This is a genomic window from Halorientalis pallida (genome assembly GCF_049605515.1).
GTDB lineage: Archaea > Halobacteriota > Halobacteria > Halobacteriales > Haloarculaceae > Halorientalis > Halorientalis pallida_A.
Map to the genome: position 1 here is coordinate 57,672 of NZ_CP187157.1, position 57,671 is coordinate 115,342.

Sequence of the window (57,671 nt, forward strand, 5' to 3'; positions counted from 1 at the left end):
GATGAGGACATCGTACTCGTCTGGCACGCCTGCCTCACGGAGGACACGGAGCAGCTGGGCGTGCATTCCGAAAGCCTCACCCATTGCTTCAGCCTGGTCCTTCTCCCGCTGGAGGTACTCCGCGAGGTCTGAGAGCATGTTGTGCTCGGGAATGATGTCTACACCTTCGACAGTCCGGATGAGGTCTGAAAACTCACCGTTCGGACGCCGGATCATGTGTCGGACGAGGTTATCGACGGATTCCGTTCGTTCGTGATCGACTCCGAAAAGTCGGGAGAGATCTCCATCTTGGGGGTCTAAGGGGACAACGAGCGGTTTGAGACCGGCACGTGCGTGAGCCACAGCCAGATTCGCAGCAGTCGTCGTTTTGCCGACCCCGCCGGCTTCACTGTAGGTCGAATACGCTAACATGCTCACATCATGAATGGCATCCATCTTGAAAGTACGTCAGACACAGTATTGAATGAACACCATTGTTGAATCCAATTCTATATAATCATGAACCATATTCATGAAGACACTCTGTTGATTGAATAGAGTGATGTAGTGAACATCATCAATGAATGTATGTAGTGAACATCGTTAGTGAACACACGTAATGGCTGTCGTTCGTCGGATGTGTTCTTGGACGGTCGTGACTGATACACACTAGAACACGGGCACGGCGGCGGGATTAGAGGAAAAACTGAACTCTGGTCCACACCGGATGGCTGAGTATCCCGAACTAGCGGACAGCTGGATCGCCAATAGGCTCGGCAAATGCAACATTTTCCTTGACGTCTGTAATCCGCACTTTCGCCTGATCGCCAGGTTGGGTTCCCGAGACGATGACGATGAACCCGCGTTCAACCTTTGCGATCCCATCGCCCTGGTCGCCCAGTGTGTCGATTGTCACGGACCGGATCTCTCCTTCTTCCACCGGGGGAGAGGGAGCTTGGTTCGATGAATGTTGAGTATTGCTGGCGGACCGTCTCTGGTCAGCCTTATCGGTCCTCGACCTCGGTTGACTCTGACTAGAAGTAGATTCGGACTCTGGTTCCGGTTCTGTTCCAGGAAGGAGAGCAACACGGTAGGATTGCCCCTCTGAGAGTGATCCATTCTCGACGATTTCAGGGGGAATTGAGATCGTGTATCGATCACGCTCCTTCTCAAGCGACGTCTCAAACAACAACTGAAGTGAATCGGATATTTCTACCATTGCCGGGCATAGCGGGTACAGGGGTAAAACTGACTGGAATTCCATCTGATGCATTTTGCAGGCTCCTGCACCGGATTCCGTATAGCGGGATGCAGTTTATAGACTGGGGAAGTCGGTCTGTAAGGTTTCTATTGCCGATATTCGGGCGATGAGGGCGAAAACAGCAGTGGTCATGATTACTCCAATAATCACGACCAGATTGAAGTACCCCGCCGCTGTCTGGTAAGCACGAATGCTGCAATACCCTCACGTCGCCGCTTCCCCTGGGGTAGAGACGCTGAGGCCGGAATCCAAGGAACACGGAGGAACGGTCGATGCCTGAACGGGAACTTTCGACAACTCTTGATGATAGCTTCGACCGGTACCTCCAAGACAAGGGGAAAGGCCGCGGTGGCGATGGCGGGAATTACCGTCGTAATGCAGCACGCGAGCTTGAGCGGTTCGTCGAGTGGGCTGCCGGTGATCGAGGGGGCGACGACTGGACCGGAATAGTTCCCGACGACGTCGATCAACGACCAACCTTCGAGGACCTCGACGAACGAGTCTTTCGAGAGTATGCCCGCCACCTCGCCGGCGATCGGGGGCTCAAACAGAATACCGTCCAGACCTATTACCGCTATATCTCTGCGTGGTGTGGCTGGTGTGTCAACGAGGGCTACCTTGAGGCACATTACGCACAGCGGGCGAGTGCGATGGCCCCCCTTCCCGATGATAACGGTCGCAAACCCGGTGACCAGCAGGCCTGGACATCCGAGCAGCGCCACGCATTGACTCGTCACGTCGACGAGCGAGCCCGTGATGCCATCGAGACGTACACGACCCTCCCGGAGGATGCCGACCCCCTTGACAGACAGAGAGCGCGCTACGGGGCCCTGAAGGAAGCTCGAGATCGGGCGCTCGTGTTTGTCCTCGCGTACACAGCCGTCCGGGTCGGTGAACTGCTTCAGGACCCAAACGATCCTCGCCGGCGTGGCGTTCGGTGGGAGGACATTGAGCTTGAGGATGGGAGTATGGATGTCTACCGGAAGAAACAGCAATGGGACGCGGCCAGCCTCCCCGATCCAGTGATCACTCCGCTCAGAAACTATTACAAGATCATGAATCCGCCGACAGAGCGGTGGCCTGTGTTCCCCACGTTCGACCAGCGGACACTCGCGACGCTCGTACAGGATGAGTTAGCCGATCGTGGAAATCGATCAGACGCTATCGAGGAGCGACGAGCAGAGTTTGCTCGAGATCTACTGCTGGCTCTTGCAGAGGACATTCGGCCGCCGTCGATCACGACTGACGGAGCGCGGTCGATACTCTCCCGTCTCTCAGAGAACGCAGAGATAGATATCGATCACCCAAAACACGACTATCTCGCTCCGCACGGCGGTCGACGTGGAATGGGTGAGGTCCTCGTTCGAGCGTTCGGCTATACGGTTGCCGCCCGGTATCTCGACAATTCAGAGGAGATGGTCCGTGAACGGTATTCGCACATCGAGGCAGGGGAACTCGGCAATGTTGCAACCGAGGCTCTACAGGAGGTTGATGGGGCTGAATGATCTCCCCTAGGTATTCTTGCATTGATTCTCCGAAACGGACCAGACGAACTTGACCTCCGTCACCTAGCGAGGGTGAAGCAGCGATGCGTTGACCACTTCGCTGATACTTCTGGGGCCGGCAGTCATAACGAGAACCGACCCTTCAACGTGACATCTTTATCGGCTTTGGGGTATACGAACAGGATGATTTATTCGACTCGCGCTAGATGTGCAGCATCTCGTCTTGGAACGTCACAATGGTTAGCTAATGGAGACTACTAAACAGTCATTTAAGAATAGCATGTCGGGCATCACGCTTCATCTACCGAGGCTGTGAAGTGTGAAGAATGAAATTGAAAGATATTGGGGGTTGCAAAGACGTTAAGTACGCCCCTGTTTTATCTAAAGATGGCACCGAGGCGGTGAGAACGTTAATTCTGTTCTCACCCCATACCTACTTCAATAGCGTAAGCACTGTAAATTTACCATCAGTTGGGGCCAAAGATACAGGTGGTACTTATATCTTTTTAAATTTTATCTGTATAAAGTATAAGTACCCGGACTCAGGACTCCTCTCCCGCTTAAAACTTTGCCCAGCGGGGTGAAAGTGTACGCCGGTAGCGGCTTTCACCCCTGAAACCCGAAATTCAGGTATTCGGTGCTTACTTGACCTCCCCGAAAGCGTTATATGTGATGTCTGCGAAGAAGTATATAGGAGCGAGATACTCCACTCACCGCCTCGGTGCCACGGACGCGCGGTGTCCGTCGAGCGCGGTCACAAAAACTACGCACGCGAGTTGGCCCCGTACAGAGAGCTGTCGACGCCACGCCACCTGGCTGGGTGTCACAGTTCAAATAGCACCCGGCAAAATGGGTGCAAGGGATCGCGTGGACCTCTAGCTGAGGGCATTCAGCTGGAGTACGTATGACCGCGGATGAATCCAGCGATTCAGATACTGAATCGCACGACGAGAGCACAGACCACGATCAGATTGAGAATACCTCCACCGACTCTGCCAAAGGGAACCGTACGGTAACCACGAAGGCTGTTGCGGGCAAGGTCGAGCCTGTTCAGCGGGCGATAAACGATCTTGAGGACGACGTCCCGCTGGACATCTTTCGCCGGCTCGATCACAGTGAGGAGGCCATCGAGGCCATCGAGGACTGGGCCGACAACGCCGACCCCAAGGACACCGACGCGCTCGTGGGTGCGAAGATTATTATCGACGCAGAGCAGGAACGCGCCGCTGCGCTCCGCGAGGAAGTTCCCGACGGCAACATCGACCTTCTGCGTAAGTTCGAGGAGTTCGAAGACCGGCTCGAGGATCTCGAGGACCTCGTCGACTCGCTCAAGTTCACGACCACAGCATACGTTGTGTATGTGAACAGCCAGTTCGTCGCTCGCTACGATTCAAGTGACGTGTCCGTCGAGACGATGCTCACTGACGCCGAGAAGGAGGACCCTGACGAACTCGGACTCTTCCCGCTGGACGGTTTGACCGGCAACCGGCAGCGCGACCAGGCCTTCCCAGCAGACGAGGATCTGGACCTGGGCGGCAAGAACCGAACGTTCTTCGAGTCGACCAGCGACGGCGGCAAGATTGCACATGAGTGAGACCGACACTCCAGAAGACACCGACGCCGACAGCATGGATCAAGAGGAGAACCTCCGGCATCACCTCAGCGACCGGTGTCGTGGGGCGTTGACGGAACTTCAGGAAGAGCGGCCGGAATCCGAGCTCGTCGCCGTAAAAGGCGACTGGGCCTGGGTCAGTATCGGTACCGTCTACCCTGCACACGTCAACGACGTATTCGACCAGGAGAAGGCCCACGCAGTCATTCGGATTCCGACCGACTTCCCCACTGGCCGCCGACCGTATGGAATCGTGACTATCCCTTACGTCACGAAACACGACGGGCAGGACGTCCACAAGGAGATGCGGGACCACCAGAAAGCTCAGCCGGTTGAAGACGCAATGGACGTCGACGAAACCGGTATGTGGAGCTATCAGTGGGAAAATATTTCTTGGGACGAACCCGCTGACCTCCGGTGGGCCCCGGAAGTCGTGCGGTCGCGCTTCGAGAAGGAGGACTAAAACGTGCCGAAGGGTACACCTGCAGACTGGCTGACGGCTGTTGGGGCTGACGAGGTCGACCTCGTGTTTCCCCGCGACGTCCATGACGACCTAATGGACGTCCTCTTCCCGGACGAGGGTCACCCCTTCCATGGCATGGGCGAGCGTGGGGCGTTCGCCGTGCTCGCGAAAAGCACCGGGGCTCGGCGCGTCAGTTACATCGTCCAGGAGGTTGTTCACCCCGAATCAGGCGACGACTTGCAGTTGAATAGCTCGCTCTCGCGAGACGAGGACAATGACCGGCGGTTTCTCGGGTCGCTGTTCGGGGGTAACTCTGACAGCGATATTTCGAGCAGCGACTCGGGAATTGGCTACCAGTTCAGTGAGGACTACCACGAGCGCACAATGGCTCGCGCAAAGGATCGAGGTGGCGGGCTCATCCGGATTCACACTCAGCCCGGCGGGGTTCATGAGAGCAGTATCGACACTGCGTCAGCAGCCCGCGTCTACAAGAACGACCGCGACCGCCTTCCAGTGGGTGCTCCGTTCGGCGCAGCTATCACGAACGCCGATGGAGACTGGTCGATGCGAGTGTATGAACCCACGCGTGACGAAAGCAAAGAACCCGCAGTCACGCGCGCTGACCGAATCCGATTTGTCGGCCCTGCCATGGACGGCCCAGCGCTGTCCATCCAGGAAACTGGGCGACGAAGTGGCGTTGACCTGTCGAGAGTGAATGACGCCGAGCAGGACTCTAGCATCCAGCTTTGGGGCGAAGACGGTCAGGCGGTGCTGGCGGACCTCACAGTCGGAATCGTTGGCTGTGGGGGCGTTGGCTCTATCCTCGCGGAACACCTATCGCGGGCGGGCGTCGGAAATCTGATGTTCGTCGACTTCGACCGCCTTGAGGAGGCGAACTTCAACCGCGCTCAGGGTGCGCGACGAATTGACGTGCACCAAAAGCGGCTGAAAACTGAGATCGCAGAGCGCGTAGCCCGTGAAAGCGCGACCGCCGATAGCTTCGAGACACAAGTTGTTGATGGGAGCGTCGTCGATGACGACCTCGAGTACTCCGCAGTTCCCTATCTTCTGGACTGCGACATCATCCTGTCCGGGGTGGACGCAGCTCGCCCACGGCAGGTACTTGGAGCGCTCGCCCGGGCCCACTGCATCCCTGTCATCGACGGTGGTAGTCTCCTGCACGCCAACGAGCGGGGGGTACTGGAGCCAGAAGCGAAAGTCGAAACTGCCGTAGCTGGGCCGGGATGGCCGTGCTTCAAATGCCAACGGGTATGGACACAGGACGATGTCGATTGGGAAGCCGACCATCCCGAGTTCCGTGGCGAGCGTGACTACGTGGACGGAGGAGTTGACCCGGATGAGGAAGGCCGAGACCCGTCGGTTATCGGTGTGAACGCGATGGTGGCTGGGCTGATGCAGCGGCGTTTCCTAGCGATAACGCTTGGCATAGCCAGGAACATCGTCGGCACACTTCGGATCAGTGTTCGGGATGTCGAAGCGAATATGACCGCCACATGGGGCTGTGAATCAGACTGTGGTGCCCCAGCGGTCGGAGTTGGTGATCGGCAAGAGCTCCCGACAGGGACGGACTGGGCGATGCGATACGAACGCGACGACATTGCAATGCCCAAGACAAAAACCCGGGACGCTAGCGATCTCCTCAGTGACGACCTTTTGGAGTAACTGGAAGGTCACCGTCCCATTTCGGAGTTTGTGAGTCTACCTATCAACAGCACTCATCGGACATCAATTAGTAACTCGTCATCAGAACACGACGATTTTGACAACAGAACAGAAGTAGAACCACTTTAAGACAATCCGATTGAATTCTGTAGATTCCAGTAAATAGTCGGGAATCAGACTCGAGGAACTCACTCCAATAGTGAGGGGTGCGATACTATTTAATCGCCTTGTGACAAACCAACCTGATATGCGTACTGAAGATCGTTCTGAAGAGGCTGAAATGATTGAAGAAGCCATTGAGAATGGATTTCAAAAGGCATTACCGGACAATACGGACCTTGGCCCTTCAAAATGTGCTATTTGTGGTGAAAATCTACATAACCAGGAGGCAATCAATCCAACAATTCCGATTCAGTTACCACCTGCGACTAAACAATACATGACTAACCCTGAGGCAATTGGGTCTTCTGGGGAGGTTATCTCTCTACGACTCCGGTTCTGTAGTGAACACTGGGATGCCTTAGTAGCAAGAACTCGAGAGCCGGAGGCCATCTCTTTCAATTCATTCAATGGTCGCTACATTATGGTTGAAACAGTCTCGGAGCAAGAGGAAGTGTTCAGCAATACGTCGACTGCTGACGACCGATGGGATCAAGATAGGCTTCGAGTTGCGAGGATGCACGTAGAGGAGTCGCCAGAAAAGATGGAATTTGAGGAAGTCGACAGCTTCGATGGACTCCATGATATGCTGGATGAAAACGAACAGCAGCGGGAGGTTCTTGAAGCAACATTGTTGGTAGCAGCTGTTGATGGATATGGTCTCAACTACGGTTCCTTAGAACGGTCAAAAGACGATTTAGTTGCTGAACTCCGCAATATCGGATACGAGGCCGAGCGACTTCGAAATCCGTGGTTTGATGTCGAAATCCGCCTTTCTGACGCAGATAACAAAATTGTTGGAACTGCCTTCGATATTACAGAAGATGATGTTCTCAAAAAGGAGCTAACAAAGTGGGAAGTAGGGCCGGAACGAGTGGTAAGAAATACTGTATATTGTTGGCTTGAGAGGAAAAATTTCACAGATACAGCAAAGACAGATCATCCAGAAGCGCAGTATGTCGGGTTCTATAGATTGCCTGGGGACGACACATGGCGATGGGTCCCCTTCCCAGAAAACTACAGCACTAATCCTGGGAGCGATCATCGCGCTTACCTTCCGATTAGTGGCCCCACCGAGATGATTCCGGCACTACCGCTTCGTGAGATTAGTGCAGAAACCATCACCCCAGAAGGATTCGAGAAGCAGATGGATGAGCGGTGGGAAAAGATAGACCAGAATCGGTCTATGGTCGATAGAGCGCGGGACGAGCTTTGGCGGCGACTCCAGGGCTGAAAACCGGGTTATTGGTCGGTATTCCATCTTTTCTCGACCTTTTCGATTACCTCATTATTGTATCTCTCAATCTAAATCTACGGTGGTTAGGAAATCTGATTTGGGGGATGGCCAGATGATTCGTCAGGATCACTCCTTAGTGAACTGTGACTCACGGACCTTCGTTGCTTGGTTCGCAAGTAACCGAAGTACCCACTGTCGCCGCCTGTGGGCGTTTTCGTAGCCGACGTACTGCTGTACTGTTTCGATGTCGCGCATGCAGAAGACGCCGCCTCGAACAAGCTCGTACCGATCCGTTTCGAGGAGGGTCTCTGGAGGGAGTGTTTCGAGAATTGCTGCTCGCTGGTTGGTCATAACGTCTGATCGCCGCCGCTGGCGGATGGCTCAGAAACGACGGTCAGACGGATCGGCCGGTATCACATCGGGAACAACGCCAGATTTCGATCTCCCAGACATCCTCGCCGACAAATTCGTCGGTGACTGTTCCAGCCGGATGGTCCTGTAACTCTTCGGTGGTATCGGCTATCCGCTCAACGCCATCGCGTTTGTGCACCGTCTCGGTCTCACACTGTTCGCAGAACACCCGGCGACGATTGTTCCCGACCAACTCCCGGCCAGCGGGTAATGCGCGCTCTTTGACTCGGAACGAAAACGCTGGCACTACCCACAGAGCCGGTTCGGCTGTTCCCAATGGTAGTGGAGTCTCTTGATCCTGAATCTCCTCCGGGACCGGTGTTCCCTCCAGCAGACATACAAGCTGTGACCAACGAGAGATTTCCGCCCCTCCCTCATCGTAGAGATACACCGTAGACTCCGCTGGCAATTCTCTGTCCTGTGAAATTTGGTTGATCGACTCGTTCCAATCGGTCTTGCTCCGAGCGATGGTGAACAGTTGACTACCCCGGGTACTCACGAGCGGCGTTGCGTCGGGAAGGTCGCCCCAATCGCTTGCGAACGCTGCGCGGGATTCGGGCTCGTAGTCGGAGACGAGTTCGACGAGCGGCCCATGTTCGCTAGGACGGTATCCCTGGTGGACATCGCCGATCACGGTCGCTCGGTCAAAAGCAACTGCGCCTTTTGCGATGGCCTCGAAACGACTTTTTGCGGGGACAAGCGCGAAGACGACGCGATCGATTACTCGCTCGAGTTCGGTGCGTTCCTGCCGAGACTCACCGTAGCGTACGGCTTGACGCGACTCGACATCAATCTCTGGATCGTCCGTCTGGTGTGGAAGGCCATCAATCGTGTCGAAATACGCTTCGTGATCTCCCCCCGTGAGATCCCACGTCGGGCCGGCAGGCGAGTCCCTGTCCTGGGACTGCCGATTCTCGGGGTCGTCAGGGTATTCGTCGAAGTCACTCACAATGCTCAATGACTCCTTCCATCGTATTCGCATTTAAACAGCAGGGCTAGTTGATCTCCACAGTCGTCTCATCGCTGTGCATGAAATGCTCGTCGAACTGTACGGTCAACCGCTCTGGTACTCCTCCAGTGAATTGACCCTGAATCTGTATTTCATGCCGGACGTACCCCGAAAAATCGCAGCCATCAGGCTCATCTTCAGCTTTCTTGATCGTAATGTACCCGTGCCGGTCGTATAATCCCATGTAGATGATCTCCCATTCGTGGCATAGGTAGCGTGTATACGTCGTCCCCGTGGCTGTGAATTCCTCGGTAGTCGAATTGATGTCAATCGTCGGCCACTCGGATTCGAAATATCCTGAATAGTCGACTTCCGATTCAGTAACCTCGACGACGACGTCTTCGAATGCGAGGTCACCTGCTGGTGAGAAATCCCGTTGTTCTTCGCTCGGGTTACTCCCCACTTCGCCACTCACGGGACCGAATGTTCGAGAGGCAGTCTGAGTGTCTGTCTCTGCTCCCTCTCCTGGTGAAGGCGAAGACTGTGGTACCCTGTCTTCCGCTGACTCTGGTGTTTTCTCTGGCGCTTCTGTCTCGGACTGAGGTTCCGCTCCGAGGAAACCGAGACAGCCCGACAGGCCTGTGGCGCCGGCTAGTCCCATCCCACCGAGGACAGTCCGTCGAGAGAGTGCAGTCATCTTAATCGGAGGCTTCCTAGAGTGTGGCATCTGTGGATAGCTGGATTGACTCAATTGGGGTGCTGCGGCTTTCCTCAACGGCTGCGTCTCCAATATCAAAGTGTTCGAGCGCCCATTCCTCGATCTCGGGTTTGGTCATGGGGTGGGGAAGCTCGTAACAGCCAACTGGAGTCGCGAGTGGCTCCTCGTGATCGACGCTGAGGCTTTCGACTGATGCGGTATACTGGCCACACCAATAGCGCTGGAGACCAGTCAGGTGGGGACCATCAATGACAGTGAGATAATTGTAGCTATTTTTCATTTTGGCACGATTCAGTACTCCGTGACCAGATATAAACTATTGCAGTCGGAGGGTCGCCTTCCGGCGGTTGGAAATGAAGTAGCACTCGTTACCCCACGACTGGAATTGACTCGTGCTGTGGGGTAACTAGCCGTGTTGAGTGGTGTAGAGGTTCACATTCTGAGGGCTCCGTTATAGGGTGTCTTCACCTGAACCCTCGCCTCTGGTAGTTCATCGAGACGAGTGGCTGGCGGCGATGTCAGGACTCACGAATCGTCGAGCGCGGTGAGGAACTTCCAAACCATCGGTCTTCGGCAGAAAAATCGACTTGTCATGACCGGCAACGATTGCAGCCAGGAGTTCATGCTTACATAGCACTCGCCACGGCTTGTCGTGTTTATATGGACAGGAACAGACGAGACCGTCACCCCACGGAAGGAATGGATAGCGACTGCCGGAGGCGTACTGGCCGACCAGTAGCGGGGCTGGCAGTTCGATTCCAAACTCCTCGATCTGCGGTGCCACGTCAGTAGCTGAATTCGAGAGTGCGGACTCTGCTATGACGAACTGCTCTGGAAGATCAAGATCAGCTGCATACCTGGAGGGATCGACGTCATCGTCGACGACGACCATCCCGATGAAGCTGTTTCGTCTGAGGTAATCGTCCACCGTTTTGGATGGCCCATTCAAGATGAGTGAGCCAAACGTCGAGCGCTTCAGTACATGGTAGAGGGTCATCCCCGGGATGAGTTTTCGATACCAGCTGACGCGACGCTCACGCTCGTCTGCGATCGCGTGTGCTGGATTCGGCTGCTCCTGAGCCTTCCGAATGCGATGAGCGAGGAAGGCTGGTGCATCCTCGACGGTTGCCTCCTTCTCGTATTTCTTGAAATACTCCGACTCCTCATCTATGGCTTGTCGGCAACTGACTTCAGCGTAGGTGAGTCCGAGGGGCTTTCGCTGCCCGCTGCTCGCCCAGGGGTCTGCATCGGGCGCGTCGGGATCGTAGGTCCAGGGATTATACTCGCTGAGTAGATCTTTCCGACGGATACGGCCACCAGCCATGAAATCGAGTCGGATCTTGTGCTCGATCGGTTCGACGGCTGGAGGATCTAATTCGACGTCGTACTCGTAGCCTTGGTCCTGTGGTGGAAGCGCCCCCGGCGGGAGTGACAATGCTGGAAGTGGGGTTCTGTTGTTAGAGATTCGTCGGGACATTGGAGAAGAGACTCGAATTGAGGAGTCCCGATTGCCGAGGCGGGGGACAAATGAACCGATGATCGGCTTATTCTACTGGAGCCATTTGCTCTTCCACGATGTGTTCCCAGACATCTGCACCTTTCTCTGTGGTGCCGTAGACCCGTCCTTTCCGACGGTCTTCAGACACCAGGAGCTCCACAAGCTCACGTTCTCGGAGTCCTTGAAGCGCTCGAGATATATGTGCGATTCCGAGATCTGCATCGTTGGCTATCCGAGACGGAGTGGCTGGACCATCGGCTAGACGACTCAAGGATTTCGATCGGTATTGTGAACTGATCACGTAACTGACCTCGTCCCAGTCAACGCTCATTTTCTATAGTCCGTGAGGGGTCTTTCACCGGGGCAATCGAACGCAACATCCACGGAGAAGTGAATAAGAGTATGCCAAGTTTGGTTGCACGCTTCTCGTGAAGTGGTCATCTGAACAGGTTCTGGCTCGTAGTCAGAGCTTGGCTCAATGATTATGCTGTGTTCGCGGAGACAATATTGGAGTTCATATCCACCGAGTATCCCTCAATCGAAGACAAGTCAATCTCTCTCCATTACCTTCCCTGCCTTTGGCAATGTAGTTCAGTCAGTCATCTGATACAGCGATCCAAAACAGTTCTTTGAAGATAAATCGTAGCTCAGCTCATGCCCTATTGCCCGAATTGCGGTGGCCAGGTCAATGCCGTTCACCACTACTGTGGATCATGTGGAAAGGCACTGTCCGATATTGCAGAGTCAGAGAGTGAATCCCCGATAGCAGTGGAAAGAGATGGATTTCTCTCGCTGCGATCTCTCTCGTACGTCAACGATCTTTGGACCGGAGAACAGGAATTTGATCGTGACTCTGTCTCCTACAAGCAGTTGTCACGAGAAGTCAGCGGAGCGCTGGGTGATTTCGCTCGCCTAGCGATGGTCGAAGACCTCGACCTGCTCCAACTCTGGGCAGCTGGCTCCAAAACTGATTTGCTAAATACTCCCAAGGAGGACATGAATCGCGAGCAGATACAGGATTGGGTCGCTGCACTTGGACTCGGTCGGACGCTACGAATGTACGATGACTCGCTCCATACCGAGTTCGAAGATGAGTTTGACGCTAGACTCCAGAAGCTGATTGAAGTCGCGAATGAGGAACTCGATGACGACCAGACTCCTGATTAAAAATCCACCATACTCGAACGGTATCAATCAAAGACCTGCCAGTAGACTCGCGAATTGATCTAGTCGATCGTCGAGGCGCTCTGGAGAGTATACCGTCTCCTGTCGCTCGTAGTAGCGCGAAAGTTCGCTCGCGTCGTCGGGAAGCGAGCCCGTTTGCTGGTCAGTTGCGATGGTCAGCGAACACACAGGTGCGTGCGACGCTCGAATCTGTTTCTTTACCCCATCGATGTCAGCTGGCTGGTCGTCAGTGACTGCGATGATGAGCGGCTCATCACGCTGAGCTTCGATAAGCGTCCGTGCGAGTCCGAGAGCGTCTGCGAGCGGCGTCCCACCGCCGTAGGAGGTGTTTAGCAGCGATGGCTGCACATGGCGTATCTCGACCGAGAACGGCTTGACGAGCCGTGCTTGTCCGTGGATGAAGTCGATAATCGAGACCTTGATACCTAACTGCTCGGCTGCCAGCCCGAATCGAGCAAGGGCTTGGGTCGCAACTTCGATTTTTTGAGGAGAGCCGTGGCACATCGAGTAAGATCGATCGAGTACCAGGACGATGGCGTATTGCTTCTCTTCTCCGGGTATCGCTGATTTGCACACACGGGGGTCACCGATGGCAAGGCGGTGTCCCGCTCGCGTATCGTAACTGCCTGTGGTGAGTCCAGCCCGTTCGCCTTCCTGCCGTTCGAGGCGCAGGTAGGTTCCTAACGTTCTTCCGACTTGCTCGGCTCCTTTTTCGACGTCCTCCCATTCACGAGGGTCAGCGATGTCATCACCGACGGGAAGTGCTTCAATTTCGGTGAGTGATTCTGGCCCACCAGTACTCCCACCGCCCTTGTCGGATTCCGAAGAATTGGTTGAATTCCTGTTCAGCTCACTAGAGTCGTCTTCCGCCCGTTCGAGCTGTCGGACAATATCATCCAACTCCTGTTCGAGGCCATGTTCGTCGAGTGAGTCTTGTGTAGCCTCGTCGTGGGCAGCACGTTCATCGTGAGACAGGGCTTCCTCGAACCGTTCTTTATCGTCACGTCCAGTCCGGCTAGTGCTCTGTGCGTGGGCTGGCCCCTCGTGTTGAGAAGGGCTTGAATCCGCTTCTGGACCTTTACCTGCTGGCGATTCTTCCTCACTGTTCCCTTCAGCAATGGCAGATAACTGGTCCTCTACCGAGTCATGTTCAGTCGGACCATCTGGAGTATCCGTATATGACGTGTTATCCGCTTTCTCTCCTTCATCCTCCGTTCTCCTCTCCTCCGAGTCAGCCACTTCGTCCTGCTCTGGACCCGGCTCGAAGTCACTCAATGAGTGTTGTCCCGACGTGGAATCGGTTCCGCTGTGCGGAGAGGCCTCTGATTGGGACTGAGAGGTCTGGCAGTCCGGCTGCTCAGATTCCTTCTTTCGTGTCCGGTCGATCGCCTGTGCTAGTTGTTCAACACAAGATTTCGGGGTATCTTTTCCTGTGTCCAGTTCTTCACCGTACTGCCCAGCGGTACCCGCTCCATCATCGCTCTCACTTCTCTCAGTAGGTGTCCCGGTTGTCTCATCTGCGAAGGAATTCGTCTCCTCGGTAATCTCACGAGGGTCTGGCTCATCCGTGATCTGTGGCTGTTCGAAGATGTTCTGATGGGGGTCCTCTGTCGCTTCACGGGAGAGGGAGACTCCTTCTGGGCCAACGTTATCTGTCGGGCCTTTGTTCACTGACTCGTCTTCGCCGTTGCCCGAATCCTCCTCATCGCCTTCCCCACCAGAGTCCTCTGGTCTGTCTTGTTGAGGCGTGGCTTTCACTTGATTGTGCTTGGTATCGGTATTGCGCTCGAGGAGCGGTTGGATATGCTTGGTCCAGAGGTCAATGACTAACCGAGCGCGACGGATGGAGGCGGTCTTGTCGTGCGAATGCGTCGTGTCGTCCCGCTCCGCGCTCCTAATGGCGAGTGCATCCCTCGCGAGTGCCACGATCGGGCCGTGGACGCGCTCGAACGCTCGTTCATCTTCATCCGATACGAACGTTATCCGCGAATCTGTCTCGTCTAGGAGGACAGACGTTATTCCCGTTGGATAGATCGACTCTTCGTACAGACAGGCAGTCACTCCGTCCCAGAAGGAGTACTTGACCTCTTCGTCGTCCGGGATATCTTCTGGTGTTGAAGAGTGTATCCGGCGTGTGAGTTCGAGGCGGATGCCAGCGTTATCACTGAAATTCTCCCCGTGGATTGCTTCTGATTCGATGGCACCGTCTTCGACAATGTTGATGAGATCATGAACCTGCTCGTGGTACTGGCTGTCGACTTCGGCTTTGAGGAGTTCGTCGATCGCGACAATCGCCGTTTTGAGGATGTGGAGGAGTTCGTGGAAGGCGAGGCCGAACTGATGGGCGTGGTCTGCTGTGAGTTGGTCGTTCAGTGGGACTCGTTCGAGATCGGCTTCAGTTCCGGTCACGAGGACGAGATAGTCGGCGTTGACGCCGTTGAGGAGACGGGAAATCTGTCCACGTTCGAGGTCAGTTGCAGCGGAAGAAAGGATGGCGTCAATATCTGCAGGAAGAACGGCAGCAGTCTTGACACCTCGTGTGATGAGTACATCGACGTCTATGTCTGGCGGGAGATGCCCAAGGATAAAGTCCTGAAGGCGAGTAGCTCGGCGGTCCGATATTCTGGCTCGTGCAGAAGCCGTAGGGCTGACTTCTCGGGCGATACTCTCTGGGTTACATAAAGCGGAAATCTGAGGCATTGATGTGGAGTTTGGTTGATGCTGACTTTCATCGGTGGGAAGTCTACAAACGAGAAGCTGAAACCAAGAGCAGGCCGGTTTCTCTTCTCTATAGTCACGAAAACATCCCTCAGTTCAGGTTTCTAATAACAGACTCCCAAACTGACCTTCTACATTACATGCGACCGCAACAACCCTTCCGGCGAACCGTCACGAACCATCTCCTCCACATCCTCCCGAACCCACCCGACCATCTTCGGATCAGACTTCGACTGAATCAACTGCTCCGCCCCCATATTCCGTTCAGACGTGAACCCGCCCATACTAACGAAGTAACACACCTTGCACGACGCTGTCGCCATCGAGACCTTGTCGTGAAACACGCTAATATCGTCAGTCCCCGTTGGACTCTCCCGCCACTTATTCTCAAGCAACGTCGCATCGCCTACCAGCCGATGAACCCAGTCGGGGGCATCCAAGCATGCAACGAAGACGTCGATCTCTCCCGTCGAGACTTCCCGGCCAATGACTACATCCACGTCCGGTAACTGATTGAACAGCAGTCCAACGAAGTAATCGAAATACCGCCCTCGAGTCGCACTATCATCTATCGATTCCAGCTCGGAGAACTTCTCTTGGAAGTAATCCGGGCGCAAGTTCTTTGCAGAGTCTACGAAGGTCTCGAACTCCACCTTGAGGTCAGAAAAAAATTGACATCCTCCACGAACTCATACACAACTGACCAGTTCGTCTTCTCGCTCGGATTGAACTCCTCACCACAGAAGCAATGTTGAGGTTCACTCGGAACGTTGCTCCGAGAAGCATACATCCCATGTTCCTGATGGCAAGACGGGCACCGAACCCTTACTTTCGCCTCAACTGCACCCTCATCGCATAGCTCACTGAGGAACACCAGTACTTGTGACTCATCGACTCCCGAACGCTTCGCTAACGCCGAACGAGTGAACCGATTTCGTTCAGCTTGAATTTCACTCAGGGACGTTTTCAAATCCCTGAAGTTTTTGTTGGGGATATCCTCCACTTTTTCTGAGAACATCGTCGATGAGTTCCTCGATCTCGTTGAGTCGGCCTTCCCGTTCGTAGCTTCTAAACCAAATTTTGCTTTGGGGTCGGTTCAAATACAGGGCGAAGTCACCGCCATCGAGTTTGACGTATCCTTTTGATATTTCGCCATCCTCTTCGTTAAGCTCTTGCTGTACTTGGTCATCCTCGAGCAAGTTCATGTACTCCCCGGTTTCGTCTTTCTTAGAGGTGTACCTGACTGAGCTTGCTGTCCGACCGTTGCCTTCGCTCACGACGACGTTCAGGTTGACGTACTTCTCGATTCGGTCGCTGAACTCGTCAACGAACGCCTGGTCGAAGCTAGGCTTGTAGAACACGTCTTCGTTCTGGTAGTCCATCCCGACGGACGACGCAATCTTTCTGCAAATCTGACGAGCGAGCGGAACCTCGGCGGTTCGCACATGCACCAAATCGGTGTCTTTGTTGATGACGGCCACACACTCGTCAGGTTTTAGATCACGTTGGGGTTTACCCGTGGACGGGTCAACCGTCTTCATCGACACATATCGACCCAGGATGATGTACAGTCTGTCGTCGAACTCCTCAGTATCAACGAGGAACGGCTCCCCCTTCTGATCTTGCACTTCCTCGGCTCGTGGGAACTCACGGACTACGCTCGACGGTAGGTTGTCGAATTCGTCCGAGATCCCTGTTAGCACGAAGAAGTTCAGGCTTTGCTTTCCTCCGAACCGGAATTGTTTCCGGAAGTCGGCGAATTCGTCCTCGTCAAGGACTTTGGCGACGTGCTCCTCGAGGTCGATGTCTCCGTCTGGGAGGTCTTTGTCGTGGTTTCTGAGGAAGGCTCTGAGCGCCGTGTTTGCTATTTCTCGGTCTCGAATCCACTGAGTTCGTTTCTGGACGGTCTCCAGCGACGTTGGTATGCTTTCGCTACTCTCACCGGCGCCCATTTTCCTACTTGTTGGGTGACACGGTACATAAAAGCAACCCTAAACATCCCCAGGAATGGAGGCTCTTCCACACATCACAGAGACTTCGAGACCGACTTCACTACCAGCAACTCTCGGCAATAACCTCTTCGAAAAAGAGGATTCACACCAAAATGGGTATAGTCCGGGCGGATTCTTGTGGTTGACTCTGTTATAGAGAGATACCACGAATTGATTCATAGATAGTCGTCAAGAGTCTCATGTGCGTCCTCGGGATACTGATTTGGTTCGGCGACTGCCCAAAGTTCATTCTTCGTAGCCGCCTTGGGCGTGGCCCCGTCCTCAATGTGTTCACAGAGGATGGTGAGGTTCCGGGTTGAAAGCGTAGGCCACGACTCATTCTGGCGAGTCTGGTGTGCGAACTGGACGAGTCTCCGAAGCGTTGTACGATTGACTACTGCGGTCGACCCGTTAACCTGCTGATCGAGGGTCCTGACCTCTTCCTCGACATCTTGGATGTAGGGTTGTTCGATCCCACGAAAACGACCTCTCGTGGCACTGTTCATAGGCTTCGAATCGCGGTACTCCCGCGTTGGGGGGTTCATCGTGATCACGAGACGAGCGGAGGGATGAGGCTCGATCAGTTCACCATGGCTCTTGATGAGGAGCGTCCCCTCGTTGAGTACCCGGTGCAACGACATGGCGGCCCCCGCTCGCATCACGGGAAACTCGTTGAGTACTACGACGCTTCCATTCAGGAGTCCCTGCTTGACGGCGCCGTTCCGAGGGACAATACTCCCATTTTCGTCAGGCGTCAACGGCCCGAAGAGGTCTTCGGTGTGCATCGCTTCATCGCAGTCAATCGAAACGTAGCCACGATTCGTCCGATGGCAGAGGTACTTCAGCAGGTAATTCTTCCCGGAACCACGTGGTCCGACGACCCGAATGGGAACCAGTCCACGAGCAAGTTTCTTCGCGATGAGTTCGTCGATCGGGAGCTGGAGGCGGGGTTCGATCGGGACTGCAGGCGGAATGACCTCACCTTGTTCGTCGACGGGGAGAGCCTCATCGCCGGCGTCGGGGTGCGTCGCCGCCTTCGGGATATCTGGGTGGTCGGGGTCGTCAAGGATGTGCAGGCCCGTTGGGACGGGATCAGTACTGTTCCGACCGACATCTGAGACGTACATTCCTCGTGAATCGTCTGGCTCCCAGTCCTCACATCGATACAGGGGTTCACCGACTGTCTGGTCGGCAAGTGCGAGATCAAGTACCTGGGCCCTACCGCGACCCTGCTCGTCAGTGCAACGAGCGTAGCGCTGCTGGGCTGCTCGTGCGAATCGATGTCCGACAGGAATGTATTGACTGGCTTCCGCGATGAGAGCTTCTGCACGTGATTCGGTGAGCGTCCCCGTCAGCCCCTCGACCTCTTGGATATCAGCGTTCGCCACTTGACTGAAACTCTCGAAGTCAGCGTCTTGGAGCGCGTTGTTTATTGAGTCGGTCACGACGCTGATGACGGTGAAATCGTCAGCTCCGTCCGCTGTGGCAGCCCCGAACGCTGTTGTGATGACATCGGGTTCAGTCCCCTGAGGCGTGACGCCGACGATCCGATTGCTTCCATCAGCCCCCCGATCAAGAGTGTAAGTCCCAGACGCAGCCCCGTCATCGATTAAGTCGGCGGCTTCCTGCTCACCGATATCAGCGAAGTCCGACACACGGAGTATTACCCGCTCGACCGGAATGGATCCGCCTTCTTGCTGAAGCAGTCGATGGACTAGATGGGTGAGAATCGCCGACTCGCTCTGTTCTTCGTCGTCTGTCGGGTCGGATTCTTCTGACGGTGGAACGGACATGGAGTGTCACCGAAGGAGCGAGGAATGCAAATTCGACTCCTCCGGACAGTTGGGAGCAACAAACATTTTCGAGAGGGTTGCAGGAGTGCGAAATGGGCCCATATCATGCTCAGCGGTCATGATTTCGAGAGATCGCCGAACGTTCGTTGGACATGATCTTGTACTCGCTGGGCCTGTGCATTGGAGAGATCAGTTTCAGTGTCCACTTCGATTCCCGGGATATCGACGATGTCCTCTAGCGCGTCGCTAAGCGTTTGTTGATCGTCCGCGAGGATACGCATCGTGTCTTCGTCCGCCTGTCGATCGTGTTCTCTGAGAGCTAATTGAATCATCATCGCTGGCTTCCGGTAGAGTTCACCTGCCACCTCGAGGTACTCCTGGTAGGTATTCGAGGCATGTGATCCGTCGTACTCGTCGAGAAGTGCGATGAGGAGTGACAGTTGGATGTTGAACACAGTGGGGCGGGTGGGCGGTGCAGCGAGTCTTGTCGCCCGCTCAGCTGCGACTTCCGCGTATTTGTGCGCGACGCCCCAGTACTGGTAGCAGTCTTCAAGGCTGAACGGAAGATCCTCGAAGTCGTACGCAATCGCACGGGTTTGCTGAATAGCTTGATCCACATCGACCATCCGCAGGTCGATATCGTCGTAGATCGACCGCCACCACTCGTTGATGGGAACGCGGTCGTTCTTACGCTCGTGAGTGGCGTCGGTGGCTTTGCCGGAGTGCCGCCGCGTGTAGCGTTCGCCCGTATCGGGGATCACAGTACTAGTCTCGGGAAAGAACAGGATCGGTCGCGCCCACAGCGTCTGTGTTCCCCGGAAGTCGTAGCCGGTTTGGAACCCACCGTAGACGACGAGGTCGTCGTCACTCGCCTCCTCGGGTTGTTGATCCGAGATACCGTCTATCTCGTTGTCGAGGTCGATTTCGTCTTCATCTGGATCTGTGACAACGTGCCGGAGCGACGGGCAGATGACGACCATCTTCAGCAAGCCGCCCCAGTCACGGTAAGATGCCCACCCGAACACGTCTTCGTCTCCTCTACGTTGGAGCGCATTGACGATGGGGAGGTACGCAGCCTGCGGGTTGATGATCGTATACGAATCCGATGCGATCTGCCACCGGAACTTCACATCGTACCCGAGTGCGTGCAGTGCTTTCCGGCGTTCGTCGACGATGTCCTTGTTGTCACGGACAGGGACGATGGGTTCTGCCTCCGCATTGGCGGCCAGGCTATCGATAGATCGTCCAACCAACGATTCCAAAGCATCGGTATCCAGACCGTCCACGTCTCGGATCGCGTTGACGTCGACGGTTTCATCGGTCGCGACGAACTCGTTCGTGGCCCACAGCTCGCCTTCACTGGCGCGAGGAAGAGCCTGGATTACCGCTTTGAACGGCCGCGGTGAGTTCGCAAAACAGCGCCCACTCGTAGCTACATCGTCGGGATATGTACCGACAGAATCGTCGGTAAGACCAGCGAATGGAATAATCGTCTCACGGTGGAGCAGATCGACAAGCGAGAGGGTGGGATTTGAATCTGAGTGGTCACTCGAAGGTGGTGTGTCAGTGTCTGATTCAGCCTGTTCGTCCTGCTGTTCATTCGGTGATTTGCTGGAGAGACTCGAACTCATGTGTGAACAGGGTAGATTCCTACCCCGCATTCCGTCGGGGTGAACAAATTTCGGTTCACCTGTCTCTTCTCGATCCCGACTTCAACAGGCTGCTGAATATAGAGTATATATTTTGCACTGCCTTCTGTACTCATACTCCGTGCAGGATGTTTCTCCACCCCGTTGCATAGAAAAACCCAGCTTTGATCGTTTCTATGACACGCTCACGCAAAGATAGCTCCTGAGACTCTCGTCGCTGTATGTCTGCCAAAGATACAATTTCCCGAATAGCCTATACGAAATATGCCCAGTGCAGAACACGGTCTACAGCGAGGTTTCGGGATGATCGTCGGGGCAATTGTAGTCGCTGTCCTCATCGGCGAGGTCGTCCCAAGTCTCGTCGAAACTGGTATTCTTCCAGCAGGGCTTTTCTGGTGGGTTTTACCCGCATCCATAGTGAGCGCCGTGATGACGGTGGATGCCTCCCGGTTCTGGTCGTTCGGCTATCTAGGCGGTGTCGTCGTCGGGATATTCATCGCTCTCCCTGCACTCAATCAGACAGAATTTATCGGTCCCTTGGATTGGCTGGTGTACGGCGGTATCGCTATCGGAGCAGTCGCTCTCCGAATAGAGATACACAGATCCTCGTTTTAGACGACGTGAGACCGCTGTGACGGTCGAAATTCTTGGATTCCAACAGTTACTTAAAAACAGCATCTCTCCTTCTTTATGATGGACAGAGACGACCTACGGCTCTTCTTTATCGCTCTCTCTGGGATCGCAAGTGTAATTCTCGTTTACTTCAGAGTCGTCGATTCACAAACGGACTACCTGAGTCCGATTCGGTCAGCAGTCAGCGGCTGGGTAGGAAACGCTCTCTTGCTGGTAGCAGGACTCTACATCGCCTGGAGCATCTTGAAGTGGTTGTTCGGCTCACTCCTAAAGGAAGCATCTAAAGAGCACATTCGGCAGTCTCTGGATGAAATTGAAGGGTGCGTCGAGAAGGACGGAATAGCGTGGCAAGGGACTGCTCACTTCGCCGAAGGTCGAGTGCAGAATATCTATCTTCCATACGACCCAACCTGCCCCGAGTGCCAGACTGGGATGGTCGATAGGACTGACCAGCCATCTTCGCAGGAACAACGGCAGAACTCGAGTTACAGTCAGGACGCCCAGCCGACACCCATCTTCGCTTGTCCTAACGAAGCCTGTGGCCATACCGCCGAACGGACTTCGAATCAGACTGACGAAGTGGAGAAACTCCTCGAACGACACGCCAAACGAATCGTGGAGACGGTTGATGAGCCGTACTCGCTAAGTTCGCTCGTAGAAGGTATCGAGGATGGAATTACCCCGAGAAGAGTCTGGAAAGAGTACGTCAGCGTAGTGGATGACGAGCAGGTCTCGACCAACTGTTTCCACTAACGATGCCCCAACTAGATACTGAATTTTCGACAATCGTTGGAGGATTGATTACTCTAGCTGTCTCAATCGGGGTCTCCTGGTGAGAACTCAACCGACGAGAGAATCGGAAAAAGAAGATCTGGTATCGACGTGTTAGCCAACTCGCTGTCCGAAGTTACACACCGAAGTAGACGTTGATGTTCACGAGTACTGAGCAGCGGGATATTATCGCCCGTACACATACTGGATGGAGTATGAGTACAGGAGGCACTACAAGATATGCGTGATCTATTCAGCACGAGCTCCCAAGATTCTCGATCTCCTGGGGATGCAAAAGAGCCAGAGTGAAGTGTATCAATGCAAGGTTTGCTGGCCTTCAGATACCGGAGTCTCGGTTGCTCTATCCAGCGTCAAGCAATCACCTTCGTAGTCTGGGATGTACTGCTCTCCGCCGAAGTACTGAACGAACACGTCTCGGTTCTCCTGAATTGTCTTTGCACTAGTGGGACCGATTCCCTTCAGACGTGCATGGTCCCGTTCGTACAACACCCAAGCCGCGAGATCGCCCATCGTCTCGAACTTCTTGGAGAGGGCGTTTCGAGCAGCAGATGAAAGACCGGGTAGCAAGTGATAGAGACTACTCCCACCCAGCGAATCCGTACTCGGATCAACTTCACCTGCCCAAATGGAACGAAGTCTCTGGAGATTCTCGCGCCGATTTCCCTGTGTCCACAGTACGTCCTCGTACTTCTCCGCTAGCGCAATCTCCTCGGCGTACGTGATCGATTCGAGATCGAGGTCCGAATCGTCGAGATCGGGAACGTCCGCTGGACTGGGTGCCGTGTTCTGGGGATACTCTCTGTCCAATCGCTTTTCGAGATGGGACTGGGAACGGAGATCCTGACGTTTGATCTCCCACGAGTCGCCGGTGAGTTCCCGTTTTACGACGTTTGTCGCGAAGAGGTGATACTCCTCGACGGCAGTATCGACACCCTTGATCGGGGCGAGCAGCGCAATCGCGAGTTGACACGCACGGTCATCGTCGGCGTCTGGACCCCAATCGAATCCCCCTGTCGCGACATCGTGGACGAATAGGTGTTTATCCAGAAGGTGATCGCCGGCGTAGACGATATTCCCACCGAGGGAGCGCTCTCCACGATACACAGTGGCTTTGTACTTCGATTTTCGGCTGTAGTCTGTTTTTGCAGGCATTGAGGCGGACTGCGGAGCTGCGGTGAGATTCAATCACTCGTTCCGGATACGAGGGGCGACCATACGAAGCGCGTGGCCATCACCTTCTGCGAACTCGTACTCTAGCATCATGGGAAAGTCCGTACCGAACCGGATCGAGACGTCGGCCCCGTTTGGAATCGTTTTCATGATGTCCTTCACGTAGTCGAGGCTGAGCAACGTAATCGCATCGGCGAACTCGGGCGAGTCTAACTCAGAATCGTCGAGTGTGAGTCGGATGTCGTCGACGTCTCCCTCCGCACTGATTAGCAAGCACTGTTCAGTTTCGTCCATCTCGAAGGCGATGTGGTCGCTTACCATATCGGCAGCCTTCATACCCCGGATGAGAGCGGACTGATCCAGGGTGGCCTGGGCTGGGAGTTCCATTTCGGGCATCTCTGGTTCGCGTCTGATTGAATCCGGATCGATACAGGCCATCGTGAACTCGACGCCATCGATGTGTATCTGAAGTTTCCGGCTTTCAGCATCGAAGGCGAACTGCACGAGGTCTCCCTTGTTCGCCAGCTTCACTATCGAAGCAAGGCGTTCGAGGTTGACGCCTAGCAGTCCAGCGGTGGCTTCGTAGGATTCGAAGGCGGCGGCCGTCAGTTCGAGATCGTCCATCGCGACGTTCGCGGGATCGATCGTTCGGATCGTGAGTTTCGCCTCGTCGATGTGAAAGCGAGCTTCGTCGACGAGTGCCCGGAGTGTCTTGACCAGCGACTTGATCTCGCCGCCCTGAATTGCTGCACGGAAAACCGTGGGTGGGGTAGATGGTCCTGCTTCCGCGCTGGGCGGTGCCGCTGTCTGTTCCGCCCTCTCTAGACTAGATTCCTGGTCGGAGTCGGCCACCGGATCCGCCGGCGCGTGTTCATCGGGCCGCTCGTTTTCGTTGTTTTGGGCCCGTGGTTGTTCGTCCCCTAGTTCATCTGTCTCCGAGTCAGTGTCGAAATCTGGGTCGTCGTCGGTCTTTGGTTCGGGTTCGGACTTTGTGGGACTGTCTTCTGTCGTGTTCGTGCTCATGCTGATCAGTAGTCAGTGAGAGACTCATTCGAGGGCCTACTGCTCCGATGTGTACAGGTTCCCGGGGTCCCTCACTCAATCGGGGAAGACAAAATCTCGACGGAGACGCCGGGCTTGATCGCCTCAGAAGCAGTCCCCTCCGGAATTTCGAGTATGTACTGCGCATCCGCGGTATACAACTGCAGGTCCCGTTCGGCTGTTCCTGTTGGCTCAACCATCGCCTGCTGAACTGACGTTACTTGTCCATCAGCTCCAATGAAGACCACATCCAGGGGATACTGCATCTCTCGCATGACGATACTCCGCTCAGACTCACTGTCGTAGCTGAACAGGAGTCCCGTATTTTCGGGAAGATTATCGCGACTCGTGTTACTCAGCCCTTCGTGCTGCTCGGCAGGTGTCTCAGCGGTCCAGACATCGATTGTCTGTATTACCTTCCCATCTCCGGATGTGAAGACGACGCTATGGGTGGGCGTACTGTCGAATATAATCGAGCGCTGTTCAGGATACGGATCGACAACGCCGGTTCCCTGGGATCCAGTAAGAATTGCACCGACTGCGCTCAGCCCAATGAATACGACTGGTATGAGGACGATCAGGCGCCTCAGGGAGAGAATGGAGTGCATTTGGGTATCCTTTGTTCACAGATGACCGCAGACGAGATGAACCAATCGACAACCGCCTTTAGGACGGAGGAAACGTGTCGGATTGCTCCTCTTCGGCAATGTTCGAGACGGCTTGCCAGGTGTGCCTGAGACTGGGAATACTCACGTCCGCTGCAGTGGCGAGATCGCGTTGGGTGACCTCAACAGTGTCTTCAGAGTGTCGGACGGCGAAGTAGAGACAGCCAGCAGCGACACAGCGTGGGTTTCGGCCAATTCCCCATTCCTCGACAGCTTCATGGGAGACGACGTCGAGGGCATACCGCTGGACGTCCTCGGAGAGGTCGAGCGCCGTTGCTACTCGTGGAATGAACTCCTGTGGTCGCAACGGCGGCACTGGAAGTTCGAGATCTACGTTGAGACGGTGGTAGGCGGTTCGGACGGACTGTTCGCTGACGCGAGCGACAGAACCCACTTCCGAGAGATACCGCGGCAGACGATTTATCCGGCAAATCGCGTATACACAAGCGGCCGCAACAGCTTCGATCGAGAGGCCTGGAAGAAGATCGGCAGTAGAGGCTTCCCGAAACAACTGGCCAGCCTGCTCCTGGAGAGAACGAGAGAGTTCCAACGCCCCTGCGACGCGTCGAACTTCGCTCAAACCCTGTGCGAGGTTCGTCTGCTTTTTCGTTTGGAATTTCGCCCGGCTATTCCAGCGACGAAGCCGTCCGAATTTGTGCTTCGTTTTCGGCGGGAGTGAATTCCCCCGGCTGTCGGTTTTGTATCCGATCGAGGCCGAGATACCCCGATCGTGTCTGAGTGTCGTGAGTGGACCGCCGACCCGTTTCTCGTCTCCAGTACGTTCGACCCACTCTGGACCGTGATCGATTGGTGATTCAGCGAGGATGAGGCCACACTCTTGACAATAGATCTTGTTCGTATCGTCACTGCTGACGACGGCATCCGAGGCATCACACTCGGGACAGCGTCGGTTGGTAAGTTGTACTGCGTCTATCGGACTGTGTGATTGATTTGAGGACATGGAGAGTGAGGAAGCGGTCGTTTGGCTCCTCGCTGCTCAGAGAGTCACAAACGAATCGAGAAGCCGATCGAAGAACCCGGACTTCGTACTCAGGCAGTGTGTTCGAGAAGCGAAGTCACGTTGAGGTCGAATTCACGGTGGAAGGTGCGGACCACACGGCTCTGCCAAGCAGTGTAGCCACCCGCATCGAGGGGATACATACCGAGCCCACGGGAGCGGGCATACACCTCCAAAGGATAGCAAGTAATGTCGGAGGCTGTACCCGATTCCCCCGGCGAAAGATGTGCTGCATGGCGAAGCGGCCGCTCGATCCAGCCGTCGAAACAGCAGTCCGTCGATGACATCACGACTGTCCCATCGACCGCACCGGGAAAGAGATCGGTCGAGATTCGAGCAAGGTCTGCATACAGACCAGGTGGAAGCACGAGAAGATTTTCTGTGTCGTCGATAGTCGGCTCGGGGCCGAGACTCTCAGTCAAACGAATACGATCTGTCTGCCAGCGATTCTCGGAATCGAGCCAGTCGCCTGCCCGAAGGAGTTGTCGGATAGCGTCGAGGTGGTCTGAAGTTCGATACTCAAGGTAGCCAACGAGAGTTGCGTAGAATGTCATAGTCAATACTCTGGCGGAGATGGGGCTCCGCTAGTCGTTTTCGCGCCACGTCTTCCCGCAGCAGGTACAGGTATACAGTCGGGTTGGGGCTTCGTCAGCCGCTCGCAGTTGCTGAAGCCGGTAGTACGCACGTTCAGAGTCACAGGCTGGCGCGGGGCACTGTGCAATCGTCGACGGCATCTCGATTGTGTCGACCGATTCAGCCTCGGTGATCACTTCGTCCGTCACTGACGGACTCTTCGGGAGTTCGGGCAACGAAACCCACAGGGTCCGCGTCTCACCACCGTCTGCCGTTAGCGCAGATCGCACGTGGGCGTCGGTCGCGATGCTTTGGGAACTCGGTCGAAGATCATCGTCGTCATCCGAATTACCAGAGCCGTCATCTGACTCGCTTTCAGCATCACCCTCCGATTTGGCGATTGCTGCTTCGATATACTGATTCCGTACTTGCGAATTCGCGTCTGCCGGCACTTCGACCTCCAGAACGTTTGGCTGGTTGGCCCACCATTCCGGAATGGGGATATCACCCTCATCCTCGTAGATCTCGGCTGACTGCAGCCAGTGGGTCCCAGCGTAGCGACCGTCATCAGCGTCGCGACGGTCGGGCGGTCGGTGGGTTGGCATCGATACCTGGGTCACACCGGGATCGGTGAGAGACGGAATCGTACAGGGCCGCGGGTTCTGTCCGCTCGTCCCCTGTGATATCTCGAAAGCCGGTTGCCGAGGTGCCGGCCCATCACCCCTCTTGAGGACAGTGATAATCGTCTCGGAGTCAGCCGCCAGCGTTGCATCGCCCTGGTATTTTCCGGCTTTGCCGGCGAGTATCCGCACATGGTCGCCCTCGTGGAGGATGACGTTCTGGTTACTCCGCCGCCAGATGGTGAACTTGATCGTTCCTGTCTCATCCTCGATCAGCCCGACCTGCTGTTGATTCGTGGCTTTTGGTTCCCAGAGCGTGACGACCTCGCCCTGGATGTCCGCCTCGACGTCGTACTTCGAGGGGACTGCCGGAACCGTCGCAATGGGCTGGACAACACCGGCCTCCTGGTGCAGTTCCTCCTGGAGGTTGCTGGTGGCAGTGATAATATCCTGACCGGCGAGTGTCTTGAGAGCGAGACGATGTTTGACCGCCGCCGTCTGAAGGGGCGTCACAAACTGCTCGCAAAGCCGCTCGACAGCGTCTTCAATCACCCCTACAGTGTCATCATCTAATTCGCCTACCGCATCGAATTGCGTCCGTCCAGGTTCGTGGTCAATCACCCAGTTGTTTTCGTGAGTGACTCGTCGCTGCGCGTATTCCGCCTCCAGCTCGTCACGTCGCCGGGAAGCACGCTCGGTCCCGACCAAATCGGCAGCGAGCGCTTTTTCTCGGTGACGTCGGCGCTCGGTCTGTAATCCTTTGATTTCTTCTTGCGCTTCGAGGGAGAGACCACTGAGATCTTCCTTGGCGAGGTCAATCGGGTCGATGTCTCTGGCCTGGGTAGTCCGAAGGCTGGCATTGATCCAGTACGCATCGAGTTCCGTGTCCCCGGTACCGGATATCTCGAGCCCGTTCTCGTCGAACTCGGGTTCCCGTCGAGCAGCGAGCATCACTTGACCGGCGTTGTCGAGCTGGTTCGCGAGAAAGGAGCTCTCGTGGTGGGGACTTTGGTAGAGTCCGTACATCCCGAGTTCATCGAATCGGGCGTCCTGCCCGACGTCGGTGTTTGTTGTTCGGCGCTGTCGCTGGTAGTAGTTGTATCCCATCGGAATTCTCCACGGAAGCGGGGCGACGGTACACGCAACCGAACCTAATCGGAACCGTCTCCTCCGATCTCCCGCACCCCCTTGTGGGGTGTGAAATCATCGGTAGCGTGCTCGCTCCGCCGGCAATTGGCAGCAAGAGCTGGGCATGCATATTCTGACACGATTGTAGCAGAAATAATTCAGAGAGACAAAGGTATATTACAGAGAAGTGCGTAGGTATCCCTACTGAGGCGAGCACAGATGGACATCACTGAAACACCTGACGACATTCCGGGCCCCGATGAGGAACCCCCCGACTTTGGGGACTGGGAGGACCCCGAGACGCTGTTAAAAGACCGGCCAATCAGAGAGCGACTGCTAGATGTGATTATGCAAACGCGTGAGCCCACGAAGGTCGCCGTGATTGCCGAACAGGCGGACTGTGACACGGAGACAGCGAGGGAGTATCTGGAATGGTTCACGACGATGGGCATCGTCAGGGAACACCCTGGTCGGCCCGTCAGGTACGAGCGAAACGAATCGTACCTCTTCTGGCGGCGCGTCGAGCAGATTCGCGAGGCGTATTCTGAAGAAGAGATCGTCAGCGAACTCACCGATACAGTCGAGGCGATTGCGGAGTACCGGGAGCAGTTCGATGCCGAGACCCCCGGTGAAGTCTCGCTCGTCGAGGTGAGTCGCGACGGCACGATCGAAGACGCATGGGAAGCACTGTCTACGTGGAAGACGCTCGAACGACGCGCCGAGATGCTTGATCACGCACGGCAGGGCGAGGACGCATCCAGAGGTAGTGTCGACTCGATCAATGCCTGATGAAGACCAAGCTGTCGGAAAAATAGATTCTGACGTCCTCGAACGAATCGGTACACAGCTCTCAGGCAGTCAGCGGTTCGAGAAGGTCGTCTCCCGACCAGAGTATGCACCGAACTCTGTCGTGGCGGACTACGATCTTGGCTATTTTCCAGCGGCCGTCGACCGCGCGTACCTACGCATCAGCTGGTTCGACACGGACGACTTCAACGTCCACTACTCGGAGCAATACGAAAGCGGGGAGTTGTGGGAGTGTCGGTGGGACAGACATCCGAACGACCACAACACGCGAGAGCACTTCCACCCGCCACCGGATGCCGAAACGCCAGGAAATGATGCTACGCATCCAAACGATTGGCGCAATGTACTCTCTCTGGTGCTGACGGAACTCGATGAACGAATCCAGTCGTTCTGGGAGTGAAGGCTTCGGACCAGGGATGACCGTTGTGAGCCACCGAATCTGCCCAATTAGGTAAAGTGAATATATCATACGGTGACACCTAGCCATCGTTTGTGGTATGTAATCTCCCGGGAGCAGGAGAACAAGCCTCCACGCTCAGCCTCCCTGCTGACAACGACCTCTAGTTCATCTTCCTGCTCCCCGCACCCCATTCAGGGGTGCGAAATCATCGAATTTCGACTGTCAGCTCCCAAATATGTAAAGGTCACCGGACCAGCCACCCCGACTTGGGGCCTGTAAACTCTCATATCAGCTCCAATATGAACGTTTGGGGATTTTGGTTTACAGACTGGCGGTTTCTCCGAGTCAGTATTCTGCGTCGAGATCGATGTCCTCGTACATCTCGTCGAGCATTGCCAGAGCTGACTGGAAGTGAGCATAGTTTTCGTACGCAAAGTCGATCGTTTCCTCGAGAGGGATTACTGGGCGGCCGTCGACGACGTCTGCAGTGACCGCTGGACGTGGCTCGAGGACAAATTGGATCGCTCCCTCGATGTCCGCAGGGGGCTGGCGTTCCTGTGCAACCGGTACCTCAACGCGGTCGAAAAACTGCATCCACTCATCGAGATCCGTCTCCTCAATCGCAATGAACAGCGGATAGTCATCGGGATTCCGGGCGACCTGATAGCCGCCTCGAGTCCAGATGTAGACAGCGTCGATCGCGGTGTAGGCAAAGTCCAGGTTTGCATACTGTGGAAGAGCGTACGCCTTCTCGATCGGGAGTGAAGAAGCCATGCAAGGTATATTCTAACTGACTGAATCAAAGAGTGAAAGCATCCCCGCTTCCCAGGCGAGTTCGGGCGCCGCTTTGCGCTGCTGGTGGACGGCAGTCATCTCTTCGGGACGTTCGTGATTGCTACGGCCATTTCGGAAGAGTCGGCTCCCCACCCTGCCACTGGATTGCAGTCAGCGCATTCGGTAGCTGGTGTAGTCGGTTTTCAAGAACAGCCATCGGGTGGATGTCGTAGAACGTAGCACCGTGTCGATCAACGGTCGAATCTTCGTGATCAAGTTGGATGTGACATTGGCCAAGATCGGCATGGTCACCGTCTTGGTGAAATCCAAGCATGAGATCTCGTTCGGGTTCGACCCAATTGATCCGGTAGTACTCATATCCAACTCCCGGCGGGTACCAGAATCGGACTTCGAGGCGTGCTTGCTCAACCTCGTAGTCTTCCTGCAGAAATGCTGTTGTCTCGATGTCTGCGACTACCTGGCGAAGGCGTCGCCGTGATGGTCGATACCGGACAGTGTCACACCCTGGCTGTTTCGAGAGCCGATCGTGTATCGCTCGAAGTAGCGTTCGTTGCGTGTAGCGGTCACGCCCAGCGAGAAAAAACATCAGTCAAGATAGTGATTAGCTCGTCGCGTGGTCAGCCGCGTCCTGCATCTGTTCACGCGCAGTCTCCACATCTGAGTATAACTCCAGTGCGTGTTTGATCAGTCTACGGTCTTCCTCGTTCTCACGCCAGAACGCAATGACATCACGCCGATCACTGATCTCGTCACTCATCAGTTCGTCATCCGCGAGTGTCTGCTCAAGGTCTTCCCACGACTCGACGTCATATTCCTCCTGCCAGTCTTCTATCTCCTCAGCGATCGCGGCCAGTTCATCGCGCAACTCCTCACGGGAGTTCTCTTCGATGAGCGTGCGGACTTCGTCGAAGAGCAACTGGGTGTAGTCCGGCTGGTAAAGCGTTGCATCGCCGGTTTCGATACGCTGGAGCCGACCCTGTTCGACTAGTTCCTGAAGCTCTTCGTTAGTGGTACTCCAGGAGGTGTCGGCTTGTTCGCTGATCCAGTTGGTCGAGCGGGGATCACGGAGTGACTCTGCAACCGAGCGAACACGCTCGCGGGCGCTCATCGTTTCAGTCCAGGATGGAACGCTCTCTTTCGACGGGTCAGACATACGAATCGCCTCTACTCTCTCTATTGGCCATTGATTCTAATATATCTTTGTATGTTCTTGATTATTCGAGAGTGTGGAATCTGCATGAATGAAGGGGATCGTCACCACTCTTTGACTGTTTCCAGGGCCGTTGAAATGGCCCGGTCGATCCGCTCGTCGACGCTCCCTTTGTGATCATCCAAGTCCATCGTCACCTGGAGTTCCAGCACATCCGGTACCGAAAGTGCAGTCTGTTCGGCCAGCACCCGCAGTACACTCCCACGGAGGGCTCGCTCAGATGGATTCGAGCCAACTGCCTGGGTGACTGCTGCATGAACGTCAGCATACGTGGCTGGTACTGCCTCTGCTGGCAGTATTATATCAGTATCCTTACTATCAGATTGGATTGTCTCTGAGTCCATTCTCTCACTCCTCTTGGAGAGTGAGAAACAATCGGTCGCTCGAGAGATGTGGGGTTAACTGTGGGCAGTGTCTGTGGAGAATAGTCGAATTAGGTCCTCTCGTGGCGATATAGTTATGCTCCGCTCACGAGTGATAGAGTGTGAGGCCAGAAGCCTCACCTGGAATTGTAAGGGATTCCAATGAACAGTACCAACCACAACGAGAAAAACCTATCGGCTAACGTAGGTACTCAGAGCGAGAACGCAGATGCACACGATCACACGCGGCAGCCGTCTTCCCTCGATTGGGACTTCCACCGGGACACGACCCCCGGAGACGACGCTACTGCACCCCTCACGCTGGTCACGCGACTGGCTGGGCTGCTCTACGCGCTCGTCCAGTCCCTCGAAGAGACAGAGACGTCTGAGCGGGTATCAGGCAGCGCGCTCGATCGCGAGCAGGTTGCCCCCGATGCTTACCCAGACCTCGTCGTCAAGGAGGCTGCAGACGACGCTGCCCGCGATGCACACCACGTTTCGACCTGGCGCAAGCCCACGTCCGAAACCGGGGTGCGGACTGTCTCCGACGGTGAGATCTACGGAATCACCACCGAGGGACAGCCGATGGTCGCCTCACGCCAGATGGAGATGACCGCAAAAACGAACACGAGTGGCCGACCAGCAGACACCCTCTTAGAGCCAACCGAATCGCTTTCGGAGGAAATGCTGACCGTCGAGGACGCTGGCCCGAACGAACTGATCGACCCACTGGGTGATCGGATCGCGGGCATTGCGAGCGGCTTCGACGAACACGCCAGTCAGTTCACCGCCGATACTCAATCGGCCGAGGTCACGGATACGAACGCCGGCGTTGCGACTGCTGACCTGGAGGTTCAGCTGCCCGATGGCACGCTGCAACCCCTGGGAGCAGTAGTCGACGACCCCGAGCGGTTCTCGCGATCGTCACTCGAGACGATCGAAGCGACTCTCGCGCTCGAAGCCGAACTCTCGAAAGTCAGCGATGGCATTCGCGAGGGCGGCGAACTCGTCGGGTATGCAAAGGAGCTGAACGAACAGTTCGAACAACTCGCGGATGCCCGACCTAAGGTACCTCAGGTAGCTAAGGCTCGTGAGCAAAAACACCGCGAGGCATACCTCGAATACATCCGGCCGCTCGAAGCGCTGGATTCCGAGACGAATGCCGAAGTTCGTGCAGCTGCTCGTCGCCTCCACGAGGAGTACGACGACGTTCACGAACTCCGAAAGACACCGCTGGCCCTCGCAATCGAGATGGCAGAGCGTGTTTCCCGTGGGGCAGACCCGACGATGGCACTGCTCAGCCAGGCTAAAGAAGAGAAAACCGATCCGCGGAACGTCCTGCAGATCGGCAACGTCCGATACGCCTCGACGAAACAGACCCAGGGTAGACTCTCGACCCAAGGCACGGTGAAACGCCTGTTCGAGACCGAGCACCCGAATCTGAAACAGGCAGGCGTACTGCAGGATGAAACCGGCGAGATTCGATTCGGTATTTTCCACGGCAGTGAAGTCGAGGAAGTTATGCCGACCGCCGACCCCAACGATGCTACGGGTGTCACAGTGGTTCGCGAGCGCCGATTCCCACAGCTACGTGAGGGCGATACTGTGCGCTTCGAGAACGTCTTCAAAGGCTGGTGGAATGGCGAGCCAAAGCTCGAAACGCGCCGCGATAGCCACGTGAAGACACTTGCACGCGACTCTGATCCAGTGCGAACGGCCGACAGAGAGCGTTCTCGTCTAACGGAGGATGTATCGTAGACGACCAGGAATAGTCCCAGACCAAGACTGGTAACCGGCCGAGTCTTCACAGAAGACTCAGATTCAGTAACCCAACCTTCCTTTCGGTCGTAGTCTCCCTCAATGACTCTATTAGATTACCTCTACCTGGTGCGGTCTATATGATGTGATTAGCCCGGTAACTCTGGACGCTGATCGATGGTTCTGGGAGTGTGATCTCGATTCATATCACGATAGAATCAAGACGTTAGACTAACTACATCGATCGAGCCATGCACGACTTGACTGGGTTCCAGCGGGACCTTCTGTATGTGATCGCTGGTTTGGACGAACCCCATGGGTTAGCATTAAAGGAAGATCTCGATGCCTATTACGAGACCGAGATCCACCACGGTCGACTGTATCCAAACCTCGATGACTTAGTTGAAAAGGGACTTGTTGAAAAGGGATCCAAGGATCGCCGAACGAATGTCTATTCGATAACGAAGCGCGGTGAACGAGAACTACAGGCACGTAGGGAATGGGAGACTCAGTACGTCTAGGAGATCTGAACATCTGAGCAGTGTCTGTATAGAGCGAAGCAAGAGGGGAGCGGTGGGACTTGAAAGCAGAGGGCTTTCAGAATTGAATGCCGATTCTTTCTGATGCCCCCGGTATGCACGTACACGTCTTTCCCTCTACAGGGAGCCTACCAGGTGGTGTCAATATTGCCAAACGTCGCAATTTCTACACGGGCACAGGAAATAGATGATGATCAATTACAGCTATTTGCTCGTCGGTCTCCCGGCCCTCGCGATGTTCGATCTGACCGCGTATTGCCAGTTTTTCTGGCCGAATCCATCGCCAGCGACGTGGAATGCACCCGCCTATACGTTCGTGTGCTGGTTATACTGTTCGACGTACGATCCCCTCTGGAGTACCTTGGCGTACGGTATCGCTTTCGTAGGAGTGACGGCAACTGTTCTCGCTACTCGGCGGTCATCTCACACGGTTCTCGTAGAAGCTATATTCGGCGTACTAGCGCTCCCGTTGGGAATTCCAGCGCTATATGATGCATACCGACGCTCCGAGGAGAGGTGAGGGTCTACATCGTCTACTGTAACGGAATTATGCTCAAGTCCTCGTTTGTACTACTCCACTGTTTTAATCGATCCTGAAGCTATTTCCATTATAATAGGAGTGTTCATAGTCACGTTAGAATATGTGTTAGAATATCTATAGTGTGAGGCAGGAGGAATCGTAATGCAGCCGCAGCAGACCCGAGACCTATGTAGCTCATTAGTACAACAAACTGTGACTGTTCGCTCTCAAAGCCAGTGAGGAAATTATACAGAATAAGTGACGATGTCGCCTGCACAACGAACAGTGAGACGAGAGAACTAGTAATTACGAATCCGGGATCACCAGTCATCGAAAGGTAGTCTGATGGTGCCCACGGACCTCCAAGTACGGTAAAAATCCCACCAATCACGATGTATCCCACAAAGAAAATCGCACTGATGAGCATCCCTCGGGTTCCCCAGATTACTGACCACCGCAACCACCGTTCAAGGAGTCCAGCTAGATGCGCTCGGTTCGAACGTGGGGGAATCTCACTGACCATCCCTTGTAGTTGATGAGGATTCCTGAATTCCTCGATACAGAACATATGTAACGAACACTACAATATACGCGACCGCAAGTACCTCAGTGAATACTGACCTTCCAAGTAGGACGATTACTCCGATGATAAGTGGACCAACGAGTAGAAGTGAGTCGAAGACTCGGTCATCCGCACCGGCCTCCAATACGTGGGAAATGCCCGGAAATTCGAACGGTCTCATTGGTAGAGCCCCCTACGATTGAGTATCGTTCGGAGCATCACGAGTACCGGGATGATTTCGAGACGCCCGATCCACATATGAAAGAGGAATGCTATCTTCCCGACTGTGGGCAATGACTCAGGGCCCGTGATTCCCGAGGAGAGCCCCACGTTCCCCTGTGCGCTGGCGACCTCGAACAGGACGTTGGCAAGTGAGTACTCCTCAGACGGAAGTGCGAGCAGCAATACGAAGGTACCGACAATTAGGAACGTTATCCATAGAATGACGATTATCGCCGCCTCCATGAATTCGCGACTCGCTTCTTCCTCATTCAGTCGCCGGCCGTTGATCTTCAGCCGCCGGACAGCAGTCTCTGGGTAGAAGACATCCGCGATTTGATGCCGAATTCCCTTCACGAGCGTCAGGCCGCGGATGAGCTTGATACCACCCGCCGTCGATCCAGCTGCCCCACCGACGAACATACCGAACGTCACAGTGAGCTGTGCATACGACGGCCACCGGCCGAGTGCAACGTTCGTCGCGTCGACGGCCGTCTGAAACCCAGTACAGGTTGCAGCCGAGACGAACTGAAACAGGCCGTAACGTAGGGCAGCAAACGGCGTCTCATAAGGCCCAGCGTAGTACAGGAAACTCCACAGCAACGCCGACCCGAGCGCCATATAGGTGAAGACCCACCGAGTCTGGAGGTCGGAATAGAAGTTCCGCAGGTCACCCTGTAGGATGAGATAGTGAACGGGGAACGCAATACTCCCCAACAACATAATCGGAATTAGCACAAAGTCGATTACGACGCTATCGTAGGTGGCGATTGAGTTGTCCGTGATGGAGAAGCCGCCGGTCGCCAGCCCGGTCATACCGTGGTTGATCGCGCCCCAGATGGGCATACCTGCCACCCACAGCGCGAGGATCGATAGGAACGTAAACAGGATGAAAATCCACCATATCGTCCGTACTGTCGAGACGATGCTCGGATGAATCTTCTTGGAGCGTGCCTCACTTTCGTAGAGCGTTAACGAACCACTCCCGGGCCGTGAGAGGATCGCCGTCGTCAAGACGATTACACCGACACCGCCGACCCACTCGCTGAATGTCCGCCACCACTGTAGCGTGTGCGGGAGCACCTCCTCATTGTCAGTCATCGTGAGCCCCGTGCCGGTGAAGCCACTCATACTCTCGAAGATAGCGTTAAGTGGCTCAGTGAACGCTGCGAGCGTCGCCGTCTGGGCAGGAGTTGAGAGGCCCGGGACCCCAAGTTGAACACTCCAGGCAATCAGGAGGAACGGCAACGAGCCAAAGATACCTACGGAAAACCAGCCTGACGCCGCGACGATCATACCGTGGAACCGGCCTGGAGCTTCCGCATCCTGGAACCGCCGATAAAGCATCCACCCTAGTCCCAGCGGGATAAGAGCCGAGACGAGCAGCGCCGGAAGCGCAAAATACTCCCCCCAGATGAGCGGCACCACGAGAGAGACGAGCAGCAGTCCGCCAAGCGCCTCTAAGATGCGACCGATATCCCGACCGACTGTTGCGACAGAGCCGTTCATACGTTCCATGTGGTGGTGATCAGGTTCGTTGCAGTTATTCCAGCAGCTAACATTGCCAGCTCACTCCCCGCGGTCCTCGTAGTGGCCGAAGATATCGGTTATCTCCGGATCGGCACCCATGCCGGAGTACACCGTTAGCAGGTCGCCTTCCTTGATAATCGTGTTACCCCGCGGCGTGATCGGCTGCGAATTTCTATCGCGTTCGATCGCGACAACCAGAATATCCTCGGTGAGCAGGCCTTCCTGAGCAGCCTCCTGAAGCATCTTTCCGGCGATAGGTGCTTCTTCAGTGACCGTGATCTCAAACACCTCGGCATCCTCGCCGATGCGCATGTAGTCGACAATCGCAGGCCGTGCAACCGCCCGATATAGATACTCGGCGATGAGTTGCTGAGGGTTTTGCATCGTATTCACGCCGATCTGCTCGAACAGTCCCATATGCTCTGGGTTGTGGACGACAGAAAGGATCGCTGGCACCTCGAATTCCTTCGCAAGGAGGCAGGTCATCACGTTCGTCGCATCCTGATCCGTCGTCGAGATGAGTGCGTCAGCATGGGCGGCACCGGCGTCGTCCAGCGTGTCCTTTGTCGTCGCGTCTGCATTCAGGACCAGACAGTCGAACTCGTCGGCAGCTTGATTTGCTCTGGTTTCATCGCGCTCTATGACCACGACCTCGTTACCTGCCTTGGTCGCGATATCGATGAGTGGTGTTCCAATGTCGCCAGCCCCAATGATGATGATATACATACTGATTATACCTCCAGTCTCCGTAGTAGGGCCTGACGGACTGACATCGGAGATTCTTCCGGGCCACGCGCCATGACGACAGTCCGGTCCACTTCTGCACCAATTGTCTCCGGGAGCGACCCGAACACCGCCTGAGAGATGGGCCCGGACCGAGTTGCTCCGACACAGATGGTATCGTATTCCTCAGCAGCGTCTATAATCGTCTGGTCTGTATCCTCAGCGACTCTGACCACAGTATCGTACGACATGTATTGGATTCCAGCGCGTTCGGCTAACTCCTTGATTACTGCTTCACCACGTTCGGTGGGAGAACTATCCTCGTCACTATCCGTTTCCGGAGGCTGGACGTTGAGAAGCGTCAGCGACGCATCCTCGGCGGCTGCAGATACAAATTCGGCTGCCCTTCGTGCGGCAACCGGCGCATGTGGCCCCTTTCCAGCAAGGACCATAATATCTCCCTCACCACGACCACCCTCAGGACCGAGTTTCACTAGCGTTGCGTCACACGGGGCCCGTCCGATGACAGGATCGATGGTCGATCCGAGGACGTGTTCGCGACGGCTACGAGTTCCTTGCCAGCCGAGGAGGACGTGATCCGCATTCTCCTCTTCGATGACGTCCAGAATGATGGAGCCGGCATCGCGGCCAACGATTGCCCGTGTTTGGAGACCGATGTCGAGATCGGCGGCGATGTCACGAGCAGAGTCTAACAGCTGCTGCTGCCGTTCGACTCGCTCCTCCTCGAACGTGAGGTCCTGCGAGAGTGAGGTCTGGCGTGGAACCTCAATGACGTTCACTGCGATGACTTCAGCCTGTTCGTCTTCGTGGGCATGTGCGCTGGCTGCAGCCATTCGAAGGAGATCTTGTTCCGTCTCCGGATTCGCGACGGGGACCACCACACGATAGCGGCCTTCTCCGTTCGCAATTGCTGTCGGTTCGGGCGCGATCGCCTCGCCGACCAAGCTTTCACTCAAGGCGCGATCTTGCGCGTATAAGTAGTACCACCCGATTCCGAAGGCGATGAGAACAGTCCCGATTGCGCCGACTGGTGTCGGCGTGACCGGGAGAACGAGTTCCACCGGACCGAGCGAGAGGACGGCCGGAACCAATTCGACCGACATCTGCACGAGAACAGCCAGACAAGCAAACATCCCGACGATTGGGACCACCGGATATAGGATCGAAGGGATCTCGAAGGCTGGATCGTACGCCTCTGGATTCGCTCTGCGCAGAACAACGACGGTAACGTGAACGAGAGCGTAGGTTACGAGATACATGAAGCTCGCCACCTCAGCGAGCGTGCCGATCCCAACGCCGATGGCGATCAGAACGAGGGTGATGATACCAGTCGCCGTGATCGCCCGGTAGGGCGTACGGAACCGTTTGTGAACCTCGTTGAGCCAGTTGACGAGAATGCGGTCTCGTCCCATCGCGAAATTGACGCGGGCGGCTGACAGGATGCTCGCGTTCGCACTCGAAACCGTTGCTAAGACGGCACCGACGATCATCGCCAGCGCGCCAATCGAGCCCATGAACTCGGTCGCAACGTCGGCCACCGGTATCTGCGAGGTCGCCAGCGCATCGATCGACAGCGTACCTGTCGAGACAAACATGACACCGACATACATTAGCGTCGGTGTCACCACCGATGCGATCATCGCGAGCGGGAGGTTCCGACTCGGGTTCTTGATCTCCTCAGCGCTGGTAGCGATCACCTCAAACCCGATGAACGTAACGTAAACTGTCCCAATTGTCGCTGCAACGGCGGGCCAGCCGTTCGGATTGAACTCGCCGATAGTCGGACCGCTGATGATGCCGAGCGCGAGGAATGCAACGATGAGGCCGACGAGTGTCAGGACAATTACGTTCTGCAATGAGCCGGTCTCTTTGACACCATAGTAATTGACAGCGGTCAAGAGTGCCGCCATTACCAGTGCAGCGGCGGTAATCCCGATCTGGCCCCATCCAGCAAGGAAGCCAATGTACTGTCCGAGCCCAGGGAGTAGATACTGACCGAACCCAATCATGTAGAAAGCCGAGGCGAACGTCAGCCCGGCCCACATCCCCCAGCCGACAATACTCCCGAAAAACGGCCCGAGTGCACGATTGACGTAGTAGTAGCTCCCACCAGCCTTCGGCATTCCAGTCGCCAGTTCCGACAGGGAAAGCGCGGCCAATAATGACACGATACCGCCAGCGAAAAACGAGATCATGCTGGCAGGACCGGCCTGCTGGGCAGCGATACTCGGAAGAACGAATATCCCCGCCCCAATCATTGTGCCGAGACCGATCGTGTAGGCCTCCAGGAAGCCTAGATCGCGGGCAAGTTCCTGGTCAGCTTCACTCATATTCCACCTCTGTCGTCGTGAGCGTCACAAGGGGCGTATCTGATCGGATCATTCCTGTTGTCGCTCGTTCTTGGTTTCTGGTAACGCGATTACCGGCCGATCTGACTGCGTGACCAATTTGAGAGCAGTGTCACCTGAGAGGAACTGGACGATCCGGTTCCCACCCCGTGGACGAAACGCGATAGCGGTAGCACCTACATCAGCCGCGACATCTATAATGGCCTCAACTACATCTCTTTGATAGGCAACCTCCTCATCTATCTCCGAGATATAGTCTCGAAATGCAGCAAACGCATCCGTAGCGCGTTGTTCTGCTTGCTCAACTGGGAGCTTGTCAGGAACCCCCTCTCCCTTCTCGATGACGTGTACAACGGTAATTTGGTCGTATTCGTACGCGTCAAGAATACGCGCTGTCTCCCGTGCATCCTCTTCATTCGCAACCGGGACGACGAGATGGCCAGTTAGCGATTTAGACATGATTCAATCCTCCGTCCCACTATCGACATCGCCACTACCGCAGTTTGGACAGACATCTATCTCATGGTCGAACGTTCGTCCGCAGGTTTCGCACCGGTTTTCCGAAGTGTCGTGTACATCCCCTAGATACGCCCAGTGGAGTGATTCTGTCCCGTCGAGATGGGATTCACGTCGAACGTGATAAAGTGAAGTAATATCTGCGTTCACACCGGGGCCATCCGGATCCGGCGGATGCTTTCGCACGAGTGCGTACGCCCCGTGGTTCTCAATCTCGAGGACTTCACCGGCAGCATTCGCTTCGATTTCCGCTTCGATTGGAGTTCGAAGCGATTCGATCCGTTGTTCGATGTACGAAAGGAGCGATTTCAATTCCGGGAGTTCCAACGCATCGATCCGTTGGATGAGCGTCTCGGAGAGGTCGTCCGGAGGCGTTAGATCGTCATTTGCGTCACTCATGGTTTCATCACCGTCTCAGGGAAACATTGGAGCCATCCAGTTCCCGGGGCGATCCATTCGAGGAGTATAACGCAGATCGGTCAAGAAGAGCTAATCTGAGGGGAACAAGCCTAGTGGCTATCGGATTCCTTGGACTGTTCAGGGAAGCCGTGTAGGTGGTTGGTGAAACGGAAGTGAACATCATATGCGGATGCATACTTTGGAGCGATAAATATCCACCGCCTCAGCAAACGAACCAGTAAGATAAATCCGAAAAACTACTGTATCGTTTGATGCTCGTGTAGGAGTGTGTACATCGGGTTAATTGGCGTTTCAGTAGAGCGACTTTCGTCTGTTTGAGAAAACTAGCCCGAGAGTCAAACAGATACCGAACGACAATATAAAAGTCCCTACGGAGCCATTTCTAACCTATAAATATGGCCCTTCAGATCGATACGGTTGATGAGCAGATCCTGTATTATCTAACCGAGGAAGCCCGACACACGTCTGCACCAGACATTGCGGAGAAAGTCGATGTCTCAGCACCGACAGTACGGAACCGGATCCGACGGCTCGAAGAAGAAGGAGTGATTCGGGGATACCATGCCGATGTTGACTATCAGAAGGTCGACGGACGGCTAACCAATCATTATGTCTGCAGTACGGGAAACCGTGACCGGGAGGAGATGGCCCAACGCGTCCTCGATGTTCCGGGCGTAATTAATGTCCGAGAAATCATGTCCGGAAAGGGCGATCTACGGGTTACCGTTATCGGGACGGACACTGAGGATCTCACGAGGATTGCCCAGGGGATCATTTCCCTTGGTATCGAAATAGACGACGAGGATCTGATCCACCGAGAATATTTCCGTCCCTACGCCCCGTTCGGTCCCCGCGACGAAGAGCTAGCCTCACCGGTTACTGGTGTTGCAGGGTTAGCTGGCGACGCAGATGTTGTTGAGGTAATTGTCCGAGAACAGGCACCAATCGCTGGCCAAACACTAGAAGAAGCGAATGAAGATGGACTCATCCCTTCCGATGTGTTGGTCGTCCGAATCAACCGTGATGAGGGAACAATAACGCCGACTGGGGAAACTGTAATAAAGGAGAATGATTTCGTCACAATTCATTCTAGATCAGGTGTGAATGAAGAGACACTCGAAGCATTCACTGGGGATTAGTTTCCAGAACGATGAATACCGCATGGGACAGTCCCGAGTATAACTACCAATTTCTGCTTTTCACTTTGTGCTTGATAGCTAGAACAAGCACAGTATGTCAGTATTGGTATGGATTCCCTGAGGAAGAGGTGACCAAAAGAGTGGTAGCACACCGCAGGTCAAAATTTGTAGCAGGCAATATCTTCAGCACCGCAGTTCGGACACTCTTTGGCCTCCTCTGAAAGAGACTGGCCGCAGTTTCGGCACTCCCAGAGAGTGGATGTATTTCGCCCGACAGTCCTGTAGAGGATTCTCAATAGACCCATAGATATCGTAGACGTGGTTCGCCCTGTTGATAAGACCACCCCTTATGTACAAAAATGGCTTGAGAAACAGAGAGAGTTATAGCGGCGAATATCGCTAAACGTGCCTGCTGGCGCGTTCTCCAACCAAACCTCAAAGAGAGATGAGAGAGATTACGGGATCCCCGAATGACCGCCATTGGTGAGGTAACTGCAACCACAGAGGGCGATACACGGCCACGTTCCAGGGAAGGTCACACGGCTTTGAGCGACCCTCGGTGTGGCCGGTGATCTGGGTTGTGAGAGGATGAAAAGGAAAGAACAGCACCCAGTGTGGGGGACGCACTGCGTGCTGCCTCCTCGTCCCCTCACCTACATGGGGACTACAAATTGCCAGAGTACTCTACCTGTCTCGAACGCGATTGCGGAAATGCTGTTTGTCCCAACCAGACCGGCGCATCTCCGCTGCGAACGTTCGGTATTTCCTCCGTGCCTGACCTAGAAGCTGGGTATTTATGGAGCCATCCCACTTGACCAACTGGCGGATATCGATCCCAGAGTCGAGGGAGAGAAAGAAGGTCACGATATTCTCAGGCCCCATCGCGACGGCGTCACCCGCGAAAATCGCTATCTCCTGCGGAGGGACCTCCGTGATCTGTTCAGCCAACTCGCCTGGCTTCCAGGGAATGCCGTCGTCGACGGGCGAAATGTCGGTGATTTCTGGATCGTGAACCATCTGATTTTCATCAAGGTTGATGAATACCCGAACCTCGGTGTACCCCTTACAGGGGAAGAGGAGCCGGCGATATGAGTGCTCTTCACAGTAGGTTGCGAGGGGCGTCAGGATACGCCGCTGGTTCACTTCTCGAGCATCAGCTGAAATAGCATAGGGAAGCCGATCTGCGAAGTACTGCCCGACTCGAGGCTCTTTTGCGTATGGAACGCCTTTTGAGCAGAAGTCACACTCGAAGTGGTTTTTCTCTGGATGGGCGGCAGTGAAGGGTTCGCCGTCGTATCGATGCTCGAATTGCTCGGCAGTGGTGTAGTAGCCGTCTGGAAACGCCGGATCGGTCATGGCGACTCACCTTGCGCTGGCTGATTGCTGCGAGTGTTGTGAGACATAGCTGTATCTGCGAGGACATGAGCCCCTCACCTGTCAGGGGACGACAAATCAGGCTGGGTAGAGCCTCAATCGATACTGGATGACTCTAGCTAGAAAGTCACGAAAGCAATCGCGTAATGTCCCGGCCGATATGGTCGGTTACCCCGAACTCGTAGCCGAAGAACTTCTCGTCGCACAGCTCAATGATTGACGCCGCGAGCCGAGATCGCAGGTCATCATCCGCGATTCGTATCTCGCCAGCTAAGTGGTCAATGACCTGTTCGTGCTTCACCCAGATGCGCGCCGACTTGTACTCGTTGACGTGCTGAAGGGCTTTGAAGATCGCAACATACCAGTAGACCTTCTGTGGATGTTCTGCCGTGTCGACGGTTACAGCGTCCCGCTCCAGGTACTGATTGCCTTTCTCCGCGGACTGGACCGTCCATCCCACATTCATCATCCCGTCAGATTCTCTGTACCCGATTCGGATGTTAACGCTCGACGTGTACTCTTTGAGGTCGCGTTTTTCGACCCGGTGTTCGCGGGGGATTTTGAACTCGTGTCCACAGTGAATACAGACAACGACGTACGTATCGGGTGTGACACTGACGTCCTGGGTCGCCGTACATTCCGGACACGACAAAGTCGGCATCTACCTAATCAGTACACTCGATATTCAGCTTGATACTTTCGGTAATGTATGTTTATCGAGAGGAGACGGTGTCGCCATCACGCACTAGTATTCGCTTTTCCACCAGTCGATCGATTGCGTCCTCTACGGCGTCCTCCTGCTCATCCGAAAGTGAACGGACGTTCGAGCGGACTCGTTCCCGGATTTCCTCGGTATCAACGAGTCCATCGTCAACCGCCCCTAGTACAGTATATTCGACCTCGAACTCTGTCGCGAAGTCTGCAATTCGAGATGTAAATGCAGTTGGAAGCCCAGAAAGTGAGTTTACCGCCATCTCGATTGCGAACAGCGGATGTGAGCGGTCGCGGATTTGTCGGGCCTCAGTCGACCCAGTATTGAATGGTCGCTGTTCGTCGATTTCGGTTAGAATCGACTCGTAGTCAAGTCCACGCTGTGCATAGATGCGCATATCCTCAATGTCTCGGCGGCGGCCGCTAGCAAGATCACCGCCAGAGACTGCCTTTAGCAAAAACATATCCTCGTCCGAAAGGACGAACGCCGTCACGTGATCGCCGGACCAGAATTCCGCAGCCCGGTCATGCATTCGATGGGTGATCCATACCTTCCCCACGACTTGCCGTTCGAAGAGGTCGATCTGAAATCCGAGGTCTTCGTGATGGAGTTCAACAGTTTTCCCGACACCCTCGAACGATTGGGTCGGTTCGTCAACCACCGTAAACCCCTGTGACTGCAATGCCTGATAGACGTGCTTGAACTCGGAGACAACACCCAGTGCCAGATCGATATCTTCGGTCTGGTCTTTAAGCCCCTGGACCGTCATCGCAGAGCCGCCGAGGAGATACACCGCAACGGATTCCGAAAGCCAACTGTCGAGCTCTTCGAGGAACGCTTCGATCGCCTCTCCGCCCTTGAACACAGTCATGATAATCCATACTGCTCTTTGAGCGCCAGATATTCGGATTCGCTTGGTAAGATGATAGGAGTGTCCTCCGAGACGTCGAACTCGCCCCGAAGTGGCCGATACATAGCTGCGACTGCGGGTTCCAGATCGTACCACGTCGCCGTATCTATCAGCGTTTCCTGAGCGATGTCTAGCTTCTCGATCAGGAGCATGGCATAACTCACGCGACGAGAGCCACTATCGAGATAGAGTGTGTGACAGACAACGTCGGCGGGCGTCAACGCTTCATCGGGCGCATACCAGAATGCGGGTTCACCAGCGAGGAAGAACTGCAACCCGTAGTCCTGGAATTTTGCGAGGCCGGTCACCTGCCAGTCGGCAGTCGATTGCAGCGATGCTGTATCGTCAGACGTCTGCACGCGGACGAGTGCCCGCTTTGGATCGCACCACTCGACAGTCGCACTCGGCGCAGACTCCCGAACCCGAGTTCGGTGGACGTGGCGCACGACGGCGCGAGCAAAGGCTAGCAGCGGAGAGAACTCCTCACGGAGCGCATATTCGGGCCCGGACGGCGAGAGCATTGCACGATGTTTGAGCGGCGACAGTGCTTTGTGAACGCCCTGCCGGGTGATGTCGAGTCGGTCAGCGATTTCGGTCACACGGCGTGGTTCGTCGAGATACCAGCAGACTCGGAGTGTGGCTGGCGAAAGGAGGTCAGCCCATTCGACGTGGCCGAGCTTCGAACGCAGATCCCGATACGCTTCGACGACTGGGTGGTCACTCACCCGAACTCGACGGAGGTTGTTGGGACCACGAGCTTCAGTAAGCAGCCCTGCTGCGAGCAATTCGTCGAGGACGTCGTAGATGTGGTCCTGCGAATACGCAGTTTCTGTCGCCAGTTCGGCCGGCGTCGTTTCCCGGCCGGTACTGAGTGTGTCGAGGACGGCGAGCCCAGCCTTCGAGAGCATCTGTGTAAACTTTAGAGTCGCATGATATAAGTACGTTTCTGGAATTTAGTTTACGGCAGCCATCGAGGATTCGCCCACTCTTTCGAGTTCCTCGTGCGTTTCTTCGATGGCCGAGATTTCCTCACCGTCGTAGACTTCACGAGCTAGATCGGTGTACGGGGCCTCCCCAGCGGTGAACGCAGTCAGACGTTCCTGCGTTGCCGAGACAGCCCGGTTGTGCCACGCATCTCGCGTCTCCTGGTCGACGATCGCGAGAGCTTCCGGTCGGATGGAGACGTTCACGTAGTCACCTGATTCGTAGGTCCGCGGCTTGCCGACCACCGCCACATAGCAGGGCGTCTCGGCTTCTCGCAGGACCGCCGCTGCATCGGGTTCGTACTGACCGGCGTAGACGAACACACTGCCATTGCCAGCGACGATACGAGCCTTCCAGTATTCGTCGTCACGACCGACGTCTTCGGTCTCGATAAGCGTCCCAACGACCAGCACCCGATTCACCGCATCCCCGGTCGGGAGGAGGTTGAACTGTGGCGCTCGCTCTTCGTCCGACTCCGTGAACTCATGGGTGGCAGCGTTGAATTCCTCAGGGAGGACGCGCTTGGCCGCCTGGCGGTTCGACACCGCTGGTTCGAGATCGGCATGGTCGAGGCCGACCGTCGCACCGGGTGTCTCTGCAGAGTCGTTCACCAGCAGGTATGAGCCAACCACCGGACCGGTGACGGTGTACGTCCGTCCGAGAATCTGGTCTCGAATCTCGTCGGCGACCACATCCGTGTCGAGTGCGTCCATCGCCAACTGCTTGGACTCCTCGAGAGAAATGCCAGCTACTTTTTCGGTTGCTTCAGCGTCGAAGATCACGTTCACGGCTCGGGAACCGTCATCGAGGATCGCTTTGATCCGTAGGTCGAACTCGCCGTCGACCTGGCCGTGTTCGGCACAGCGGCCGTTCTGAAGCACCCGGGTACAGTCCGCCTCCGGACAGCGCTTGATGAGTCCCGAGCCCTCCTGGACGGCGACGACCGACCCCGACGCCTCGATGGTGCCATCGGATGCGTCAACGGAATCGTCCGAGGGCGTCACAGACGAAGCGGAGTTGAGGTTGACCGAGAACCATCCATTGTACTCGTCACTGACGACGTTCTCCAGGCGGTAGACTGCCCCCTCCTCGAGGGCGGGAAGGTCTGCGCTCGCCCACTTCACGAACTTGATGACGCCACTTTCGTCACCGATCAGTCCCACCTGATCGATCGACTCGCTGCGGGGCTCCCACAGCTCGACGACTTCGACCAGGAGGTCACACCAAATGTCTGCCTCGGCCAGCGTCGAAATCATCGCTCGGTCGAACTCGGTGGATCGCCGAGAGTTGAACCCCGCGAGAGTCGCGACCGACGTGGGGATGTCTTCCCGCTCGATTTCGAGATCAGACAATAGCGCTCGGACGACCGCTCGCTCTGCGTCCGCCACCGGAACCCGGTACTCGACCATACTCTGAAGGCGTCGGTCGACAGCCGAGGAGGAGACCCCTTGGAGGCCGGGGTGATCAGAATCCTGGAACGCTTCGACGATGGTTGCCGCGCTATCCGCTACGTTGGAGTCGGTGGTACTGCTCATGGCTAACTCTCTGTGAGGGAGCTGACAAGCACTGTATCGAACCAGATTCGACGATGATCGCCCTCGCCAGCCCCCGCACCCCCTTGTGGGGTGTGAAATCTCGCCGTATCAGGTTCTGGACTGACGACGACGATCAGCTCTATTTTGAACTGGTGTCTCTGCGCTCGCCACTCCCCGCACTCCCTTTGGGAGTGTGAAAAACAGGGCACGAGAAGGATTCAATGTGGCTTCCAGAAGTTACCCCACACCAACCACTATATGCGAATTAGTGGGGTAACAATTGTGACTGCTACAGACTCCATACCTCTGGACAAAAAACGTCTGTATCGGACCCCCAATGCTGACTAGATCTGCATGGTGAATGCAAAGTGCGAATCAGTCAGCGGCCTAGCACAAAAAGTTGAAAAGTAAGTGGGTCAGCTTATCCGTCGAACTGTCTACAAGGAGGGCAACGAACGTTCCTGTTTAAGATTGCATCAGAACCAAACTCGGTTAATTCGTCAGGGTAGGAAAGACCAGAATAGTCTTACGAGAGTTCAAAATGAGTTGAGCGATGCTTCTACCCCCGCTGTTGAAGTGGACCGGACCTATCGTAATTACCTGTACTGATGTATGTCTAGCCAAGATAGTCAGCCGGCAGAGAGGGAACCTCAATGGCCCGGCTACATTATGTTCACTGGTATTCTTTGTATAGTCGGTAGTATACTCCTCGGGGTCGTCTTCGGATCTAAATCGGGATACAATGATTTCTTTACAGGATTGGGATATGTTGGTCTCATGCTGTTCATTGTAGGATTTCTAATCTTTGTGACGGTTGAGTAAATGGCGTTTCCCAATCACCGTTTCTCCTTCAGTAGTAGAGAGTCTCCTTCCTTGGCTACACGAGGATTGTGACTGTCGCCGAAGAACTAAAGACCCCGGTCGACACCTCCTTATCGCCATCATTTGGAGCGTCGCCATAGTTACCGTCATCTATGCAATCCTAGTGTTGACCATGCTCGGCTTGACTCCGTGGCCCGAATTCAGCCAGAATGCATGTATTCTGCAGGCCGTCGAAGTGGACTTCCACGTCTCTATACTTCGAACTCGGATGTAAAGAGAATCCCATCGAGAAGGGCGACGGGAGAGGACAGATAGAAATTGAGTGTTCGCGCTGAACAGAATATGTCATCCGTTACACGGTAATCCAAATCCATCCATTGTGCTGCATACAATCTCTTTATTCAGCATATGTTTTCAGAATAGCTTCCATTTAGTCTGTAATTGCCAAAAGAGATGCATACTGTTACTAGAACATGTGCCGAATGACCGAAACAAACCAAGAACCTGGTGCCTTTCGTGGTGAATCGTCATCATCGTCGTCGGAATTACCATCGTCGTGGCCAGCGGCTTGCCGTGCTTGTCTACACCGATCCTCACTGGTTGTCAGCGTACCCCCGTCGGTTTCTGGTGGTGCTGTATCATCAAACTCGGTCGAAGGCGACGCCGTTTCCGTACCGTTAGCTAACGTCTCCTCCGCCGACCCCTGCGGTGGCGGTGCTGCTGGGCCTCCAGTTGGATCGACTGTGTTCAGATTCTCTACCTGCTCCGAATCGTCGATGAGATTGACTTGATCGAGATTGAGGTCATCGGAGGCTGGTGGCTCCACCCCCAGCGTCTGGCGGTACCAGTAGAGCCGGTTTTCGAGCTTAGCGATGTATTCGGCTTGTTCAGTGAGCTGTTCGTGCTGTTGGGTCACCTTCAACGCCAGTCGGCGAGCATCCTCGACGGCGCCGATGTCAATCGACACCTCACGAAAAGGGGGGCGGTGCTGTCCCGTCCGTTCTCGCTGCGTGCTACGAGAATGCGGGGGAGACTGATGATCATCCTGTTCCCACTGCCCGTCCGACGGAAAGGCCTGTTCGCTGCCCGATGATGGCGACTGTTCAGGTGCCGAATGGGAAGAGTGAGCCGGCGCTGACGATGGGGGAACCGGTTGGCGGTCAGACAGGCGAGTTGGATTGGCGGACGTATGCCCTCGTGATTGCTGCTCCGTTTCTGGGCGCTGTCGTTCCTGTGACGAAGAGTTCTCCGACGGTGGTTCGTAGTAGTCAGTCAGTTCCAAGAGCGTCTTGGCGATGCACACAGCGCCGTACGTCGCCCCGTTGCCGTAGTGCTGATCGTCCCACTTCTCACGGAAGAGCTCTGAGTCCCGAAACAGCCGGTCCATCTGCTCGGGGTCTTTGCCTGTCCAGAATCCCAGGTAGAACAATAATGCCATATCGGCTTCGGACTGCGAGGGGTACTCGCTGTCGGCCCCACTGAAGAGGTCGGGATCGCCACAGTATAGCTGCTGTATTTTCTCACCACTCTTCGAGTTGTACGCCCGCTGAATGACTTCCCGGTCGTCGAGCGGGACGCCGGGACCGGCGAGATCCTCGAGCGTCTGCGGTGGCGGCACCGGAATCTTCTGCGGCGAGATGTTCTGCAGGGCTACCTCGATAGCTGAATCATCGATTTCCTGAAGGTCTCTGTCGAAACGCTTCCGGATATCTGTCTGCTCCCGGCCTCGATGCAGACGGGATGACTGCGGAGAACGAGGGTCGTTCGTTAACGAGTCGTCCGTAGACGAGGAACTGGGATTCGTTGTCGGGGAGTGACCCTCAAGGTGGCCCTGCTCGTCGTCAGCGGTGGGATCAGTTTGCACGTAGTCGAGGTGGACACCGATGATCGCATCCTGCCGATGCTTGATCTCTTGGGGTGTCCCCTCGACGTGTTCGCCGGTGACGGTGAAGAACCGTCCTTCGTCGTACATCTCGATCTCACCGCGGCGATTTCGACCGTCAGGAAGCTGACCCTTCGCGAGAACATGCACACCGGTCCCCGACGGCGAAATCTCGGTGAACGAGTCCAGCCGTTCGATGACGTCCTGTGCCCACTCATCGAACTCACCAGTCTCGCCATCACGACAGGAATCGAGGTCGATGCCGACGATCTCAGTTTCGGTCGAGAACACGAATCCAATCCCGGTTGTATCTATTCTCCCAGATTTATGATACTCGAGTGCGGTCTCAAAATCTCGCCAGTGCGAGGGATCGTCGGTCTTCGCATTGGGGGTGCCACTGGTTCGATACGGTTTGGTCGGGATCTTGGTTGCCTTCCCGTCTCGGTCTTTCTCACGCCAGCAGATCCACTGCTCAATTTCGCGTATCGTGTCAGGTATCGTATCCTCTATGATGGTATCTATGGGCATTGGTGTTCAGGAGGGAGCGATAGACCACTCGGCCGCACACTGTCTGGGCGGGATAAACTCGTCAATCGGTGCGCGCATCGTGCGCGGAACCTGGTCCACTCTAACCGCAATACTGCACACGATTGGTGCAGTTTCGTTCCCCAGGCGAGACTACCCTCTAGTATATTATTGGGGGAAAGCGCACCAGCAATAATCGAGGTTGCGTTATAGGTTCTATAGACCGTTCTAAGAGCGCCCATTGTGAACCAGTTCACGACTCCTCTTCGTCGGCCTCGAACTCCTTTACCGACTCCACGATTTCGTTGGCTCCAACGATCTTCCAATCGCTATCTGACCCGAACGCTTCGTCGGTGATCTCTTCGTAATCTGTGATATCTTTCGAGGGGATCTCGGCTATATACCCCGCCGACTGGAGAGCCCGGACGAGATCGTGGGCGACTTCGTAGTTCTGGACCACCCAGTACTTCTCGACCCCGTCGAATTCCCGGAAGTCTTCGTAGTGCTTCACAGCCCAGGCTGGATTTACCTGGGTGAGAATCTCTCCGATCACTGTGAGGTCTTCCCAGCCATCCTCACCGATGGTGAATCCGGCCACATCGAAAATCATCCCGCCACCGGGTGGTTCGTAATATTTCTCGACATGTAGGCCCTTCTCGTGTTCGACGTATCGGGCAAAGTACTCCGAGAACACCTTGTGGATCGTTTTCTCGTTGAAGTCGCCGCGGTTCCGTCCCGTATAAAGCGATCTGTTGACAGCTTCCTGTCCTTTCTTGGGTATCCAGTAGTAGCGCTGGCCCGCCCAGTGGGGTTCGAGATATCCTTTCTCCTCGAGTTTGTCCTCGTCAATATCGCCACCGGAGAGGTTTCGGATGATCGTCATCGACTGCGTGAGTTCGTAGCCCTCCAGTTCACCATTGAGTGCCTTCACCACGTTCCGAAGAAACCGGACTTCATCGTCGGTAAGGTCCGCAGGCGGTTCGTGGCCGTCCCGTTTGTCGGGTTCCGACGTTCCGTTCGTTGATGGTTCAGGTTCTCCGTTCGCGACCGGGTTTGACTGGCCCGCGGGAGAACTGTTCGTTTGACTCCTGGGTGTCTCAGATTTAGCGTCCGATTTCGCAGCCGCATTGGATTCACGGGTAGGATTAACCGGACCATCACCACTGGTTCCGAGCGTCGTTCCGTAATCGTTCGTCCATGCGCCGTTGTTCGAGGGTTCTTCTCCGCTTGGCCCGCCGGATTTGCTATTCTCGTCATCGTCTGAGTCGGCCTCAGATCCGTTCTGAGAAGATTCTCCCACGGACTGTGATGGTTCTGCGTCTTCTGCTACATTGCTTCCCATCACTCCAGCACCGAAGCGGGCGGCCCGCTGTGCTACCGTCGGTGGACTGTTCACACTCGGAATGAGGCAATAGCGGTGCCGAGTGAACGCCCGCTGCTGAAGGTCCATCTCCGAGAACGTCAGTTGTGAATTGGGTGCGCCGCTCACTGACGTGACTGGCTCTCCGCCATCGCTGTGGCCCTTCGGTATGGATAACGGCACCATCGACACCAATTCCGGGGTATCGGTCATGAACCCCGTATCGGGGAGTTGCGCGATCCACTCCCCACGCGGGAGCGAGGCGATCCGATCAGCCAGTTCTTCGGCATCGAGTTCCTCGTGGAACAGCGTCGTCGCGAGTTCGTCGTCGTTCGCCCCTTTCCCGATGAGTTTGGTGTTGATATTCCGCAGAATCTCCTTGTAGGCGCTCGTATCCAGCGCGTCGCGTTTGACCTGCTCGGGGAAGTGTAGGATCAACTCGAACGCAAGCGCGAACTCACGAGCGTCGGGGATCATCTCGTCGCGGAGCAGCGCGGCCTGCATGATCGGCGCCGCCTCGTCGATGACCAGATTCACGACGTATCCATCACTTGGCGAGGGAAGCTCACGGTCCATCCGCTTACGGAGGCGGACCCACGACCAGAGATAATCGAGCATCAGCACTGTGAACAGGTTGCTGCTGGCCGGGCGAAGCTCGCCCGTATCGATCAGGATGACTCGCTTCGAGTCCAGAATATCGTCCAGGTTGAAGAACATCTGGTCTTCGGCGTACGCCTCGTCCTCGTCGTCCCACTCGGGGACGAAGTTCATCATCCGCCAGATGAAATCGCGCTCCTGGAGCTTCGTGATACGATTGATGACTGCATCAATCGAAGTCTCGAAGCGACGCTCGTCGGCGCTGAAATGGCGGGTGAGGGCGGCTTCGATCTCGGGGTCACTTACCTCCGGGATCTCGCGCTCTTCCTGCATCCGGATCGCCGCTTCGAGGAGATCGCTGATTCCGTAGGCATCCCGACCAAAGGCGGGATCGAACAGTGCCTTGATGAGATTCGCCAGGATCTCGTTCGCGACGAACGCGTTTTCGTTCATCTCCGCGCCGATGACGTAGGAGAGCAACTCGACGTAGCGGTCCATCTTCTCCTGGACGGCTGCTTCACGAGACATGCCGGCGGCTACCTGGGGGCGGATGTCGAAGAACGGGAAGGCAGGCACCTCGCCGTTGCCCCCAGGAACGGTGAAGTGAACGATATCGTCGAGATTTCCGAATTCCCTGAAGTGGGCTCGCTTGTACTCGTCGAACATCGAGCCGCCCTTCTTGTCGAAGATGAAGATCGGACCATCGAGTTCACCGTAGGCCGACAGCGCGTCGTTGACCATCGCGGTCGACTTGCCAGCCCCCGTCGAGGCCGCCCGAAGGACGTGATGGGTCAGCTGTTCGGCCGAGAGCCTGATGTCGATATCCTCGCGATCTGGGGAGGCCGTCACGGCGCTCCCGATACACATGCCGTGATTGTACTTCGCGAGTTGTGTCTCGTCGGTCGCCGTCAGTGGCGAGCGGACGTCGGGCGTCCCACCGGAGGCTCCTCGGCTAACTTTCGGGAGACTGCCGTGGTTTGGGACTGTGACGAAGTTCGCGAGTTCGTCCGGACTCGCGATCAACAGTGGTGAATCATCGCGGAGGCGGTCGGCCATTCCCGGGTACGTGATCGTCGCCTCACAGAGCCGTTTGAACGCCCGCTTGCTCTGGCCGAGGGTGTTGCCCTCGATCCCGTAGTACGGTCCAGAAAGTGGGCTGAAAGCGCCGGCAACGCTCCCAATCACTGTTTCGGGGCCGGCCGCTCGTAGCGAAAGATCGAACGTGACGGTGGGCTGTTTGAGGTCGATCTGGCCCATCCGAGGCAGTTGGTGCGAGTTGCCGGGTTCGCCGCTGTTGATGGTCCCCCCGATCTGCTCGGGTGTCTCCCCACGGTGAATCTGGCGGCGTTCGTCGTCGCTCGTGCCGAACAACTGACGAACGAGTTCCTGTTTGAAGGCGCTCCCTGCTCCATTGACGCCCATCTTGAGGTTGCGCTTGTGTTTCTCGGCCTTGTTCGTCCAGTCAGCTCTGGGTGTGAACACCGCCTGGAAGACGAACGGGTCGTCGGTCCCGGCTGCCTGTTCGAGGAGGACACTGAGCGGTGAGCGATAGCCTTCTTCAGTCGTGGCTTCTAGCTCGCTGAACCGCGAAAGCAGCGTCATCCAGTCGTTTTTGTTCGCTTCCGTGCCGGCCCACTGAACCATCGAGGGGTACTCGAACTCGGGTTCGTCGCCCTCGATCTCAACATCTCCGTCGTCAGCCAGTTCGTCTACTACGGTGGTGATTTGCTGGAAGCCCTGCAATCCCTCGATCTCCTCGATGCCCTCTAACTCGGCAAGGGCTTCGAGCCCGGCTTCGTAATTGCTCTGGCGAGTGAACGCATCCCGGACGGCAAACGAGACGACCTCGAACGTGAACGAGTCGGGATACATCGCGGAGATGTTGTTCGCGAGGTTCTTGAACGCGCGAACGTCGTAGGGGTGGACTCCGATGTAGAAGTCGAATCGCTGTGTGTCTCGTGGCTTGTGAATCAGGAACTCGAAGGTTCGCTGCGGGCTCGTGTACGGGATTGTCCCGGCGAGCGGGAGCGAACTCCCCTGTCCGGCACGATGGAAGCCGAAGAGTCCCTTGACGATCTGCCGGGGCGGCACCTGCTCGCGAGCGGGCGTGATCTTGATGTACGGTTGGGAGGTGTCGTCGCCGGCGTCCGCATTGCTCTGGGCGTCGCCGTCATCCCTACCGCCAGGGTCATCGCCCGAATCGGGATCGGACGTCGGATTACTCTCGGAATTCTCGGTGGCTTCTCCCTCTGTGTCTCGCTCGGTTGGACGCTGAGTGGCAGTCTCTGCAGTGGTGGCGGATTCGCTGGCGTCGGCCTTCCGTTGTTCTGCCAGGGTTTCCTGGAGTTGTTCGGCTGTGATCGTCGGTAGCGGCGTCATCGGATCAGGGACTTCGCTGTTGCGCTGGCGCTCGCGTCGACGGCGTGGATCGGGGCCACTCATGCGGCCCTCCAGTCCAAGCCTTCCACTGAGGGCATGGTCGTGTTGATTCTGTGGTCGAGCGTCTGTTCGGTGCGAATCGTTCGAAATCGAGTCTGTCCGCTCTGGGTGTGTGGAGTAGCCATAGAACGTCGAAATGGGAATCGCGAATGGGGCGTCGCGAGTCGCCGTGTGTCGATCACCGTCCCCTCACGCGAAATGAGGGAGAGGTGGTGTCGGAGCTGCAATCACGGCGTCGCGATGAACTCCAGGACGGCGATGATCGCGGCCATCCCGAAGTAGAACACCGTGAGTGCACCCCCACCGATGAGCACTTTCATTCCCGTTTCAGCGCGGTTGCTGTTGTTGCGAGCAGTAAAATACAGGATCGCCCCCACCCCGAGGGCGGCGAGCCCGACGTACTGGAGGGTGTCGTAGACGACGTTCCAGAGGTTCTCGAGGATCGTGAGGTAATCCGCAGATGAACCACCACTACCACCGGTCGGTGCCTGGGCAGCGACGGGCGTGCTGAACAGCAGGAGTGTCGCGAGCGCCACCACGAGCAGGGGCGTCACACCGGGTCGGTTCCGCAGGATTCCGCTGTGCTTCAGTGATTTCATACCACGAGCGCCCCTTCCCCGGGAGATGTAATATAGCTAGCAAAACTGCGGCAGCCGTATTTTCACGGCCGCCGTAAAGTTGCGGCCGCCGCAGAACTGCGGAAGGAACTCACCCACTGTGGGGTTCCGGTGGGGCGATTTGTAGAAAGAGTTAATACAATTACATGCGGAAAGAAGTGTGACTGGTAATGTGCGGTTGCGGTCCCGACTGGTAACCCATCTGGAGTGAGCAAAACATGGATCTAGACATGCGATCAACAACCCTGCGGATAGCTCTGGGGTGGAACTGATGCCCAACCAACGATCGATACCTGTTCATGAAGAGACAGCCACACGCCTGAAAGCGTTCAAGCGGATGAATCTGCTGGACCAGAAAACGTACGACGAGGCAGTCAACGATCTCCTGGATCAATACGGATTTCCATCACACGACGAAATCGACGACTTCTATCGTCAACTCGGTGGCGGCCAACGTTAGCCGTCACTAGCACGATTTTTGTTGAGTGCGAATGATTTGTTCGTATCTTCTTGCATGGCTAATTGGTCAACATAGGATGAATCTGAATATCGATGGCTTGATCCTCTTCCTGCAGTGAAGGATTGGAAAGATAGACTATCAGTCTATTTTATCGACAACTTCTACTGGTGGTTCCATCAGTACTTCCCATGTAGGGTCATCAGAGCCTGCTTTTCCCTTCCAGTATTTTCTTCCCTTTCGGAGAATTTCGATGAAACTCGTCGCCTCAACTAAATCCATGTCCCGGATCTCATATGACTCACACTCAACTTTCATTATCTGACCGTCTCCCCCTTGATACTGCTGTCTGTACTGATTCACATCTTCATAAGTTTGGCCGCCGAAATAGGATTGGAATCGAGACTGTTCCTCTTCGTGATCAATCTGTCTAACTAGCTCTACCCCAGTCTCGAACAGAACTGGTGCTGGTTCATGGTGGATTTGCTCGTAGTCACTGCCCTTCGACTCGGATCTGAATAATGACGACACCAATCCTTGATATTCATCTTTCAACGGTAGTTCAACGCCGCCTTCTATCGGAGGCTCTCTCGTCCCAATTAATGCACTGAGAGCGTGTCTAGCGCCGTGGCTAGAGAGACCTTCAGGGAATTCTTCTTTCAATATCCCAACATCATGGTTGGGATTCATCGAATCATCTGCTGGAAGGACATACTCCGTGCTATTGACCTTAGGAGGCCAATAGAGGCCTAACGTGTCTCCGACCTCAAGCTCTCCGAATAGGTCTACGTGATAGAATGAGTCCATTACTTTACCAGGGAACTGTGACAATTTAATACCCTTCCATGCAGTGCATTGAATTGTCAACTTGTAGGCAAGGGGATCGACGTTCGATTTTCTTCCTCGATCACAAATTCATACCTCTCCTTTCCTTCCGTCCAACCGGAGGTGAGACCTTCGGCATGAGTATACTGAGAATGTACAATCTTCCCTAAACGGGCATCTGGTGGTAGTTCTTCAACCATTGCTACAAAGTAGGTTCTTGCTCCAGGTTCTATCTCTACACTAAAATGTGTCCAACGTGGGCCCAGTTTATCGCTGTCAATCGTGGTCTGTTCTCTTTCGTATGTGAAACCT

The 57,671-nt window shown here is 55.5% G+C and carries 49 protein-coding genes and 3 pseudogenes (2 of these 52 cut by a window edge); 16 read left to right on the forward strand and 36 right to left on the reverse strand.

The genetic code is table 11. The features are described from left to right. Positions 1-411, reverse strand: partial view of a ParA family protein gene (locus ACOZ4N_RS01210; RefSeq protein ID WP_424016382.1) — the beginning only. It extends 465 nt beyond the left edge of the window; 411 of the gene's 876 nt are visible here — the first part of the coding sequence; its start codon is at positions 409-411; its stop codon lies off the left edge, out of view. Between the two features lie 313 nt (positions 412-724). Continuing rightward, a complete protein-coding gene (locus tag ACOZ4N_RS01215) occupies positions 725-1,198 on the reverse strand; it encodes a TRAM domain-containing protein (protein WP_424016274.1) in 474 nt (157 codons plus the stop codon). A 314-nt stretch (positions 1,199-1,512) separates the two neighbouring features. Between ACOZ4N_RS01215 and ACOZ4N_RS01220 the strand changes: the two genes are divergently transcribed. The 5 genes from ACOZ4N_RS01220 to ACOZ4N_RS01240 all read left to right on the forward strand — a co-directional run bounded on the left by ACOZ4N_RS01220 (position 1,513) and on the right by ACOZ4N_RS01240 (position 7,896). After that, positions 1,513-2,745, forward strand: a complete 1,233-nt coding sequence (locus ACOZ4N_RS01220; protein WP_424016275.1) for a tyrosine-type recombinase/integrase — start codon at positions 1,513-1,515, stop codon at positions 2,743-2,745. Positions 2,746-3,649: 904 nt separating this feature from the next. Next, positions 3,650-4,339 carry a hypothetical protein gene (locus tag ACOZ4N_RS01225; RefSeq protein ID WP_424016276.1) on the forward strand — a complete coding sequence of 230 codons (690 nt, stop codon included), beginning with the start codon at positions 3,650-3,652 and terminating at the stop codon, positions 4,337-4,339. Then, positions 4,332-4,820 carry a hypothetical protein gene (locus tag ACOZ4N_RS01230; protein WP_424016277.1) on the forward strand — a complete coding sequence of 163 codons (489 nt, stop codon included), beginning with the start codon at positions 4,332-4,334 and terminating at the stop codon, positions 4,818-4,820. The genes ACOZ4N_RS01225 and ACOZ4N_RS01230 overlap by 8 nt, the downstream gene beginning before the upstream one ends. 3 nt (positions 4,821-4,823) lie before the next feature. Then, positions 4,824-6,503 (forward strand): ThiF family adenylyltransferase, encoded by a 1,680-nt coding sequence (locus ACOZ4N_RS01235; protein ID WP_424016278.1) that lies wholly within the window; start codon positions 4,824-4,826, stop codon positions 6,501-6,503. Between the two features lie 247 nt (positions 6,504-6,750). Beyond that, positions 6,751-7,896 (forward strand): hypothetical protein, encoded by a 1,146-nt coding sequence (locus ACOZ4N_RS01240; RefSeq protein ID WP_424016279.1) that lies wholly within the window; start codon positions 6,751-6,753, stop codon positions 7,894-7,896. 397 nt (positions 7,897-8,293) lie between these two features. On the opposite strand, the gene ACOZ4N_RS01245 is transcribed toward ACOZ4N_RS01240, so the two are convergent. The 4 genes from ACOZ4N_RS01245 to ACOZ4N_RS01260 form a co-directional block, all read right to left on the reverse strand. Continuing rightward, on the reverse strand, positions 8,294-9,259 hold the full coding sequence (locus tag ACOZ4N_RS01245; RefSeq protein ID WP_424016280.1) for a hypothetical protein: 966 nt from the start codon (positions 9,257-9,259) through the stop codon (positions 8,294-8,296). Between the two features lie 46 nt (positions 9,260-9,305). Then, positions 9,306-9,734, reverse strand: a complete 429-nt coding sequence (locus tag ACOZ4N_RS01250) for a hypothetical protein (RefSeq protein ID WP_424016281.1) — start codon at positions 9,732-9,734, stop codon at positions 9,306-9,308. Between the two features lie 733 nt (positions 9,735-10,467). After that, the gene (locus tag ACOZ4N_RS01255; protein ID WP_424016282.1) at positions 10,468-11,454 is read right to left on the reverse strand and encodes a hypothetical protein; all 987 of its coding nucleotides are present in this window, start codon (positions 11,452-11,454) and stop codon (positions 10,468-10,470) included. A 67-nt stretch (positions 11,455-11,521) separates the two neighbouring features. Continuing rightward, a complete protein-coding gene (locus tag ACOZ4N_RS01260) occupies positions 11,522-11,806 on the reverse strand; it encodes an ArsR family transcriptional regulator (protein ID WP_424016283.1) in 285 nt (94 codons plus the stop codon). A gap of 323 nt (positions 11,807-12,129) precedes the next feature. On the opposite strand from ACOZ4N_RS01260, the gene ACOZ4N_RS01265 reads away from it, so the two are divergent. Then, complete coding sequence (locus ACOZ4N_RS01265) at positions 12,130-12,642, forward strand: zinc ribbon domain-containing protein (protein ID WP_424016284.1); 513 nt, start codon at positions 12,130-12,132, stop codon at positions 12,640-12,642. A 27-nt stretch (positions 12,643-12,669) separates the two neighbouring features. Here ACOZ4N_RS01265 and ACOZ4N_RS01270 read toward each other — a convergent pair whose 3' ends face one another. The 5 genes from ACOZ4N_RS01270 to ACOZ4N_RS01290 all read right to left on the reverse strand — a co-directional run bounded on the left by ACOZ4N_RS01270 (position 12,670) and on the right by ACOZ4N_RS01290 (position 20,793). Next, positions 12,670-15,360 (reverse strand): VWA domain-containing protein, encoded by a 2,691-nt coding sequence (locus tag ACOZ4N_RS01270; RefSeq protein ID WP_424016285.1) that lies wholly within the window; start codon positions 15,358-15,360, stop codon positions 12,670-12,672. Positions 15,361-15,509: 149 nt separating this feature from the next. After that, positions 15,510-16,031: a hypothetical protein gene (locus ACOZ4N_RS01275; protein ID WP_424016286.1), complete on the reverse strand. Its 522-nt coding sequence runs from the start codon at positions 16,029-16,031 to the stop codon at positions 15,510-15,512. Between the two features lie 297 nt (positions 16,032-16,328). After that, positions 16,329-17,330, reverse strand: coding sequence for a hypothetical protein (locus ACOZ4N_RS01280; RefSeq protein WP_424016287.1), 1,002 nt, complete (start codon positions 17,328-17,330; stop codon positions 16,329-16,331). 215 nt (positions 17,331-17,545) lie between these two features. After that, a complete protein-coding gene (locus ACOZ4N_RS01285; RefSeq protein ID WP_424016288.1) occupies positions 17,546-19,162 on the reverse strand; it encodes an AAA family ATPase in 1,617 nt (538 codons plus the stop codon). Positions 19,163-19,278: 116 nt separating this feature from the next. Next, on the reverse strand, positions 19,279-20,793 hold the full coding sequence (locus tag ACOZ4N_RS01290; RefSeq protein ID WP_424016289.1) for a hypothetical protein: 1,515 nt from the start codon (positions 20,791-20,793) through the stop codon (positions 19,279-19,281). Positions 20,794-21,114: 321 nt separating this feature from the next. On the opposite strand from ACOZ4N_RS01290, the gene ACOZ4N_RS01295 reads away from it, so the two are divergent. Further along, positions 21,115-21,426, forward strand: coding sequence for a hypothetical protein (locus ACOZ4N_RS01295; RefSeq protein ID WP_424016290.1), 312 nt, complete (start codon positions 21,115-21,117; stop codon positions 21,424-21,426). A gap of 75 nt (positions 21,427-21,501) precedes the next feature. Further along, positions 21,502-22,197: a hypothetical protein gene (locus ACOZ4N_RS01300; protein WP_424016291.1), complete on the forward strand. Its 696-nt coding sequence runs from the start codon at positions 21,502-21,504 to the stop codon at positions 22,195-22,197. Between the two features lie 333 nt (positions 22,198-22,530). Here ACOZ4N_RS01300 and ACOZ4N_RS01305 read toward each other — a convergent pair whose 3' ends face one another. The 6 genes from ACOZ4N_RS01305 to ACOZ4N_RS01330 form a co-directional block, all read right to left on the reverse strand. Next, positions 22,531-23,388: a DUF6166 domain-containing protein gene (locus ACOZ4N_RS01305; protein ID WP_424016292.1), complete on the reverse strand. Its 858-nt coding sequence runs from the start codon at positions 23,386-23,388 to the stop codon at positions 22,531-22,533. Positions 23,389-23,421: 33 nt separating this feature from the next. Then, positions 23,422-24,429, reverse strand: a complete 1,008-nt coding sequence (locus tag ACOZ4N_RS01310) for a DNA polymerase sliding clamp (protein WP_424016293.1) — start codon at positions 24,427-24,429, stop codon at positions 23,422-23,424. Positions 24,430-24,500: 71 nt separating this feature from the next. Beyond that, positions 24,501-25,055: a DUF192 domain-containing protein gene (locus ACOZ4N_RS01315; protein WP_424016294.1), complete on the reverse strand. Its 555-nt coding sequence runs from the start codon at positions 25,053-25,055 to the stop codon at positions 24,501-24,503. 58 nt (positions 25,056-25,113) lie between these two features. Then, the gene (locus tag ACOZ4N_RS01320; protein WP_424016295.1) at positions 25,114-26,073 is read right to left on the reverse strand and encodes a transcription initiation factor IIB; all 960 of its coding nucleotides are present in this window, start codon (positions 26,071-26,073) and stop codon (positions 25,114-25,116) included. Between the two features lie 89 nt (positions 26,074-26,162). After that, positions 26,163-26,684: a hypothetical protein gene (locus tag ACOZ4N_RS01325; RefSeq protein ID WP_424016296.1), complete on the reverse strand. Its 522-nt coding sequence runs from the start codon at positions 26,682-26,684 to the stop codon at positions 26,163-26,165. Between the two features lie 30 nt (positions 26,685-26,714). Continuing rightward, a complete protein-coding gene (locus tag ACOZ4N_RS01330; RefSeq protein WP_424016297.1) occupies positions 26,715-28,430 on the reverse strand; it encodes a hypothetical protein in 1,716 nt (571 codons plus the stop codon). 240 nt (positions 28,431-28,670) lie between these two features. On the opposite strand from ACOZ4N_RS01330, the gene ACOZ4N_RS01335 reads away from it, so the two are divergent. After that, positions 28,671-29,240 carry a DUF7342 family protein gene (locus ACOZ4N_RS01335; protein ID WP_424016298.1) on the forward strand — a complete coding sequence of 190 codons (570 nt, stop codon included), beginning with the start codon at positions 28,671-28,673 and terminating at the stop codon, positions 29,238-29,240. Continuing rightward, positions 29,233-29,658, forward strand: a complete 426-nt coding sequence (locus tag ACOZ4N_RS01340) for a hypothetical protein (protein ID WP_424016299.1) — start codon at positions 29,233-29,235, stop codon at positions 29,656-29,658. The genes ACOZ4N_RS01335 and ACOZ4N_RS01340 overlap by 8 nt, the downstream gene beginning before the upstream one ends. Before the next feature lie 345 nt (positions 29,659-30,003). Here the strand turns inward: ACOZ4N_RS01340 and ACOZ4N_RS01345 are convergent. Beyond that, positions 30,004-30,414 (reverse strand): annotated as a pseudogene (locus ACOZ4N_RS01345) (RNA polymerase subunit sigma-70); the annotation flags it as partial. A 286-nt stretch (positions 30,415-30,700) separates the two neighbouring features. On the opposite strand from ACOZ4N_RS01345, the gene ACOZ4N_RS01350 reads away from it, so the two are divergent. Continuing rightward, positions 30,701-30,931, forward strand: a complete 231-nt coding sequence (locus ACOZ4N_RS01350; protein ID WP_424016300.1) for a hypothetical protein — start codon at positions 30,701-30,703, stop codon at positions 30,929-30,931. A gap of 123 nt (positions 30,932-31,054) precedes the next feature. Here ACOZ4N_RS01350 and ACOZ4N_RS01355 read toward each other — a convergent pair whose 3' ends face one another. Then, the gene (locus tag ACOZ4N_RS01355) at positions 31,055-31,606 is read right to left on the reverse strand and encodes a DUF7342 family protein (protein ID WP_424016301.1); all 552 of its coding nucleotides are present in this window, start codon (positions 31,604-31,606) and stop codon (positions 31,055-31,057) included. Positions 31,607-31,707: 101 nt separating this feature from the next. Next, complete coding sequence (locus ACOZ4N_RS01360) at positions 31,708-32,007, reverse strand: hypothetical protein (RefSeq protein ID WP_424016302.1); 300 nt, start codon at positions 32,005-32,007, stop codon at positions 31,708-31,710. Between the two features lie 180 nt (positions 32,008-32,187). On the opposite strand from ACOZ4N_RS01360, the gene ACOZ4N_RS01365 reads away from it, so the two are divergent. Both ACOZ4N_RS01365 and ACOZ4N_RS01370 read left to right on the forward strand, forming a co-directional pair. After that, positions 32,188-33,783, forward strand: a complete 1,596-nt coding sequence (locus tag ACOZ4N_RS01365; RefSeq protein ID WP_424016303.1) for a hypothetical protein — start codon at positions 32,188-32,190, stop codon at positions 33,781-33,783. A 251-nt stretch (positions 33,784-34,034) separates the two neighbouring features. Beyond that, positions 34,035-34,304, forward strand: a complete 270-nt coding sequence (locus tag ACOZ4N_RS01370) for a PadR family transcriptional regulator (protein ID WP_424016304.1) — start codon at positions 34,035-34,037, stop codon at positions 34,302-34,304. 1,277 nt (positions 34,305-35,581) lie between these two features. On the opposite strand, the gene ACOZ4N_RS01375 is transcribed toward ACOZ4N_RS01370, so the two are convergent. From ACOZ4N_RS01375 to ACOZ4N_RS01395, 5 genes are read right to left on the reverse strand one after another with little or no spacing between them, the layout of a single operon-like run. After that, positions 35,582-37,132 (reverse strand): TrkH family potassium uptake protein, encoded by a 1,551-nt coding sequence (locus tag ACOZ4N_RS01375; RefSeq protein WP_424016383.1) that lies wholly within the window; start codon positions 37,130-37,132, stop codon positions 35,582-35,584. Between the two features lie 60 nt (positions 37,133-37,192). Further along, on the reverse strand, positions 37,193-37,879 hold the full coding sequence (locus ACOZ4N_RS01380; RefSeq protein WP_424016305.1) for a potassium channel family protein: 687 nt from the start codon (positions 37,877-37,879) through the stop codon (positions 37,193-37,195). A gap of 5 nt (positions 37,880-37,884) precedes the next feature. Continuing rightward, positions 37,885-40,227: an amino acid permease gene (locus ACOZ4N_RS01385; RefSeq protein ID WP_424016306.1), complete on the reverse strand. Its 2,343-nt coding sequence runs from the start codon at positions 40,225-40,227 to the stop codon at positions 37,885-37,887. Positions 40,228-40,275: 48 nt separating this feature from the next. Next, positions 40,276-40,704: a universal stress protein gene (locus ACOZ4N_RS01390; protein WP_424016307.1), complete on the reverse strand. Its 429-nt coding sequence runs from the start codon at positions 40,702-40,704 to the stop codon at positions 40,276-40,278. Between the two features lie 3 nt (positions 40,705-40,707). Beyond that, positions 40,708-41,160 carry a zinc ribbon domain-containing protein gene (locus ACOZ4N_RS01395; RefSeq protein ID WP_424016308.1) on the reverse strand — a complete coding sequence of 151 codons (453 nt, stop codon included), beginning with the start codon at positions 41,158-41,160 and terminating at the stop codon, positions 40,708-40,710. A 416-nt stretch (positions 41,161-41,576) separates the two neighbouring features. Between ACOZ4N_RS01395 and ACOZ4N_RS01400 the strand changes: the two genes are divergently transcribed. Beyond that, complete coding sequence (locus ACOZ4N_RS01400) at positions 41,577-42,320, forward strand: winged helix-turn-helix transcriptional regulator (RefSeq protein ID WP_424016309.1); 744 nt, start codon at positions 41,577-41,579, stop codon at positions 42,318-42,320. A gap of 158 nt (positions 42,321-42,478) precedes the next feature. On the opposite strand, the gene ACOZ4N_RS01405 is transcribed toward ACOZ4N_RS01400, so the two are convergent. From ACOZ4N_RS01405 to ACOZ4N_RS01430, 6 genes and pseudogenes are all read right to left on the reverse strand, one after another. Continuing rightward, complete coding sequence (locus tag ACOZ4N_RS01405; protein WP_424016310.1) at positions 42,479-42,625, reverse strand: zinc-ribbon domain-containing protein; 147 nt, start codon at positions 42,623-42,625, stop codon at positions 42,479-42,481. 379 nt (positions 42,626-43,004) lie between these two features. Further along, positions 43,005-43,676: a hypothetical protein gene (locus tag ACOZ4N_RS01410; protein WP_424016311.1), complete on the reverse strand. Its 672-nt coding sequence runs from the start codon at positions 43,674-43,676 to the stop codon at positions 43,005-43,007. Between the two features lie 145 nt (positions 43,677-43,821). After that, entirely contained in the window at positions 43,822-44,355 is a 534-nt protein-coding gene (locus ACOZ4N_RS01415) for a hypothetical protein (RefSeq protein WP_424016312.1), read from the reverse strand. A 52-nt stretch (positions 44,356-44,407) separates the two neighbouring features. Next, on the reverse strand, positions 44,408-45,277 hold the full coding sequence (locus ACOZ4N_RS01420) for a hypothetical protein (protein ID WP_424016313.1): 870 nt from the start codon (positions 45,275-45,277) through the stop codon (positions 44,408-44,410). Next, entirely contained in the window at positions 45,274-46,224 is a 951-nt protein-coding gene (locus ACOZ4N_RS01425; RefSeq protein WP_424016314.1) for a MarR family transcriptional regulator, read from the reverse strand. Before ACOZ4N_RS01425 ends, ACOZ4N_RS01420 begins: the two co-directional genes overlap by 4 nt. A gap of 660 nt (positions 46,225-46,884) precedes the next feature. Continuing rightward, positions 46,885-47,835 (reverse strand): annotated as a pseudogene (locus ACOZ4N_RS01430) (replication factor A); the annotation flags it as partial. Between the two features lie 863 nt (positions 47,836-48,698). On the opposite strand from ACOZ4N_RS01430, the pseudogene ACOZ4N_RS01435 reads away from it, so the two are divergent. Continuing rightward, a pseudogene (locus ACOZ4N_RS01435) lies at positions 48,699-48,913 on the forward strand (hypothetical protein); the annotation flags it as partial. A 210-nt stretch (positions 48,914-49,123) separates the two neighbouring features. Here the strand turns inward: ACOZ4N_RS01435 and ACOZ4N_RS01440 are convergent. From ACOZ4N_RS01440 to ACOZ4N_RS01450, 3 genes are all read right to left on the reverse strand, one after another. Next, positions 49,124-51,067, reverse strand: a complete 1,944-nt coding sequence (locus ACOZ4N_RS01440; protein ID WP_424016315.1) for a hypothetical protein — start codon at positions 51,065-51,067, stop codon at positions 49,124-49,126. A gap of 250 nt (positions 51,068-51,317) precedes the next feature. After that, entirely contained in the window at positions 51,318-55,463 is a 4,146-nt protein-coding gene (locus tag ACOZ4N_RS01445) for an ATP-binding protein (protein WP_424016316.1), read from the reverse strand. Between the two features lie 224 nt (positions 55,464-55,687). After that, complete coding sequence (locus tag ACOZ4N_RS01450) at positions 55,688-56,059, reverse strand: hypothetical protein (RefSeq protein ID WP_424016317.1); 372 nt, start codon at positions 56,057-56,059, stop codon at positions 55,688-55,690. 289 nt (positions 56,060-56,348) lie between these two features. Here ACOZ4N_RS01450 and ACOZ4N_RS01455 point away from each other — a divergent pair, with 289 nt between their 5' ends. Next, entirely contained in the window at positions 56,349-56,537 is a 189-nt protein-coding gene (locus ACOZ4N_RS01455) for a hypothetical protein (protein WP_424016318.1), read from the forward strand. Positions 56,538-56,675: 138 nt separating this feature from the next. Here the strand turns inward: ACOZ4N_RS01455 and ACOZ4N_RS01460 are convergent, their stop codons facing one another. Beyond that, positions 56,676-57,341: a hypothetical protein gene (locus ACOZ4N_RS01460; protein WP_424016319.1), complete on the reverse strand. Its 666-nt coding sequence runs from the start codon at positions 57,339-57,341 to the stop codon at positions 56,676-56,678. Positions 57,342-57,397: 56 nt separating this feature from the next. Further along, positions 57,398-57,671, reverse strand: partial view of a J domain-containing protein gene (locus tag ACOZ4N_RS01465; protein ID WP_424016320.1) — the final stretch only. The gene runs 458 nt beyond the window's last position; the window shows 274 of its 732 coding nt (coding positions 459-732); the start codon falls outside the window, past its right edge — the gene reads right to left on this strand; the stop codon is at positions 57,398-57,400.

Bases quoted from the DNA above. Each gene is read 5' to 3' on its own strand.
- ACOZ4N_RS01300 (WP_424016291.1), top strand. From the start codon at position 21,502: ATGATGGACAGAGACGACCTACGGCTCTTCTTTATCGCTCTCTCTGGG.
- ACOZ4N_RS01230 (WP_424016277.1), top strand. From the start codon at position 4,332: ATGAGTGAGACCGACACTCCAGAAGACACCGACGCCGACAGCATGGAT.
- ACOZ4N_RS01420 (WP_424016313.1), bottom strand. From the start codon at position 45,277: ATGACTGTGTTCAAGGGCGGAGAGGCGATCGAAGCGTTCCTCGAAGAG.
- ACOZ4N_RS01425 (WP_424016314.1), bottom strand. From the start codon at position 46,224: ATGCTCTCGAAGGCTGGGCTCGCCGTCCTCGACACACTCAGTACCGGC.
- ACOZ4N_RS01365 (WP_424016303.1), top strand. From the start codon at position 32,188: ATGAACAGTACCAACCACAACGAGAAAAACCTATCGGCTAACGTAGGT.
- ACOZ4N_RS01360 (WP_424016302.1), bottom strand. From the start codon at position 32,007: ATGGACTCAGAGACAATCCAATCTGATAGTAAGGATACTGATATAATA.
- ACOZ4N_RS01455 (WP_424016318.1), top strand. From the start codon at position 56,349: ATGCCCAACCAACGATCGATACCTGTTCATGAAGAGACAGCCACACGC.
- ACOZ4N_RS01320 (WP_424016295.1), bottom strand. From the start codon at position 26,073: ATGTCCTCAAATCAATCACACAGTCCGATAGACGCAGTACAACTTACC.
- ACOZ4N_RS01215 (WP_424016274.1), bottom strand. From the start codon at position 1,198: ATGGTAGAAATATCCGATTCACTTCAGTTGTTGTTTGAGACGTCGCTT.
- ACOZ4N_RS01410 (WP_424016311.1), bottom strand. From the start codon at position 43,676: ATGACCGATCCGGCGTTTCCAGACGGCTACTACACCACTGCCGAGCAA.
- ACOZ4N_RS01255 (WP_424016282.1), bottom strand. From the start codon at position 11,454: ATGTCCCGACGAATCTCTAACAACAGAACCCCACTTCCAGCATTGTCA.
- ACOZ4N_RS01240 (WP_424016279.1), top strand. From the start codon at position 6,751: ATGCGTACTGAAGATCGTTCTGAAGAGGCTGAAATGATTGAAGAAGCC.
- ACOZ4N_RS01450 (WP_424016317.1), bottom strand. From the start codon at position 56,059: ATGAAATCACTGAAGCACAGCGGAATCCTGCGGAACCGACCCGGTGTG.
- ACOZ4N_RS01335 (WP_424016298.1), top strand. From the start codon at position 28,671: ATGGACATCACTGAAACACCTGACGACATTCCGGGCCCCGATGAGGAA.
- ACOZ4N_RS01310 (WP_424016293.1), bottom strand. From the start codon at position 24,429: ATGAGCACGAACACGACAGAAGACAGTCCCACAAAGTCCGAACCCGAA.
- ACOZ4N_RS01295 (WP_424016290.1), top strand. From the start codon at position 21,115: ATGATCGTCGGGGCAATTGTAGTCGCTGTCCTCATCGGCGAGGTCGTC.
- ACOZ4N_RS01375 (WP_424016383.1), bottom strand. From the start codon at position 37,132: ATGAACGGCTCTGTCGCAACAGTCGGTCGGGATATCGGTCGCATCTTA.
- ACOZ4N_RS01355 (WP_424016301.1), bottom strand. From the start codon at position 31,606: ATGTCTGACCCGTCGAAAGAGAGCGTTCCATCCTGGACTGAAACGATG.
- ACOZ4N_RS01460 (WP_424016319.1), bottom strand. From the start codon at position 57,341: ATGGACTCATTCTATCACGTAGACCTATTCGGAGAGCTTGAGGTCGGA.
- ACOZ4N_RS01330 (WP_424016297.1), bottom strand. From the start codon at position 28,430: ATGGGATACAACTACTACCAGCGACAGCGCCGAACAACAAACACCGAC.
- ACOZ4N_RS01405 (WP_424016310.1), bottom strand. From the start codon at position 42,625: ATGGGTCTATTGAGAATCCTCTACAGGACTGTCGGGCGAAATACATCC.
- ACOZ4N_RS01285 (WP_424016288.1), bottom strand. From the start codon at position 19,162: ATGTCCGTTCCACCGTCAGAAGAATCCGACCCGACAGACGACGAAGAA.
- ACOZ4N_RS01415 (WP_424016312.1), bottom strand. From the start codon at position 44,355: ATGCCGACTTTGTCGTGTCCGGAATGTACGGCGACCCAGGACGTCAGT.
- ACOZ4N_RS01270 (WP_424016285.1), bottom strand. From the start codon at position 15,360: ATGCCTCAGATTTCCGCTTTATGTAACCCAGAGAGTATCGCCCGAGAA.
- ACOZ4N_RS01280 (WP_424016287.1), bottom strand. From the start codon at position 17,330: ATGGGCGCCGGTGAGAGTAGCGAAAGCATACCAACGTCGCTGGAGACC.
- ACOZ4N_RS01220 (WP_424016275.1), top strand. From the start codon at position 1,513: ATGCCTGAACGGGAACTTTCGACAACTCTTGATGATAGCTTCGACCGG.
- ACOZ4N_RS01395 (WP_424016308.1), bottom strand. From the start codon at position 41,160: ATGAGTGACGCAAATGACGATCTAACGCCTCCGGACGACCTCTCCGAG.
- ACOZ4N_RS01290 (WP_424016289.1), bottom strand. From the start codon at position 20,793: ATGAGTTCGAGTCTCTCCAGCAAATCACCGAATGAACAGCAGGACGAA.
- ACOZ4N_RS01260 (WP_424016283.1), bottom strand. From the start codon at position 11,806: ATGAGCGTTGACTGGGACGAGGTCAGTTACGTGATCAGTTCACAATAC.
- ACOZ4N_RS01315 (WP_424016294.1), bottom strand. From the start codon at position 25,055: ATGCACTCCATTCTCTCCCTGAGGCGCCTGATCGTCCTCATACCAGTC.
- ACOZ4N_RS01400 (WP_424016309.1), top strand. From the start codon at position 41,577: ATGGCCCTTCAGATCGATACGGTTGATGAGCAGATCCTGTATTATCTA.
- ACOZ4N_RS01445 (WP_424016316.1), bottom strand. From the start codon at position 55,463: ATGAGTGGCCCCGATCCACGCCGTCGACGCGAGCGCCAGCGCAACAGC.
- ACOZ4N_RS01380 (WP_424016305.1), bottom strand. From the start codon at position 37,879: ATGTATATCATCATCATTGGGGCTGGCGACATTGGAACACCACTCATC.
- ACOZ4N_RS01305 (WP_424016292.1), bottom strand. From the start codon at position 23,388: ATGCCTGCAAAAACAGACTACAGCCGAAAATCGAAGTACAAAGCCACT.
- ACOZ4N_RS01370 (WP_424016304.1), top strand. From the start codon at position 34,035: ATGCACGACTTGACTGGGTTCCAGCGGGACCTTCTGTATGTGATCGCT.
- ACOZ4N_RS01440 (WP_424016315.1), bottom strand. From the start codon at position 51,067: ATGCCCATAGATACCATCATAGAGGATACGATACCTGACACGATACGC.
- ACOZ4N_RS01265 (WP_424016284.1), top strand. From the start codon at position 12,130: ATGCCCTATTGCCCGAATTGCGGTGGCCAGGTCAATGCCGTTCACCAC.
- ACOZ4N_RS01225 (WP_424016276.1), top strand. From the start codon at position 3,650: ATGACCGCGGATGAATCCAGCGATTCAGATACTGAATCGCACGACGAG.
- ACOZ4N_RS01325 (WP_424016296.1), bottom strand. From the start codon at position 26,684: ATGACATTCTACGCAACTCTCGTTGGCTACCTTGAGTATCGAACTTCA.
- ACOZ4N_RS01340 (WP_424016299.1), top strand. From the start codon at position 29,233: ATGCCTGATGAAGACCAAGCTGTCGGAAAAATAGATTCTGACGTCCTC.
- ACOZ4N_RS01385 (WP_424016306.1), bottom strand. From the start codon at position 40,227: ATGAGTGAAGCTGACCAGGAACTTGCCCGCGATCTAGGCTTCCTGGAG.
- ACOZ4N_RS01390 (WP_424016307.1), bottom strand. From the start codon at position 40,704: ATGTCTAAATCGCTAACTGGCCATCTCGTCGTCCCGGTTGCGAATGAA.